Genomic DNA, 57671 nt, shown 5'->3' with positions numbered 1-57671 from the left:
AATACATTATTATTGACAAAGTGCTTACTCCAGAAGATGACCTTAAATTATCACGTTCGTCAACAATTAAGGAAGTTTATGATTTTATTCTGAATGATTTAGCTGAGGCAGCAATTGATTTACCTGCAACAGCTGAAGCTGGACGCTTAACCCAAGGGGCAGCGTATGCACTTATAGCTGAAATAGCGCTTCATGCTGCTGCCTATAGTGAAAGTGGTAAAAATGAGTTTTATCAAATGTCTAAAAAGGCGAGCGAAGATTTATTCGGGCTAGGATATAGTTTGGATACCGATTATAGTGCCCTGACTTCAGATTATAATTTTGCACTTAATTCCAATGAGATTATTCTTGGATATTTTAGACATGCTGATATTACTCAAACAAAAAGGACACCACAGCAAAGAATTGTTCCTAACTGTTCTGATGCTAAAAATCATCCTTGGGTGCAGCCCAAATTAGTAGAATCTATAGAAGGGTGGGCAGGTAGATGGCCATCTAACGAATTGGTTAATGATTATTTAGTCATTGATGCGGCCGATAATACTGCTAAAAGATGGAATGAAACCTCACAGTATTTAGATTTCATGGCGAATGGAGGCTATGTGTCTAAAGCCATTTTTAAAAATAGAGACGCTAGGTTCTATGCTTCCATAGCGCATGATTCGTCTAAGTATTTTAATAATTTAATAACGATCCGAAAAGGAGGGAATATGCATTGGACCTCTAATGCAGCTGGAAATTGGTCGATGACTAAATCAGGGTTTTATTTTAGAAAATCTGTTTTTGAAGGTGTGAAATTATGGGCCAACGATTTTGTGCCATTTCATCATAGTATCATGCGTCTGGGAAGATCTTATTTAAATTATGCCGAAGTCATGCTACGCTTAAATGATCCTGCTAAGGCCCTCGAATACATAAATATGACTCGTGTCGCTCATGGTGGATTACCAGAGTTATCTACAGGTTTAAGTATTGATGAAGCTTGGGATTATTATAAAATAGAGAGAAGAGTAGAATTGTTTTTTGAAAACGATAGGTATTGGTCTTTACTACGCTGGGGTAAAGAAGCTGGACTTGATGTTATTCCAGAATTAAATAGTGGTCAAACATTTTTTGAAGTATCAGAAGATGGTATGTCTTATGAAATAATAGAACAACCACTTAATAAATCCGAAAATGAAAGGGTATTCACATCTAGAAGGTATCTTTTTCCAGTTCCTGAAAAAGAAATCTTGCTCAATGGAAATTTAGATCAAAACCCAGGTTATTAATTAAAAACATAGACATAGCATGAAAAATATAATAAAATTCATTCCAGTAATTATACTGAGCCTTGTTTTCACTTCTTGTTTAAAATCTGATTTAGATGAGTTACCAGCTTTTGAAGAAGCTGAAATAACGCAATTCCGTTTTGAATATAGATGGTTTGATGAGTCAAGTACACAGTTAAAGGTTGTCCAAATTGATACTGAATCAACAATAAATGGGGCATCAGTAGATTGTATACTAACTGTCCCAGATGCAGATGGAGATTTCACCACAGCAATTAAAAATCAAGTTAGTCTTAGTAATATAGTCGGTTATGCCGATATTTCTACGGCAGCCACTATGGCACCTGTTGGTAACACACCAGTACTTGGAACGCCTGGAGATTTTAGTTCGGGTAATTTGCAATATGAAGTTACAGCAGCCGATGGCACTAAAAAAACATGGACTTTAAATATAGTATCATTTAACAATTAGTAGTTTTTTGAGTTAGTTTAGTTTAGTTGAGTTTTGCCTTGGTATGATTTAATCCTACCAAGGCATTTTCATAATACATCTATTTAAGTAAAAGAGGCTATATGAAAACTCAATAACTAAATTAAAAACTTTACTAGTGGATTTGATAGTTGAAGTTTTTTTAGTCAACTATTCTGGTTGTTGATATTTATGTAAATAGACATTTTTTGTACCTAGGGAAACATGAAGGAAATGGTTTATAACTAGATTTGTGTTAAACACTTAAAACTAATTATGGGAATTCTAAAAAAATATATACTATTGTTTGTTATTGCATTAGTTGGTTTGATTGTTAATGCTCAAGATTTACCACCACTATCAACCTTTTACTCGCCCACAATTAATAATACAGCAAGTGATAAAGTATTTATAAACCCTTCATCAGGAATTGGAAATGACACTAATAGAATCCAAGCAGAAATCGATAAGCTTTCTAATCTAAGAAGAACTCTTGGAAATGGAACCGTTATTCGAGGCGGTGTCCTTATCTTAAAAAATGGAGTCTATAGACTGAGAGGATTGAGGTTAAAATCGCATGTCCATATTAGATGTTTTAATGGTGTGGTGATAGAGCCTTTTGGTCCTGGAAATATGATTATTGCAGATGGTAAAGATGAAAACGGATGTACAGGGTGTAGAGTAATTGAAAATTTTAGTTTTACAGGGCTTTCTAATACGAGTAGATTTACAATTAATCTAACCAATAGATTGGGACCTGGAGATGGTTCGAGAAGCTTTAAAGTTGGAAATGCTAGAAACTTTAAGATTGCAAACATTAATGTTATCGATAATCGCACTAAGTTTCCTACTATTGAATTCTTGCCTAGTAGAACTTTTGGAATGGTAGGACCGTCTAACAATCGTCAACAACGTGCCGCAGCGCCTACAAGAGGATTTATAGAAAATATAACAGGTACAGGGTACAACCCAGGATGGGGCGTTATTCAGATACAAGCAGGAAATAACCTATACTTCCGTAATCTGGAAGGAAATGGAGGTGCCACGATAAGAATGGAATCAGGATTAGGTGAGGGGCTATCTACACTCAATACTCAAAACAGGGCAATTACAAAAATGGATGCTATTTGGGGTAGATTTGTTAGAGTGGTTAATGGTAGGTGTGCTGTTTTTGCTTCACCCCATACACATATTCAAGGATTCTTCGATATGAGAAATATTACAGCTACCAACAGTGAATTTGCTGTCTTTTTAGCAAAAGGATTTAGAACCATAGGCAATCCAGGGAGACCAGATGAATCAAACTTTCCAATTGGTTCCTTCCGTAGCAATCGATCTACAGTTAGGAACATTACAACTACTTTTGGTAATTCTGCTCAAGTTAGATTACAAGAATTAAGATACATGCCATGTGCTTTAAGAAATAGGACTAGTACAACTAAAATACCAGGTACAACAGTATTTTATACGGGACCATCTATCGCACCTATTTACAATATTGCCAATAGCGGTGGTAGTGGATCGTACAATGTGAAAATCATCGGTTTAACTGCTAAAAATTATAGAAATGATGTTGTAGATATCATCACCGATCAAGGAGCTAATGATTTTGAAAATTGTAGCTTTACACCCATCGAAAATGTTCTTTTCGTTCCTAGAGCTTTAAGGAATACTCCTAATCCATTACAAAATGGGAGCAACAAGTCGGTTTTAAAAACTAAAGTTTTAGACTCAGAAGGTAACACACCAGAATTAGCAGAAGTAAAAATTACACCAAATCCAGCTACAAATTTTATCAGTATACAAAATGCTTTAAATAGTAATATATCAATTTATGATGTTTCTGGTAAATTAGTTAAGCAAGTGTTGAACTTGAAATCATCGTCTGTAAATATCTCGAGTTTAAGTGCAGGTTTATACTTCGTGAAAATCAATTCGAGTAAGGATGTTTTTAAAATCACTGTAAAGTAATAAGCAAAAAATATGAGTTTTATAAAAGAACTCACGAATATTTTCAATCAAGAAATTCACTCAAACTAACAAATTACCTCGTAATGCATAACAAGCTATAGCAGGAATTGGTTAAATAATAATATTTATGAATAAAAGAAGAGATTTTATAAAAAAGGCGAGTGCAGGATTGGTGCTTACTGGCGTTTCAGGAAATATGGTACTTCAAGCATCAAATAGTTTTAAAACTGTACAACAAGATGGGGAGTCAAATGCGATGTTGGGTCAGAATAAAGTTGAAATAAAAGTCATTAAACCATTATTCTGTCCATATTACAGTATAAACGAACCGCATGAAAAGGGAGGCGATAGTTATTATTACAGAAGTGATGCCTTTACGCATAACCCATTTACTATACCAGCTAGTGGTATGTCGGGATCACCTGTAATTATGGATGCCAATGGTAAATTCGTTGGATTTATGACAACCATGGGATTTGAAAACTCCACCTTTAGTTTTGATGGAAAAGAAACGCTAACAGTTACGGTTCCAGAAGGGCAAGAATTGTTTTTAGATGAAAGTGGCGCAGGCGATGAAGCTTGGAAAACGTACAACTCAAAAATGATGAGGCGTTTAAATTTTGAGCCTTTGGTTACCCATCCTCATTTTTGGAGTGATGTAGAATATTGCACTTGGTCTGAACAAAAATTCTTTGCAAAGAAACGTTATGAACAATTTCACTTATTAAACCACGACTTTGTAAAATATTATTTAGATAAAGTTATAGAATTAGGTTATCCGAAGGGAAAGTTGACCTTAGATCATGGTTGGGGGCAATTTCCAGATGGCAGCATAGATTCTGGTTTTGGATCGTGGGTTTCAGATCCTAAAAAATTCCCAGATTTTAAAAAAACCATGGGTATGATTCAAGAAAGAGGGTTCACTCCTGGTTTATGGATTGGATTTCCAAAAATACATTCTGAAAGTTTAACTGCTAAAAAGTATCCCGATTTATTGGGCAGTTGGAGAGCCAATAATGCGGAGAAGAACGCTAAAGATATTAGATGGTTAAATCCAAAAGCTGATATTTTCGATTATGCTTCCGAAACGATCAACCGTTTCTATGAAATGGGAGTTAAAAAGTTCAAAATAGATATGTCATATAACACAAAATCGGACATGTTACATATCCATAAAGAACTATATAAAGCAGCCAAAGCCATAGATTCAACAATAGAGATGGAATTTCATGTGCCCGATATTTTCTTTACTAAATATACTGATGTTATTAGAACCAATGATATTTGGTTAAACGATAATTTTGATTGGCCAGCAAGGGTAAAAACACATTATGAAATTAGCATGAAATCTTCTCCAGGACGATTAATAAACCTAGACCATATTGGAGGAAACGATACAGGAGCAATTACAGAAGATAAGTATCTAAAACATTTAGCAATGTATAAAACAAAGACTGGGTATCCTTTAGTATCGGTTTTACCGCATCATTATACACAACAATGTGTAGATAAAACAGGAGAATATCTATGGGAATATGAAAAAGGTAATAAAAAGGTGATTTCTGATTTTTACGCAAAATAATATAAAACACTATGAAATTGTTTCTTTCTAAATACAGAATATACATTTTAGCCACTTTAGTAATAATATGGGGTAATATTGCTTGTACAGAAGTTCAAGAGTCTAACGAAATTGATTTGTCTGGTGAATGGTTGGTTAAATTAGATCCAAAAGATGAAGGGATTTCTAAGAATTGGTTTCTAACAGATTTTGTGGATACTATAAATTTACCTGGCTGTTTGCAAGAACAAGGCCATGGCGAAAAACCAGGACCCAATACAAAATGGTGGGCACCTTTAAATATATCAGAAAGGCACCCTTCTCTTGATAAATATGCAAAATCAAATGATGATTTTAAGCTGATACAATTTTTAATGCCACGTCATCACTATATAGGAGCAGCTTGGTTTTCTAAAGAAATAGAAATTCCTGAGAGTTTTAATGGCAAAAACAAAACGCTCTTTTTAGAGCGTTGTCATTGGGAATCTAAAGTCTGGATTGATGGTAAACCCATAGGTTCAAATACATCACTGGCAACACCACATAAATACAGTCTAAATCAACTAAAACCAGGTAAATACAAGTTAGTTATTAGGATAGATAATAGTGAGATTTATAAAATAGGTAGGATGCCACATAGTGTTTCAGATCAAACTCAAGGTACTTGGAATGGTATTGTTGGCGATATTAAAATTAATGCAGAAGATAAAATCTCAATAGCTAGTATAAAAACCATACCAGATATAAAAAATAAGTCTGTAGCCATTTTAGTTAGCATAGAAAACGCATCTAGGTTAAAAGGAAACTTCATTATTAATTTAGATGCGTTGGGATATAACGCTCAGAATAACCATGACCCATTGGTTATAGAAAAGAAAGGAAATTTAACAGGTGGTACGATTCAGAATCTAACCATTAATTATGCGCTAGGTAAAGACATGAAGCTATGGAGCGAATTTGAACCTAATTTATATAAACTAAAAGTTGATTTGTTAACGAAAACGAATCAAGCAGATTATCATGATAATAAGGAGATTTCTTTTGGAATGCGAGATATCACTACCGACGGAAAACATTTCTATGTCAATGGTATAAAAACCTTTCTACGTGGCAATGTAGATTGTGCTGTATATCCTAAAACAGGTTATGCACCCATGTCTGTAAAAGAGTGGAAACGCGTGATGCAAACGCATAAAGATTTTGGTTTAAATTTTATAAGATATCATTCTTGGTGTCCACCCAAACAAGCCTTTATTGCAGCCGATGAATTAGGATTGTATTTAGCGCCCGAAGTCCACGAATGGTCATGGGTTACTAAACCTGAAGTGCATCAATTCTTTAAAGATGAATCTGATAAAATGTTGTCTTATTTTGCAAACCATCCATCGTTTGTAATGATGGGGTTAGGAAATGAGAGTGGTATAGAAAAGGAAATCGCTGATGATTTAATACAACAGTGGAAAGATACCGATACCTCTAGGTTATACACGGTAAAGGCAAGTATTGCCAAAAATCAAGGTGTGCCTGGCGATATGGATTTTGAAGTGGTAAGCCATATTAAGGATGAATCTTTCGATAGAGGTAGAGGACGTACACGTTATCAGGCTTTTTGGCCACCAACACCTGAAAATTCACTATTTACTGCAGAATCTCCACAAACAACTATAGATTGGGATACATCTATAAGTCTGTATAATTCAAAATTTAACAACCCCATTATATCTCATGAACTGGCACAATTTTGCGCGTATCCAGATGTGTTTAATGAAATTAAAAAATACAAAGGTTATTTAAGACCAACGTATTTAGAAATAGCAGCAGATCAGTTAAAAGAACGCGGATTAGTAGGTCAATTGCCAAACTTTATACATGATTCTGGTAAATGGCAAGTTCAATTAACTAAAGAAGAGATTGAGGCAGCCTTTCGATCTGGTGAGATGGCTGGTTTTCAATGGTTGTCATTAAATGATTTTACAGGTCAAAACACGGCACCTGTAGGCTTTACAGATGCTTTTTTTGAAAATAAAAGCTATGTGGACTCTAAAGAAATGCAAGCATTTTGTGGACCATCAGTATTATTAGCCCGACTACCAAGAAGAGTTTTTACAACCTCTGAGGTGTTTTCTGCAGAGTTTGAAATTAGTCATTACGGAAATCAAGATTTAGATTTAAGTGATTTAAAAATGTTAATTACAGATGAAGCTGGAAGTACTATTATATCTAAAAGTTTTCCTTCTAAAGCTTTTGTGAATAAAGGTTTGCAGAAGATTGATGAATTTCAAATGGATCTGTTAAATATGGCACCATCAAAATATAATTTACAATTGGAGTCTAAAAAGAATGGTTTGAGTAACAATTGGGATTTTTGGATTTATCCAAACAGTCAAATAGAAAAATTTCCATCATCAGTTAAAGTAACTAATACTTGGGATGCAAACACGTTAAAATTATTGAAATCTGGAAAAACAGTTTTATTGTTACCTAAAATAGGAACCTTAAAAGGTAACTTGCCAGGTTGTTTCACAACATTTTATTGGACAAGTTTTGGAGAGAAAGGTGGGCAATCTTCTGCTAACGGTATTACTATGAACCCTAACCATCCATTATTTAATGAATTTAAGACAGACTCGCATACCAATTGGAATTGGTGGGATTTGTTGACACAATGCCAGCCTATGATTTTGGATGCTTTTAATGAGAAAAAGCCTTGGCCGATAGATTATAAACCCATCATTCAACCCATAGATTCTTGGAAATTGAATAGAAAATTAGGACTTGTAGTAGAGGCGAAAATGGGTAAAGGCAAGCTTCTAATTTGTTCAATAGATCTAGAAAATAATTTGGAAGAAAGGCCCGTAGCAAAGCAATTTAGACGTTCCTTGGTTAAGTATATAACATCAAAAACTTTTAATCCAGAAACTGAAATTAGTGTGTCCCAAATAACAGCTTTATTTGATCAATCTAACCCTGAAAATGCTGAAAGCATGCAAGGTTTACCTGATGAAGGATAGATTTGAGTTTAAAAAATATAAATCATAACTAAAAAATATAAAAATGAGAATTAAAGCTAAGCGATCATTAACCAAAAGATACCTCTTTCTTTTGCTTTTTATAACCATAGTACCAAATATAGAAGCACAAAAAAAAGTAGACTATCCCGATATGTATAATGTCGTATGGGATAGTCAGAGTAAAGATGCCGCAGGTTCGATGCCCGTTGGTGGAGGCGATATTGGAATGAATGTATGGGTAGAAGGAAATGAACTGTTGTTTTACATGCAGCGTAGTGGGGTACATGATGAATATAATGGTTTTCCAAAGCTAGGTAGAGTAAGGATTTGGACAGAACCAAACATTTTTGATGGCGCCGCAACTTTCCGTCAAGAATTAAAATTAAGTGAAAGTTATGTTGAGGTTTCTGCAAATCATCCGCAACATGGTATGGTGACATTTAAAATTTGGTCTGAGGTAAATCGACCAAAAATTCATGTAGAGTGTAAATCTTCCAAAGCAATCACATACTATTCTCAGTTTGAATCATGGCGTACCAAACCTCGTAAACTAAATATGGATAAAAAGATAAAAGATCGTTGGGGCTGGTGGGACACAGGTGGCTGGGCACATGATGTGATTCTAGAGCCAGATAATTTTAAGCAAGAGGATACAGGTTTTTCATTTTATCATATAAACCCAGAAGAAAAATTGACCAGTAAATTGGCTTATGAAATAACAGGTTTGGGGGAGCATTATGGAAAATATTACGATCCCTTAAAAGATTTGGTCTGGGGAGGCTGGATGGGAGCTGATAACTTAATTTATGATCAGAAAGTAGAGGGTAAGTACACATTAACCAATTTTACGGGATGGCGTTATAAGTCTAAAAAACCAACAAAGAAGCAACATATAGAACTTGTTTTTCATAATAGTCATTGTAGTACGGCCTCTAAATGGTTAGATGAAATTGAGGACATTAAGGAGGATAAAGTAAGTATGGCAGAAGCCTGGAAATCAAATACAAAATGGTGGAAAGCGTTTTGGGAAAAAAGTTATATGGTTTTAAACCCCAAGAAAGACGAAAACGATTCCATTTGGCGGATGGGAAGAAATTATAATTTATTTAGGTACATGACGGCCCTAAATGCTTACGGAGAGAACCCTACGATGTTTAATGGTGGTTTAATAAGTTTCGACCCCAGTTTAGTAACCAAAAGATTTCCGTTCCATCCAGATTGGCGTTGTTGGAGTGGGGGTAATTACACCCTGCAAAACCAACGTTGGGTATACTGGCCTATGTTGAAATGGGGAGATTTTGAACATATGGAATCCCAATTCGATTTTTTCGAAAGAACTTTGGAAGTTGGAAAACTAAGAGTATCGGAGAACTACGGATTTGAAGGTTGGGTGTTTGAGGAAGTAGGGACAGTGTACGGATTACCAATGCCAATGCATTACGGTTTTAAAGAGGTTTATGATGAACAAAGAAAACGACCAGATTGGATAGAACAGGGGTTGTCTACAAATTGGTGTACCATTCATCATCATACAGCCATGTTGGAATTTTCATATATGATTCTTGAATACCATCGCTATTCAGGGCGAGATATTTCTAAATGGCTGCCCATTGTAAAAGGAACCATTGATTTCTTTGATAATTATTACCGTCATAAAGCCAAATATAATGCGAATTGGCAGGAACTTGATCCAGATGGGAAACTTATAATTTTCCCTGCAGCGGCTTGTGAATCGCACTATTACGTTAGCAATCCTGTTCCAGATTTGGCTGGTCTAAAAGCAGTTGCAAAAGGTGTACAAAAACTACCCCAAGACTGGGTTGATAAGTTTTTTGGAGGTATAAATAAGATAAAAAACTTTGAAAAAACGATACCAGATTTTCACTTAGATGACATTGATGGAGATGTTGTCATACCCCCAGGACGTAGTGTTGCATATTCTTGGTGGAAAAAAACAGAATTATATATTAACTATCCTATGTTTCCATTCAATCAAATCGAAAAGGGAGATAAAGAAATGGATTATGTATTTAATACTTATAAACATTGGGATACATGGCAAACCCCAGATGCCTGGGAGGTAGTACATAGCTGGAACAACGGAAATGTGGCCTTTGCCCGTATGGGAGTTGTAGATAAAGCAGCAGACTTAACCTATAAAACATTGGCTGATGGACCATTTCGCTTTCCATCTTTCTGGGGGCCTGGGAATGACTGGGTACCAGACCATAACTGGGGTGGTACAGGTGCTGTTGGATTGCAAGAAATGCTTGTACAAACACTTGATGATAAAATAGTGTTAACGCCCACGTGGCCTGATGATTGGAATTGTAACTTTAAAGTGATCGCTCCAAAACAAACAACTATTACGGGCAAAGTGGTTAATGGAGAAATAAAAGATCTTGAGGTGCTTCCAAAGGAGAGAAAGAAAGATGTTATTATTAATTAGTCTTTTTAATACGAAACATAATTAGAAAAGATGGATATGAGATTGGTAAAAGCTTTAAAGCGGTTTTGCCTAATAACCATGTGCTTTTTTGCTGCGATTACAGGCCTAAAGGCTCAAGATTTTATGGTTAATATACCAAATCGATCACAAATCAGTCTTAATGGTAAATGGGAATGTATTATAGACCCAGTAGATGTTGGTATTAAGAAATGGAAATCTTTATATAAAGATGTTCCGAATAATAAAGATCACAGAACAGAATATGCTTTTATTTCAAGTAATACGCTAAATGTACCTGGTGATTTTAATTCGCAAAGACCCGAGTTGAAATTTTATGAATCTACCGTTTGGTATAAAAAGGTAATAAACGTTAAGAAAAAAAAAGGTAAACGTTTATTCTTGTACTTTGATGCTGTCAATTACGTGTCGGATGTTTTTTTAAATTCAGAAAAACTAGGCAGCCACGAAGGAGGTTTCACGCCTTTTCAATTTGAAATTACCAATAAGGTTAAAGATGGTGAAAACGCAATTATTATAAGAGTTAATAATCGCAGACAAAAGGAAGGAGTTCCTGCTTTGGGCTATGATTGGGTAAATTATGGAGGTATTACAAGGGATGTAAGACTTGTTGAAACCAATGAAACATTTATTGAAGATTATTTTGTGCAGCTTAAGAAAGGCTCTGGTAAAAGAATAGAAGGGTATATTCAACTAAACGGTTCTAAGCTTTTACAGAAAATTAGTATTAAAATACCAGAAGCTAAAATCAATCATACGGCTACTACAGACCATAAAGGAAATGCTAAAATTAGTATTGATAAAAAACTAGAGTTATGGAGTCCTTCTAATCCGAAGCTTTATAGAGTTATCATTCAATCTGAAACAGATAGTATTGAAGAGCATATAGGTTTTAGAAGTATCAGTACCAACGGCACTGAAATTATATTGAATGGCCAACCTATTTTTTTGAAAGGTGTAAATTTTCATGAAGAAGCTTCTGAAAGAGCATCTAGAGCTTACACTAAAGAAGATGCAAAAAAGCATCTAAATATGGCTCAAGAATTAGGTTGTAACTTTATTAGAACGGCACATTATCCTCAAAATGAATATGTGGTTCGTCTTGCTGAAGAAATGGGGTTTATGCTTTGGGAAGAAATACCTGTTTTTCAAGGGATAAGTTTTGGGAATAAAAAAACGGTTACATTAGCAAATAAGCAGTTAACAGAAATGTTGAGAAGGGATAAAAACCGCTGTGCAGTCATTATTTGGAGTGTGTCCAATGAAACGTACCCAAATCATACGCGTACATCTGTATTAAAATCTTTAGTAGACTCGTGTAGGGTTATTGACAATACACGTCTTGTGAGTACAGCTTTAAATAAATATGAGAAAAAAGGAAACGTATTTACTATCAAAGACGATTTGATAGAAGCCTTAGATGTTATTGGCATGAATCAGTATCTTGGATGGTATAATGGGTGGACAGTTTCTCCAGAAGACATCGTTTGGAAAAGCGAATACAATAAGCCATTGATAATATCTGAGTTTGGAGCAGAGGCGTTATATGGTCATCATGGATCAAATGATGATACTTCATCATGGTCGGAAGAATTTCAAGAAACATTCTATCGTAAACAAATAACCATGCAAAAAAACATTCCTTTTTTAAGTGGTACGTGCCCTTGGACACTTATTGATTTTAGGTCACCCTTACGTTTGCACCCCATATATCAAGATTATTGGAATAGAAAAGGTTTGCTTTCAGAGCAAGGTTATAGAAAAAAAGCTTGGTATGTTATGAAAGCATATTACGATACTATAAAATAGATGCCGTTGTAATTTTTTTAAATTTAAATTCATATGAAAAGGGCTTTTTTCTTGATCATCATTTCAGTTTTTTTTGCTTCATGCAGTAGTATAAAATGGCAACCAGAAGATGATAAAAAGTTATATAGGAAAGCCATTTCCAGAGTACAAGAAATAGAGCCCTATTCAAACTTTTTAAAGAATGAAAAAAAATATATCAAAGACTTAAATGATGCATATTATCAAATTAGATGGAGCTATATTAGATACCTCTATTATGATAACCCTAAAGTTCCGAAACCAGAAAAGGCTTTAAAAAAGTTTACTGAAAGCTGCCTAAGGAACAATCTTTTATCAAAAAATCATAAGGAATTCTATAAGTCAGCTAATATTCTAGGTTTTGAATTAATTAGTGATGCACCAACATTTACAGTTAATGGCAATAGTTTTAGATCGTATCGAAATTTGACTTATTCTACAGTCGATAGGTACAGTCAAAAACTAGACTTGTTTATGCCACTTAATACAAGTGGGGAATCTGTTCCGTGTGTTATTTTTATACATGGAGGAGGTTTAGCAGTTCATAAGCGTGCTTGGATGGAAGGCCATGCACAATACTTTGCTAGTAATGGGGTGGCAGCAGCAACTATTGATTATCGTATGTTAAATGCTGTTGATAATGCAGTAGACTGTGTAAGGGATACCAAAGCTGCTGTAAGATGGGTACGTGCAAATGCTAAGCGTTACGGAATTAACCCAGATCAAATTGGTGCTAGCGGGGGTTCTGCAGGGGCCATGTTAAGTGTTATTTTGGCAACAACAAATAGTGAAAAAGTATTTGAAGGATATGGAGGAAACCAGAGTTTTTCAAGTAAAATTCAAGCAGCTGCTGGTTTTGCGACGCCAGCACTTACTGGTGTTCGCTATTCTTGGCCGTGGACAAAAGGAGAAAAACCTGATTGGTACGACCAAATTTCACCATATAGATTTATTTCACCAGACGATGCACCTGTATTATTGTTACATGGGGATAATGATAAACTGGTATCTCCATTAGATGCAAAAGATTTGTGTGATAGATTTACAGAAAACAACGTATCCTGCGAATTGGAATTCTTAGAAAATAAAGGCCATGTGTTTTATATGAACACAAAAACTGCTCATAGAGCTTTAATGTTTTTTAAAAAGATCTTCGATGACTCGAATTTAAAAGACTAAGAATCAATCTCCTTGTAGCTTTTAAATTATGCTTGCAGTGAGCAATTTCCTTAGTAGAGCAATTCAACTTATAAGTATTCGCGAATAGAGAAGGGAAATTAACCAATATCTATTTTATGAATATTGTAATGATTCATGCTGAGCCCTTTAAATATCAGGTTTTTACAAAAAACGACATCATATTTACTAAAATTGACAGGATGCGGTAAAAAAAAACTAAAATTTACATTTCAAACTTTAATATAATTATATGAAATCTAGACCCAATAATCAGACTTTTAAACTCTCGATTATTCTTACATGTACACTTGTTTTTGTGATAATGAGTTGCTTTTCAACCTCTAAAAAAGGAGAAACCATAGTATTTGATTTAAGTATTTCAGAAGATGCAACACCAAAGGTTTTACAGCGCTTCTTAGATACTAAAGAAAATAACCCTATATCGGAAATAAAGTTTGAAAAAGGTACTTATCATTTTTATCCTGATAAAGGTTATGAAAAATTTGTTTACATATCTAACCATTGTGATTTAATGGTAAGTACGCCATTTCCTATTAAAAACTTCAAAAATTTAACAATAGATGGCCAAGGGTCTACATTTATTTTTCATGGAGTTATGATTCCTTTTTTAGTCGAAGAAAGTGAGAACATATCAATAAAAAATTTAACCATAGATTGGGCAGAGCCATTTCATAGCGAAGGACTTATTGTTGCTAACGATGATAAAAACAAAACATTTGATATGGAAATTTCAGATGAATACCCTTATGAAATTAGAAATGGTCAAATTTATTTCATCAAGCCCTATTATGAGCATAGTTTAGGACAGTCAATTTTATATGATCCAAATCGTTCGGCAATTGCATTTAATACAGAAACTTATACAGGAATTACAGTCAAAAAACGAACAACCACATATAATGGTATAGAAAATATCAAATACAAATATATAAATGATGAACGAGCTCCGGAATATAAGGATATAGGGTTAGAAGCAAGAATACACGTTGAACAGTTAAAACCAGGGTTGGTACGTATCCACAATCACAAAAAGAAGCTGCCTCCAGTAGGGATGATTTTAACTATGAAAGGGGAGCAAGGATTTAATCGTGTGTCACCTGCATTTAGAGTCACTCACACTAATGGATTCAATGGAACAAATATTAATATACATCATGCAGGAGGTATGGGGATCATTGCAGAGAATTCAGCAGATTTAATATTAGATAGTTTTAATATTACGCCATCCAACGGACGTATGGTATCCACCACTGCAGATGCAACCCATTTTGTAGGGTGTAGAGGTAAGGTTGTACTTAAGAATTGCACTTTTAATAACCAATTAGATGATGCAACCAATGTACATGGAACTTATCAAAAAATAGTAGATGTGTTAGGTGATAATAAAATTGGAGTACGAATGATGCATCATCAACAAAAAGGTTTTGTGATAGCGCAACCTAATGACACTATTGGATTTGTAAGACTAGATAATTCGTTTTTCCCATATGAAAAAAACACAGTTAAAAAAATAGAATACCTCAATAGCAGATATCAAATAGTAACATTTAACAAAGCTTTGCCAAAAGAGATAAAATCGGGAGATTTAATTGAAAATCTAAGCGGCTATCCAGATTTGTTGGTTAAGAATTGTAACATCAGTAAAAATAGGGCAAGAGGGTTGTTGATTTCAAATCCGGTGAATACTGTCATTGAAGATAACTTTTTCAATACTGAAATGGAGGCTATATTAATTCCTGTTGAAAGTAGTTATTGGTTTGAGTCTGGAAATGCTGCTAATGTGACTATTAGAAACAATGTGTTTCAAGACAGTCAACACAGCGGATTTAATAGAGGAGTTATAAGATTTGTGACAGATGATGATAACCAAAACATCGCATTTAGAAATATTGAAATTGATAATAATACCTTCAATCATTTTGATAATTTAATTCTCGAGATTGCAAATGCTGAAGGCTTAAAGTTTACTAATAATACCATTACAAATTCTGGAACATTTCCTCAATTATTTCCAGAAAACTCAGCTGTAAAGGTTAAATCATCCAAGAATATAATTTTTGAAAACAATACTTATTCTGGTAAAGCAACGAACATATTGGAAACAGATGCTGCGGCAAATAGTATAGCATTTAAATAAGTCTAACAAAAAAATAATATATATGAATTGAATAACTATTTAAAAAATGATTTTAAGTAAAGCATAATAAACCAAATTATAAACTAACGTAGAAAACTAAACTAAATGAAATTGAACAAAAAAAATCAGAGAAGGAAAGGATGGAGCAAACTATTGCTATTTGCTTTTATCTTTTCACTAAGTTTTAGTATCCAAGCCCAATCTCAACAAATAAATGTAAGTGGTACGGTAACTAATTCAGAAGATGGGTTGCCTATACCAGGCGTTGCTGTTATTGTTAAAGGAACTTCTAATGGAGCCGTTACAGATTTTGACGGTCTCTTCTCCATTAGGACTAAATTAGGAGACCAACTCTATGTATCTTATTTAGGGATGGAATCAAAAACCGTGGAGGTGACAGGAACAGAGATGAATATTAGCTTATCTCCTAGTTTGGAAGACTTAGAGGAAGTTGTTGTTATTGGTTATGGAACTGTAAAGAAAAAGGAGGTGACTGGAGCTGTGTCAAGTGTAAAAGCAGAAGATATAGAGCAAATAGTAACTTCAGATTTAGGTATTGCATTACAAGGGCAAATGCCTGGAGTTAACGTCATATCTTCTCCAGAACCAGGAGCACCCTCTCAAATTTTAATTAGAGGTATTACATCAGTTGCTGGAGATAGTGAACCATTATATGTTGTAGATGGTTTAATTCAAGAAGGTAACCCTTTAATCAGTCCAAATGAAATTCAGTCTATAGATGTTTTAAAAGATGCAGCCTCTACAGCTATATATGGTACCCGTGGAGCTGCAGGAGTTATTTTAATCACAACAAAGCAAGGTCAGGCAGGAAGCTTATCTGTTCGTGCTAATTCAAATTACGGGATTAAGCGTTTAGATAGAACCGCAGTAAGATTGATGAATGCTAACCAGCAAACCTATTTTGATCTTATAGCAAGGAGAAATGTAAGTGGTGGCCTTGGAGACGATGAAATAGATATCATTGGTTTGGGGGGAGCATCCAGATTACAGCTAAACACAAATTTATTTAATAATGTTGTTATAGACGATCAACCCACGCAAAACCATTTCGTTTCTATTTCTGGAGGATCCAAAGATATTACATATAGTGTGAGTACTGGTTTTTTTCAAGAAAAAGGATCACAGGTAGGGGCTAGTTTCGATAGGTTTAATATAAGAGCTAATACAAATTATAAGCATGGTAAATGGGATATTAGAGCCAATATATCTTTAAATTCTGAGCGTAGAGAATTTACACCTGGAGGTTTAATAAACCAACTGATAAGATATAGGCCTTACAATCAAGATTTAACGACACTAGAACCAGATGAGGTCGTAGTAAATCTTGGCGGTGAAAATGGTAATAGAGCAAATTTTGTATTAAATTCTTTTGAAAACGAAAGACATCAAGATGTCGTTAGGACACAGACAAACATAAATATTAATTATGATATTTTTGAAGGTATGCGTTTAACAGGAAGGTATGGTTTATCAACTAATAATTTATTTGAGCGTAGATTTAATCCATTTCGACAAGTATTACAAATTAATGGTGGTAATGTTGACTGGAGTCCACCTTCAAGCAGTAACGTAAGAAACGATGCAGCGAGAACCAAAAACCAAAGTTTTGACCTCTACGGCACCTATAAGTTTAATATTGAAGATATTCATGATTTTACCTTTACAGCTGGTATGACATGGGAGGATTACCATACGGAACGCTTCTTTGCTCAAAGAGATGGTGTACTTAACAATAGTATTAAAACACTTAATGGTACTAGTGAAAACCCCCAAGTAGGTTCGGGTCGTGATAGAGAACATACAATTTTAGGTGTCATTGCTAGAATACAATATGGGTATAAAGGTAGGTACCTTTTAAGTTCTAGTGTTAGAAGAGACGCTTCTTCCAGATTTGGAAAAAACAATAGATCAAATATTTTTCCTTCGGCAGCTTTTGCTTGGAATGTGTCTGATGAGAAGTTTTGGAGTCATACCAAAAATGTTATTAACAGCTTAAAATTTAGGTTAAGTTATGGAGAAGTAGGTAACGAAAGTTTTGGAGATTATGCGTTTGATGCTTCTATCACACCAAATATAGATTATGTATTTGGATCAGGCACAGGTGATTTGGCTAATGGTGCCATTCAAACAGGTTTTGCAAATCCAAATGTAAAGTGGGAAACGTCTATTCAAAAAAACATAGGGGTAGATATTGGGCTCTTTAAAAATAGATTAACATTAGCAGCTGAGTATTATGATAAAACGAATGAAGATATGTTATTTCCTATAGGGATAACACCTTCTGCAAGCGGTCTTCGTAATGCAACAGTTGTTTTGAATATTGGTAATATGACGAATAAAGGATTTGAGTTTGCAGCCCGATATAGACCCAATTTAGGGAAATTAAAAATGACTTTAGGTGGTACGTTTACAACTAATGAGAATAAAATCACAAGAATTGAAGGAAATAAAGAGCCTATTTATAATATTGATTTTGGTTTAAGAGGTACACCAATAACCGTATTAGCTGAGGGGTATGAAGCTGGCGCATTTTTTATGCATACCACAGATGGGATTATAAAGACTCAAGAAGAATTAGATGAATATAGTTTATTGGATACTGATATAGAGCCTCAATTAGGTGATGTGAGATTTGTAGACAATAATGGTGATGGAGCTATAACTAACGCAGACAGAGTATACTCTGGAAGTGGTTTGCCAGAATATGAGATAGGATTTAACTTAAACGCTGACTATAAAGGCTTTGATTTATCGATGAATTGGTACGCCGCTTTAGGGCAAGAACTTGTAAATAGTGCTAGATATGAAGCCTTTGCCCAGGGACGTCATGAAGACTTGGTATATCAATGGTCTGAAAGTAACCCAACATCTAATATTCCTTCATCGAGAGGACCAGAGCATATTAACTATCAAGGTTTCTCTGATTTATGGGTCGAAGATGGAAGCTATATTCGTTTAAGACAAGCAACATTGGGCTATAGTTTTTCCAAGAAGTTTTTAGATAAAATAGGAGGGATGAATAAATTACGACTATATGTTTCAGCACAAAATCCACTTACTATTACGGATTATAAAGGATATGATCCAGAAGTTGGAGGAAATACTGTTCGAAGAGGTATAGATCGAGATCAGTATCCTAGAACTGCACTCTATTTAGTAGGATTAGATTTAAACTTTTAAAAAAAATGAAAATGAAAAAATTAAAAATTAATTGTGTGTTGTTGTTTATCGCAATAGGGTTTTTATTCTCTTGCGAAGAAAAATTAGATTTATCTGATCCGAATGAGCTTTCCACAGGTTCGTTTTGGAAGAGCTTAGGAGATACAAATACAGGCTTAACAGCTGCCTATCAGTCATTATTAGACCATGATATTTTACAGCTTGTAAATGAAGCTATTAAAACAGATGAAGGGTGGCCAGGTTTTGGGAGACCTTTAGGGAAAACAAGAGCATTACCATATTACGAGCTTACTTATACAAACGGTAGTAGTTATGTAGAAAATAGATGGGTAAGTATGTATAATACTATTTTTAAAGCAAATCAGGTTATTGAAGCTTTAGAAAATATCAAGGAAGATCAAACAACTGAGGAGGAAATAACGTTATGGACCACTCAAATGGGACAAGCAAGGTTCTTAAGAGGTTTGATGCATTTTTATTTGCACAGTACTTACAATAATGGTAGTGTAATTATTAGAGATTTTGTACCGCAAACTAGGGATGAGTTTAACCAACCTTTATCTCCAGCTAATGAAGTCCAAGACTTTTTCCGTGCCGATTTAAAATATGCATATGATAATTTGCCAGCACAATATGAAGAACCTAGTGTTAATTTGGGGCGTGTAACCAAAGGAGCTGCTGCGGTCAATCTAGGGAAAAGTTATTTGTTTGAAAAGGATTACGCAACAGCCATGGTGTATTTTGATGATCTTATCAATAATGTTACTGCAGATTATAACTATAAATTAGTTTATGATTTTGATATCTTATTTACCAGTGAAGGTGATTTTTCCGAAGAATCTATTCTTGAGCTCAGTTATTCAAAAGACTTTAGAGAAGAGATCAGGGTTTGGAGTGACCAAGCTATTTCTAATCGCTATGCACAAAGCACAGTTGATGCTTTTGGTCCATTAATGCCTGCATGGTTAGTGCATACGTTTAAGTCAGATCAAATGGATATTTTAGATGATAGAAATTATTATGATGATCCTGATAATGGGCGTACGCTTAAACCTGTAAGTTTAAGAACATCGTCTTTGGTTGCAATTGTTGAAGATGATGTATCCTTACGTTATGGACAAACAACGGGAGTTAGTCTTAAAACATCATTTAATGGATGGGGTTTTGGCGCTTATAAAAAGTATACAAATCATGACCTTGATGTAACAGAAGGAGATGGTAATCCAAGAGGTAGTAGAGCTTCAGGAAAAAATGTAGTATTAGATAGATTAGCTAACGTTTATCTCATGCAAGCAGAGTGTATGATTAAAACAGGGGATATAGATGGCGCATTAGAAGCAATAAATACAGTAAGAAAAAGATGGGGGCTTGTGTTATTGGGACCTCCAAACTCAAGATGGTCTTCGTCTTCGTTTGATAACATTACCTATACAGCAGATTCTTTGATGGAACATTTAATGTATGTAGAAAAACCTCAAGAAATGTGCATTGAGGGTTACCAGACGCGTTGGACTGACTTAAGAAGATGGGGTGTTTTGGAAGCTAATTTTAATAGACTGGCTGGCGAAACTTATTATGCCCTTACAGTAAAAATTAAAAATGTTGAAGGAAATGAGGTAAATAAAAATTTTGCTTCTGTTAATGATGAAAATATCGATAATGTTGATGGCCTTAAGATTATAGATTATGAGTATGATGCTAAAGCTCAGAATTACAACCCGGAAAGCCATGATTATTTGCCAATTCCATTAATTGAAATAACGGCAAACCCTAACGTTAATTAAAAAATATGAATATGAAAAATTTAAAGTACTTAGTAATTGTTCTTTCGCTCATTTTTGTTATTGGGTGCCAGAATAACGATGACTTACCTCCAGCTTTTGAGGATGCTACTTGGGTGACAAGTATTGCACCAGGAAATGAGTATAGTATACTGGAAGGGGAACATATAACATTTAGAGATTTATCGCAAAACCCATTAACACATGAGTTTACAATAGAAGAAGGAAACAGATATTTACAAGCTCCTTTTGATGTGGGAAGTGAATCTTTACAACCCTTTATTAATAGAGAACTTGGACTTATAAATACTGATAAAGATGCCCATGTTTTATTTTTAAAACCTGGTATTAATAAGGTTAAACTTAGAAACACATTCCAAGATTCAATTATTTACAGGGGTAGAGATACCATTTATCCTTTCAAAGAAAACGGTATTTGGGTCATTGAAAATGAATGGGAAGTAGATGTATTTGGTAAGTTAAAACCAGCTTTTAAAGTTCTCGATAAAAATGGAGATGAAATAATAAGTGTGACAGGAGATGAAGAAGTTGAAGATCCAGAAGGCGAAATTCCTTCTTCGTGGCCTGTTATAGATGTGGAAGCGGGTGATGGACTTACATTTGTAGATTTAACAACAGAAGATAGGCCTACATCTAGATCATGGTCTTTGCCATTTTCAAAACTTACAGGAGGTGCTAGTGTTGCAGATGAGAATCTCACAGCCAACTATTTTTCTCTAGGTAAATTTACAGCAGGTAGCATGAAGTCTATTAGAGGAGATTTATTGCCAGCTGAAAACGTGGTAAAATTTATACCTTTAGTTATTAATGTAATTCCTTCATCACAACCATTCGAGATTGTAAGTGAAATACAAATTGACTCTGAAGGTGTTATTAGTTTTACTGTAAGTGGAGAAGTAGCAATAACAAACGGTTCAGAAAGTGATTTTACCGTAAATGTACAAAATCCTAATACTGGTTTTGATCAAGATATCCCTGTATCATCTGTTACTACTAATATTAACGACAAAACTATCATAGAATTAAAACTAGCTGAGGCTGTTTACTTTGATGATGAAATTACTTTGTCGTATATGGGAGATATTATAGAATCGGTTGATACAAGGATTTTAAATAATATTGATACCCAATCGGTTGTACGATTAGTAACTGGAGAAAGTGTCGTAGACCCTATATGGGCTGGTGCCGAGTCGGAGAGTATGAACAATAATGGTGCAAATGCGAATGGGTACTGGGTTGGAAATAATAATGGTACAGTAGATGACCCAATATTTACAAGAACAACAGACATGGCATTTAGTGGAGATGCTTCGATGCGTTACAGTTATGCTGATGGTGCTGTAGATAGAAATTTACAAGGTTGGGGTATTGGACCTGATAATCTTTTTAAAGGAGCAGTACCCGCAGGTTCATACTATGTGTCTTATATGATTTATATAGAACCTGGTACTACACTTAAAGGTTTTAGAACAGCTGTAACACAACCATGGACTCTTACCTCATGGAATATTGAAAACATACCCCGAGGCGTGTGGGTTGAAATTGGTGAAGAAATTACGCTTAGTAGCGACTCAAATCAACGTTTTGATTTAAATGTACGTCCAGATCTTAATAGTGGGGTTACGGGCAGACAAACCTTTTACTTAGATGATATGAAATGGAGGCCTATAAATTATAGACCTTAAATTTATCTTCTTAAGATAATATCGCATAACAGAATGAAAGAAATTTGAATAGATGTAATTCAAATTTAGTTAATAGTTTTTTAGAAAGGTTACTTAATTTAAGTGACCTTTCTAATTTTTTAAGGATAAAAACGGTATGTAAATTACTACGATTACATATATTCTTATGATAAAAGGTTATTTTAGTGAAAAAGATTAATTTCTGTAAAGTGTAATGGCAAAGAAATATATATCAGTTCTCTTAGTTTGTTTGATGTCTCATTACTTGTTAGCTCAAGTTACTAAACTAGAATCTAATTTAAGGTTAAGCATTTCAGAAGGGTTAGCTCATAATGGGGTAACCTCAATTTTAGAACATTCCAAGGGGCGTATGTGGTTTGGCACATACGATGGTATAAGCATTTATGATGGTTATGAATTAAATACTATTAAGAACACGTTACATGAAAATGTGCTTTCTAGTAATCGTGTAAGAGCACTTGCAGAAGATAAGAATGGAAATGTTTGGATTGGTACAGACGCTGGTGTCACTATATATGATCATAAGTCGCAGAAATTTAAAAATATAGACATTAATTTGCCTAAAGAACAAGGACTGGGGCAAGCCATTATTCGAGATATTATTTTTACTGAAAATGGTTTTGCCTTGTGTCTTACAGAAGGCAGTGGGCTTTTGGTTTTCGACAATAATTACACTTTTGTTGGCAATTATATGCCAAATAACATCGTAAACCCTGAAAATATTCTGTTTTTTAATGGGATTGCCTTAGATGCTTCAAATTATTTATTTAGCTCTTCAATGGGATTATTTCATTTTAGAACCGATAATTTTCAATTTAATAAGGTCCTTGAAAACGATATACAAGGGACTTATTATATTGAAAGCTTAGGCAATGGAAAAATACTATTCTCAGCCAGTAGAGGGGTTTCAATAGTGACATTTAGTAATACTGGTGACAAATACCAATTTAAATTGGGAAAAAGTATTTATAAGAAATACCAGATTATTTGCATGATGATTGATAACTACGATAATTTGTGGTTAGGAACTAAAAACAAAGGCGTTGTAAAAATTGAGAATTTTAAGACGTTATTACTAAAAAATAATCTTCATGAAAAATTGTTTGATGATGGATTAGATGTACTACGTACAAGTGCGCTAATATCGACATCAACAAACCACTGCTGGCTGACTACATTTAATGAAGGTGTTTATAGGTTTGATATCAAAAAATCTCCATTTAATTCTTTCAACACTTCCATGGATTTAAAATATGGACTGTCATCAAATATATCTAGTCATATTTCAAATTTAAATGATAATGAGTTTTATATCACGAGTCCATATGGTGGTTTGGCTTTGTTTAATGTTAAAAATCAAAGTTTTGAAGAATTACGTTCTGAGCTATTGAGAAAAAATAAGCATTTAATTAAATCAATATTTGTTGATTCGAAAAAGAATTTATGGTTTGGTTTAATCTCTTCCCGAGATTTATATCGTCTTAAAAAAGGAAGTAACAAGTTTGAAAAAGTATTTTTTGCCAAAGATGCAATGAAGGATAATTTCTATGGGTATTCAACTATTACTGAAGACAACTTGGGCAATATCTGGTTAGCGGGAAATAGTGCTTATAGAATAAAGGTAGATAAGCAAAATAATATTGAAACCATTGAGGAAGTAAATCAAAATACTTTTTTTAAAGATAAAAGCTTAGGAAAGATTCGATTTATTTATGCTGACCCTTTATACGATTTAGTCTGGATAGGTTCTGAGTCAAAAGGCCTATTTCGGATAAAGGCTGATGTCAATTTACCAGTTAAAGATTTAGAAATAGAAAATTATACCAGAGATGTAAATAGGCAAAATAGTATTTCAAGTAATTTTGTTTCTACAATAATACGTTTACCAAATAATGAACTATGGATAGGAACTGAAGGTGGCGGGATTTGTAAGGTTGTTGATGGTCATAACAAGCCAAAGTTTTTTGCTTTATCTGAAAAGGATGGGCTTTCAAATAATGTGGTGAAAAGTATACTTTATGATGATGAATACAATCTTTGGATAAGTACGAATATTGGGCTGAACAAGTTTAACACAAAAACAAGTAGTTTTAGGAAATTCAATAAATCAGATGGGTTGCCTTTTGAGGATTTCTGGTATCCAGCGCAAAGATTTAAAAACGGAGTCATGGTGTTTTCTGGCTTAGATGGTTTTTGCTATTTCAGTTCTAACAGAATCATTGAAAAGGAGCAAATGCCTAATCTTGAATTTGAAAATTTTAAATTGTTTAATAAAACAATTACTCCAGGAGATACTGTAAATAATAGAGTGCTTTTTGATAAACGCATTGATGATAAGAATGAAATTATTCTAAAGTATGATGAGAATGTATTTTCATTGGATATTGTTAGTCTACATTTTTTAAATACGGAAAATCACTTTTTAAAGTACAAGTTATTACCATTAAATGAAGAGTGGATACAAGTAACTTCAAATAATAACACCATTAACTATAATGGCTTGCAGCCTGGAGCATATGAATTGAATGTCATGGCTTCAAATGCGTTGAATGAATGGACGCCTCCTAAAAAATTAAAAATTTTAATAACAGCTCCATACTGGCGAACACCAATAGCTTATATTGTATATGTTATATTATTGGTTCTTTTGATTTACATAATAAGTAGAGTCGTACTGAAAATTCAAAGGCTTAGTCATGAAGTTGAAATTGAACAAATGGAAATAAACAATGTAAAAGAAGTTAATGAAGCTAAATTGCGATTCTTTTCTAATATTTCACACGAAATCAAAACACCATTAACATTGCTTTCGGGGCCTACAAATATTCTTTTAGAACGGTTTAAAGGAAATACCGAGATTTCTAGTAAGTTAAGTTTAATGCAACGGCAATCTAAAAAAATATATCAGCTTATAGAGCAAGTTCAGGATTTTAGACGTGCAGATGTGGGGGCGCTCAGAATGGATTATATGCGGTTTAGTTTTAATAGCTTTATCCAAGAAATTAGCCAGGACTTTAAAATTTTGGCAAGCAATGACAATAAAGAAATGAAAATTGAAGGGGAAAATAAAGTGATTATTGTTTCGGCCGATAAAGATAAACTTGAAAAGATTTTTAACAACCTCTTGAATAATGCTTTTAAGTATACGAAAACGAATGATACCATTGAGGTGAAATTCAAAACAGATGATAAAGACCTAATTGTAGAAGTAATTGATACGGGTAGGGGTATTGATGCGAAAGACATTGGGCATATTTTCGAACGTTTTTACCAATCTCATAAACCAGAAAATAAACATGTTAGTGGATCTGGTATTGGATTGGCATTTTCTAAACGATTGGTTGAAATGCATTACGGGTTTATTAGTGCAGAAAGCATTATAAATGAAGGTACAAAAATTACGGTTCGATTGCCTATTGTTAAAGAGTTATTGGATAAAGAAGTTATTAAGGATATTAATTTGCCCAAAGAAAAAGAAGTTTTAGTAGATAATCATCTTTTTGATAAGGATTCAATCAATAACTTGAAAACCTCGAATGATTTTTCTGAATCGTTAATTTTTTACGCTGAAGATAATTCAGATATGAGAGCTTTTGTAACAGATGTCTTATCCAAATTCTTTAAAGTGAAATGTTTTAGAAATGGACAAGAATGTTACGATGCTTTTGATGAAGAGTGGCCCGATATTATAATAAGTGATATACAAATGCCAGAACTCAACGGATTGGATTTATGTGTTCGGATTAAATCAGACTTAAAAACCAGTCACATACCCGTTATTCTTTTAACAGCCTTAGCTAATCTAGAGGATCATATAAAAGGGTTAAGAGATGGGGCAGATGCATATATAAAGAAACCTTTTAATTTTCAACATCTAGTAACTAATGTAGAAGCCTTATTGAATAACCGAAAACAATTAAGAGAACGCTATAAAATAGGTATCCCTCTTACCAAAGAAAATAATAGAAATAATAGAAATGATAATGCATTTTTAGAAAAACTCTATAGCCTGATAGAAGAAAATATGGAAGATCAAGATTTTGATCTAAATAGATTGTCAAGAGAGCTTTATCTTAATCGCACTCACTTTTATCAAAAAGTAAAAACTTTAACAAATCAAACACCTTTGGAGTTGTTAAGAAATTATAGATTAAAAAAGGCAGCAGAACTTCTAGTTAATGAAAGCTTATCGATAAATGAAGTTATCCCCAAAGTAGGTCTCAAGAATCGAACACATTTTGCGAAAATTTTCAAAGACAAATATGGGGTTACGGCTAGTGCCTATGTATCAGAAATGCATAAAAAATATTTGTAATATATATTGGATAAACCATTAACGATGTATTAAAAGCAATCATTTTATATAAATGTATAAATAAAGACACAATGTTTACTTATAGATACAGGCTTTGTCATTGTTTTTCAGAATTTTACAATTAATCAAACAGTATGGATTGTTGCGAGATTCAAAATAACTAATAATTGGTTTCTCGCACATCTGTATAAAAGAATTAAGTTAGTTGTATTAGTTGAAATTAGTTGAAAAACCTTCATTTATTGCAAATATGAAGGTTTTTTTAATTGAAATTTTAATATAAAATTCATGAAAATAAAAATATTTCTGGTACTCTTTATACTTCTTGTTTCAAAAATAGAAGCTCAAAATATTGCATATCCAAAACCTAGAAATCATTGGGTTAATTCAAACCTTGTTAACAAAGATTGGTTGTATTTGGAAGTAGATTCAGAAACAATACCAGCAGAGAATGATACAAGATACCAGAGTATAGATTTACCGCATACATGGAATTCTAAGGATGTTCTTCAAACTAAAGACTATAGAAGGGCAGGGTCTTGGTATAGAAAACACCTTTATTTTGACACGGAAGAATTAGATACACGGAAATTTTTACGATTTAATGCTGCAGGACAAGAGGCAAAAGTATATGTAAACAAGGAGTCGTTAATGCATCATATGGGAGGCTACAGTGCCTTTACAGTAGACTTGACTAAACACCTTAAAAAAGGTAAGAACACAATTGATGTTTGGGTTTCTAATGCTCCTAATGCTAGTCTTGCTCCAATAAGCGGCGATTTTAATTTTTATGGAGGATTATACCGTTCTGTTGAATTGATTTCTGCTCCCAAAGTTTCATTTTCCAGAAATTATTATGGAGGACCTGGTTTTAGAATATGGGGTTCTGAAGTCTCTAGTAATAAAGCCAATATCAATTTAAAGGCCATATTGGATAATTTTTCAGATAAGACAACCCATGTTACTATAAAAGCAATCATAAAAAATAAAAAAGGAAAAGTTGTATCGAAAGGAACTTTGGATATTAAGCTTAATTCAGGAAAGTCCATAAGTGCTAATGTTCCAATGTCTTTAATGAGTAATCCAGAATTATGGAGCCCAGAAACCCCTTATTTATACGATGTCGATATTAAACTATTTGAAAAAAATAAAAAATTAGATGCGGTTAGTACAAAATTAGGAGTGAGGTGGTATGAATTTACCGTAGATAAAGGCTTTTTTCTTAATGGTAAACCTTATAAACTAAAGGGGGCTAACAGACACCAGGACTATTTTGCAAAAGGTAATGCGCTAACACCAGAAACACATCTTAATGATATTAAATTAATGAAAGAGGTTGGGGTAAACTGGTTGAGATTGGCACATTACCAACAAGATGATTATATGCTCCAACTATGTGACGAACTGGGAATCTTGGTATGGGAAGAAATTCCTTATGTAAACAATACGCCAAAAAACAAAGATTTTGAAGGTAATCTGCATACTATGATGAAAGAGTTGATCGAACAACATTATAACCATCCTTCCATTATTCTTTGGGGCATGGGGAATGAAACTTGGATGAGTGATAGAGGCGATGGTAAGGCTTCAAATTATGATATTGTTAAAGGATTGAATGCTCTTATACATAGAGAAGATTCAACCCGAAAAACCGTATTTGTAAATGGTGATAATAATAAACCGATAGATTTTGGAGTGGTTTTTATACCGGATGTTTTCGGATTTAATTTATACAGGGGTTGGTACAGAGGGGAGTATAATTCTCTTACCGAGAGATTAAATGAATTACATAAGTTGGCACCAAATGTGCCTTTAATCCTTTCAGAGTTTGGAGTAGGATCTGATGAGAGGGTACACACCGAGAACCCACAAAAACAAGATTTCAGCATAGAATACCATAATGATTATTTAGAGTCACATCTAGAACAAATAGATAAACTTAATTGGTTATGTGGCGTAAATTATTGGGCCTTTGCCGATTTTGGAGCAGCACATAGAGGTGATACAAAACCACATATAAATCAAAAAGGATTAGTCACTTTTAATCGAAAGAAAAAAGATGCTTTTTATTTATTGAAATCAAAATGGTCTAAAGAGCCCGTTGTTTATATAGAGTCTCCTTTTTGGACAGAACGATCTGGTAACTCGAGAAAAGACATTCGTGTATTTTCAAATATGAAAGAAGTTGAATTATTCCTAAATGGTAAATCTTTAGGCAAGCAAAACAATACATTTGTTTGGACCTTAACTTTAAATAAAGGAAAAAATACATTAAAAGCCATTGGGAATACCAACGGAACTAAAAGGGAGCATCAATTTGTTGTCAACTACAAAAAGAATAGAGCCAAGTATGCCATTAGTGCTAGTAGTGAAGATGGGGGGCATAATGCGAAACATGCAATAGACGGTAATCTGAAAACTAAATGGCAGTCTGGAAATTCCAGTGAAATTATTATCGATTTAAAAAAAATAAGTTTAGTAAATGGTGTGAAAATAGCATTTGATGAAAATGAATTAAAAACTTATAATCTAAATATAGAAGGTTCTGTAGATAAAAAAACTTGGATGTCATTGCTTTCAGGAAAAAGTAATAAAAGAGCACCAATCAACACCTTTTTATTTAAAAAGCAACAAGAAATCCAATACATAAAAATTCTAGCTAAAGGAAATAATAAGGATGCTATAAATTCTTATCTGGAAATTATTCCCATTACGACTTTTGAAAAAGCAGAAAAAAACTTGTATGAGATCATAGGTGCAGGTGGAAGATAATATTGGGATTCAAAATATAGGAGATAAAGACAAACAATAATTTTAATGTATAGTACAATGAATGGCCATTCAAAAGTTTTGAATTTATTAAAGAATATTTTTAGTTTATTGATAACGTTTATGGTAGTTTCAAACTGCACTTCATTTGGCGAAAAGGGTACTTCGACGCCAACACTAAATCAGGTAAAAACTATTGGAGATAAAGTTGCTAATTGGCAAATAAAAACGTTTGATAGTATGGGTAAGTATCGTGCGCTGCCACCCAAAAATGAAAGGAAAAATTTTCATCATAGAAGAAAGCATCATGATTTAGATTGGACTTGTGCAGCCTTATATGCAGGTATGTGCGAATGGGCTACCATCAGTATTGATGATACTTATGAAAAATGGTTGACAGCTATTGGAATGAGGCATCAATGGAAGCTAAATGAACGTATGTATCATGCAGATGATCATGCAGCAGGTCAGCTATTCTTAAAAATATATGATTTGTATGGACATCGAAAAGTTATAAATCCATTAATTAAGCAATTCGATTCTATTATGTCTAGTGAGCAAGGGAAAAGAAAGCAATGGTATTGGGCAGATGCTCTCTTTATGGCACCACCCGTTTGGGCAGAACTCTCAAAAGCTACAGGAAATAAAAAGTATTTGGAGTATATGGATAGTCAATACCACCAAACATATAATTTGCTATGGGATAAAGAAGAACAATTCTTTTTTAGAGATAAATCTTTTTTAAAGAAAACGGAAAAAAATGGTAAAAAACTTTTTTGGGCAAGAGGAAACGGCTGGGTTTTTGGAGGTTTGGCACTAATGATTCCAGATTTACCAAAAGATTGGGAAGGTAAGTCATTTTATACTAATATATTCCAACAAATGGCGGAAAGCCTTAAGAAAAGTCAGAGGCCAGATGGAACTTGGTCTTCAGGTATCTTAGGAGGTGTTGAAGCATATCCTGTAAAAGAAATTAGTGGATCAGCATTTTTTGTTTATGGCTTAGCATGGGGGATTAATCAGGGCGTGTTAGATAAAGAAATATATCAGCCCATTATGTTAAAGGGTTGGCATGCTCTAACAAAATGCGTTACTGAAGAAGGTTTAGTAGGTTATATACAGCCTATAGGAGCAGCACCAGGTAACAGTTTTAAAGATTATACCGAAGTGTATGGTGTTGGTGCTTTTCTAGCAGCTGCTACAGAAGTTTACAAATTTGTTGAAGCTCAAAGTTCTAAAGTTTCTAAAGATACTCAAGCATTTCAAACATTTATGAAAGATGGAGGTTGGTGCTGGTATCAAGACCCACGTGCTGTGATAAATAATGGTAAATTGGTTTTTGGTGGGCTGAGTGGACAAACGGGAGATGTGAAACTGGGTGTTTACGACCTAAAAAAAGATACTGTTTTAGGTAACGTAGTACTGCATGAAAAATTTGAAAAAGATGACCATAATGTGCCAGCTTTATATGTAAGGCCAGATCATAGCATTTTAGCTATATGGGCTAAACATGCCCATGAGAAAAAACACTATTCTAGTATATCTTCTCCCTCTAATTATTTAGAATGGGGAGAAAGAAAAGAGTTTGTCCATGATTATAAAGCTAAGGTGGGCGTGACTTATATGAACCTATATCATATGAAGGATGAAGGTTTGTTGTATAATTTTTTTCGAGATGGACCGTCATTTAATCCTAGTTATATTACTTCACCAGATCATGGCATAACATGGGGAGATAGGACGCATTTCATAGCAGATGAGGTTAACGGACGCCAAAGACCATATACTAAATACTTAAAGAAAGATGAGAATACTGTTGGTATAGCATTTACAGATGGACATCCCAGGAATTATGGAAATAGTTTATACTATTCGGAATTTAAAAATGGGGTATTTTATAATGTAGATGGCACAAAAATAAAAATGTTTAATAAAGAGCCTTTAAAAACATCTGAAGCCGAAAAAATATATATTGGAAGTGAAACCAGTAAAAAACCAAAAGAATGCGAAAGCGTGCCAAATAGTGCATGGCCTTGTATTGTTGAAAAAGATGAAAATAATAGGCCTCATATTGGATATTCACTGTACGTACATAATGAAGATCATAGATTTAGAATAGCATCATGGAATGGGGAAAAATGGGTGGATAGAGAAATTGCCTATGCAGGAAAATCTTTATATACATTAGAAAGTAGTTATACAGGTTTAATGGCTTTTGACCCCACAGATGTTACTCGGGTATATATATCAACAGATGTAGATCCTTCAACAGGAAAAAATACAGGTGGGCTTCATGAAATTTACACAGCAGAAATTGGGATAGATGATGATGTTTCAACAATAAAATGGGAACCAATTACGAAAAAATCTAAATATAGGAACATACGACCTATTTTGGTTTCAGGCGAAGGGTATAAAGTTTTACTCTGGTTAAATGGATCATGGAATTCATTTTTTAATTATAATACAGACGTTAAAGGGCTCATTTTGAAAAGCTAAACATAGGCGTGAAAAGCAGTGTATGTAGGGCGGATCTGCTAAATTGAATTAAATAATAATTAACTAAAAGGAAGATAAACTCAAATAAAACAAAATAATTATCATGAAATTTTTAAGGCTGACGTTAATAGCATGCATCATTACATTTCAATGTGTCGAATCCCAGGAACAATATAAACCAGATTGGGAATCTATTAAAAATTATGAAGCACCAGAGTGGTACGAAGATGCGAAAATAGGGTTTTGGGTGCATTGGGGAGTATATTCTGTGCCAGCTTATAAAGGAGACCATGCAGCAGAATGGTATGGTAGATGGATGTATAGTCAAAAAGGGCAAAGTAGTAGAAATAACCAAGGGTTAGCAACGCACCTTCATCATAATAAAGTATATGGCCCACCAGAGGAATTTGGTTATAAAGATTTTATTCCCATGTTTAAAGCAGAAAACTTTAATGCAGACAATTGGGCAGATTTATGTGTTAAGGGAGGTGCAAAGTTTTTTACCATGATGGGAGCTCATCATGATGCTTTTTGTTTATGGGATACTAAGTTGAGTAAGTGGAACTCAGTTAATATGGGGCCAAAACGAGATTTAGTAGGAGAGGTTGCTAAAGCAGTTCGTAAAAGAGGCTTGAAGTTTGGTGTTTCAAATCATACAGCATGGAACCCAATCTTTTTTCAGTGGAATCATATCAATCGTTATGATGCTACAAATAAAGAGTATCAAGATCTTTATGGAAATCCAATATTGCAAAAAAGTGCTGATACTTTAAGAATGGAAGAGGATGAAACTAGAAAATCGTGGCTTAAAAAATCTCGATGGGACGAAAACTACATAAGGCCCAGCGAGAGAGATATGAACAGATGGTTAGCTAGAACCAAGGAATTGGCAGATATGTATAAACCAGATTTGTATTATTTTGATTGGGGATTTAATTCTCAATTATGGGAGTCAAGAAGAAAACAATTTGGAGCATTTTATTATAACAATGCCATTGAAGCTGGTAAAGGTGCTTACGGTAAACCGAATGTAGTTCTTAATTACAAAGGAACTAGAACGTGGGTAGAAGGAGGTGCTGTAAGAGATTATGAGAGAGGTGGCGATGACGATATTGCAAAATATGTTTGGCAAACAGACGATTGCGTGTATGCAGACCATAATTGGGGTTATGTAGAAGGAACACCTATAAAACCAACCAATAATATAGTAGATCAATTAATGGATATTATAAGTAAGCGTGGTGTTTTAATGTTGTCTTTTGCGCCAAAACCAGATGGCACTTTCCCTGAAGAACAAAAAACAATGATGTATGAGTTAGGAGCGTGGTTAAACATTTGTGGAGAAGCTGTTTATAATACAAGACCATATAAAATTTTTGGAGAAAAACCAGATGAAGAATTGAAACGCAATGAAACAGGAAATGTGGAGCATGTAGGTACTAGTAAAGATATTCGTTTTACTAGAAATAAAAAGGATAACATCTTATATGCAACCGTATTAGATTGGCCAGGAGAGAAACTGGTGGTTAAATCTTTAAAAGATTTAGATATTAAAAATATTAAAAAAGTAACGCTTTTAGGAGTTACAAAAAGGCTAAAATATAAGATGACCAATGGAGGCTTAGAAATAAAAATGCCAAAAAAACCAAGGTACGGAATGGCTTATCCTATAAAAATTGAATTTAAGAATAAAATAGCAGGCTAAAATTATTTTCATTATAAATACGTTATGTGTTAAATGCAAATCTAATAGGAATGGTATGAGTTATAGTCTCTAAATACATTGTGCTATTTTTCCATTATTTTATGTTTTTTGAAGAAGGAAATGGTGATATTTGTTTAAATGTATTAACATGTTTCCAGGACAGTTTTAATACTGTTTAGTAAAAACTAATAAATAACGATAATGAAAAAGAATGTATTGATTACAGGAACATCCTCAGGAGTGGGTTTTGAAAGTGCTATTTTATTTGCTAAAAATGGATTCAAGGTTTATGCGTCCATGAGAAATATAACTAAAGCAGAGCCTCTTATTGAAAAAGCAAAATCAGAAAATCTTGATATAGAGATTTTATCGTTAGATGTTACTGATATAACTTCGGTTAAAGCTGCCGTCAATACAATTATTGAAAAAGATGAAAAGATAGATGTTTTAGTAAACAATGCAGGTGCAGGTTTTGCAAAAACTACAGAACAAGCTACAGAAGAAGAAATAAGATGGGTAACAGAAGTTAATTACCATGGTGTTGTATTTTGTACACAGGCGGTTTTACCTTTTATGAGAAAACAAAAATCTGGGCAGATTATAAGTGTTACTTCTGTAGGTGGATTGGTAGGACAGCCATTTAACGAGTTATATTGCGGTGCTAAATTTGCAGTTGAAGGTTACATGGAAGCACTTGCTACTTATGTAACAGATGCTTTTAACATTAAGATCACAAATGTAGAGCCAGGAGGTATATCTACTAATTTTATGGCTTCAGCAATAAGTAAAACTGCTGTTGATGGTCAGTTTGCAACTGGAGAATACCTACCTATTTTTGAAAGATATATGGCAGGAAATCAAAAAAGAGCTAGTGAAGGTAAAGAACAAGTGTATCAAACTGGACTAGAGGTTGCAGACGTCATATTGAAAGTAGCGCAAAGTGAAATACCTCCATTAAGAATCCGTACTTCAAAATGGGCAGAAGATTTTTGTCAGTTAAAAACAAAAGCAGATCCAGATGGTGCCAAACTTGTAAATCAACTAAGAGAAAGTTTTCTTTAGAATTCAAAAGAAAAATACTGAATCAATAAGTATACTGGAAACTTAGTTTAGATAATTATTAAAACGTTCAAATGGAGCTAGTTAAACTGTATCTGTTTGTAAAGTTGAAAATATTAAGGATTAGCACTTCTCTGTTTTTTTATTTTACTACCTTTAAGAGTACCTAAAATTGACTTACTTGATTTGTTAAAATCAGTCAGGAGTTGCCTGCAAACTAATTTCTTCGCTCCATGAACAGATTAAGTCTAGTATAGGAAGAAGCTCTTTCCCTTTTTGAGTCAAACGATATTCAACCTTTTTAGGCGTTTCATCATAACTGCGACGGATTAAAATACCACACTCTTCCATTTCTTTGAGTTGGTTGGCAAGTACTTTTCTACTTATTTTTCCTGTTCTCACAGCTAGTTCTCCAAAACGATATGTTTTATTCCCAAGAACGTAAATAATTATTGGTGTCCATTTGTTGCCAATAATATTCATGGCATGGGTAATGGTGCAACCGTTGGGATTATCAATAAGCTTTCTTCTCATAATTATGCGTTTTATAAATATTCCTTTAAGTGTTTATCGAAATATCAAAGTTTACCTATATATCATTTTGTAGTAACCAACTGGTAACCAGTATTTGTGTTTTGAGAGATTATTAGAATATTTTATCCGACTAAACTCAAGAATTTAAAATCAATATACATTATGTCAAAAAAAACAAACCTCCAATTAAGTCTCGTATTAATAGTACTGTTGTACTTAACTACCTTACAGGCATCCGCCCAAAAAAATAACATGAAACATCAAATTTACATGATAGACTTTGTTGTTTTAAATGATGGATTTACCATTAAAGATAGAAATAAGTATGAAAAAAAAGTAATAAAAATCACAAAGAAGTATGGAATGAAAATTCAACAGTCTTATAAGCTCAATAAACATATGAAGGGAGATTTAATAGGAGCCATAAAGTTGAATATTTGGATATTACCGAATGCAAATGTGCTTAAAGAATTAAGTAAAGATGAAGATTATTTAGAGATGGTAGCGTATAGAAATGAAATACACAACATGAACGCAGTCACTATATATATGGCAGAATCTGAGACTAATTTGGGGCAACTAAAAGGCGAAAATATATTTGTTGATTTAGTAGTTATGAATGATGGGTACGGAAACGTTGAAAGAGATGTTTATGAAGATAAGATTTTACCAGTTGCCGAAAATTATGGTATGCATTTAAAAAACGTCTTCAACATCAGAGAGTACAAAATGGGTATGGGTCCTAAAAATGCAATAAGGCTTAATATTTGGGAGATTGAAGATCCAAAAAAAATGAAGGAACTAGGTGAAGATAAACACTACATCGAGCACGTACCTTTTAGGAATAAGATACATAACATGTCTGCGTTGACATTGTATCTAGCAGAACCTATTTAATAACAAAAAGGTCGTCAAATTTGTTTTTGATGACCTTTTAGTAACTAATTGTATAGAGTTAAAAGTATTAAAATCAAGAGCTGTAACCCTCGGTGGTTTTTTGATTAGTTTTAAATTTTACACACTTTACTTTAAGGGATAGTGTTATTTTTGAGTTTTTGATTCTTTACAGTTCTTTTCTTTTGGTCATTTCAATATACATGCTGTCCAACTCTGGTGAGTCTTTGTATTTAATCCTTAATTCTTTCAATTCTTTTTTCAATTTTGAAACTATGGAAGCATATGCTGGATCATGATATACATTTTTTGTTTCATTAGGGTCTTTTTTGCGATCGTACAACTCCCATTCGTCTATATCATAATAAAAATGTGCTAGTTTATATTGTTTTGTCACTATACCATAATGGCGTTTTACCATGTGAGCTGCAGGGAAATCATAGTAATGATAATAAACAGCTTTACGTTTCCATTTATTATTTTCACCTTTTAACAAAGGCACTAAACTCTCTCCTTGCATGTCGGTTGGGAGTTCAATTTTTGCTGCATCTAAGAAAGTTTGGGCAAAATCTAAATTCTGCACCATTTCGTCATTTGTTATGCCAGGTTTGATCTCATTTGGCCATCGTATCATTAGCGGTGTTTTAAAAGACTCATTATATATAAAACGTTTATCAAACCAACCGTATTCTCCAAGGTAAAAGCCTTGATCTGAAGTGTATACTACAATCGTATTTTTTGCTAATCCGCTTTCGTCAAGATAATCCAGTACTCTACCAATATTATCATCCATTGAGGAGACACATGCCAAATAATCTTGCATATAACGTTGGTACTTCCAACGCATCTTTTCTTGGTCGTTCATGGTTGGCCAATAAGTCTTGAACCATATATTGATAGAATCTATCACAGGATCATATAAGGCTTTTTGTTCATCGTTTGCTCTTCCATATTTACGCGTAAAACCATCTCTTCGTATGCCGTCTTTTCCCTTTGCCATCATCGCGCGCACATGGGGTTTTACTCCGCCCATTTCTTTGATTGTTTCTGGTCTTATCTTACAATCAAGTCCATATGTCATGTGTTGCAGTATATTCATTTGAGCAGTTTTAGAAGCTGAGCCTCTGCCTTCATTATTATCAAAAAGAGATGCGGGTTCTGGAAATGTTTTTTTTGTAAATTCTTTGAATTTTTCTGGACTTGGCCACCAAGGTCTATGAGGAGCTTTATGTAAATACATCATCATAAAGGGCTTATCCTTATCTCTTGTTTTATCTAACCAATTAATACTAAAATCGGTGATAATATCTGTGACATAGCCAGTGATGGTAGTGTCTCCTTTTGAAGTGATAAAATCAGGATTGATATAAGAACCCTGTCCTGGCAATATCATAAATTCATCAACGCCTTTTGGGCTATTCCCAAAATGTAGTTTGCCAAACATTGCAGTTGTATAACCTGCTTTTTGAAATATTTGAGGGAACGTTACTTGATTGGTGTCGAATGGCATACGGTTATCAATTTTTCCATTGATGTGTGTATGTTTTCCAGTGAGTATGGTGGCTCGGGAAGGCGCACAAATTGAATTGGTAACACATGCGTTTGTAAATAAGATGCCTTCGTTAGCAATTCGGTCAATATTTGGAGTTTGTATTAGCTTATCGGAATAAGCACTTATAGCTTGATAAGCATGATCATCAGACATTATAAACAGAATATTTGGCCTGCTATCTGTATTTTTTTTATTATGTAAAGATTCATTTTTTTTACAAGATACTAGAGTAGATACACATAATGAGATATAAACCAAGCTTCTTAAAAGGTTATTCTTTTTCATATTCAATGATGCTATTTTTAAGTGATTTTTTGGCATTACTTTGTTTGAAAGTTACAGTTCAAAACTCTTTTAATACCACCTCCTTTAATTGAAATTTGAAGGTTGTTTTCTTTTATTCTGGTGTCATTTTTAATTTTGCACTTTATGTTGGGAATCTTATTTTCATAAGGAGCAACTACAGTTACAAACTGTATAGGTTGATTTTTACTTGTCTTTTTTAATCTATATCTAAAAGCTGGTCGGGTTTCCTGTTTGGTATATATAAATGATACTTTACCTTCCTCCTTGGTAAGTTCAAGACCTTTTTGTTTATTGGTTTTAACAAGAACGTTCCAACCTTTGTTAAAATCTGAACGCACTGAAAACTTTTTCGAGTCAAAAACGGCATTACCAGGAGCAAGTTGGAAATGAATATCTACATCTCCAATCGCAGTTCCTATGGCTTCATCTACAATTACAAAGTATTTTTTATCAACAAAGAATACAAACCGACGATGCTTGAGGTTTACATATGATTGATTTTCGATGACTAAAATATCCAAGTTGTCACTAGTTTCCCATTTTAATAGTTTAGGTGCGTATTCGGTATTTTTTCCATTAAGAGTTAATGTTTGGTGCACCTTTGTTTGCCTAAACCAATTTCGTCCTTCTGGATCACCATGGTATATGTAACTTCCAGAATCTGGCATTAATGTTTTGTCTCCAGCATAGAGACTAAATGTGCCGTTATCTGGTTGACAATGACTACCTCCATCTGGCCCACATTTTAATACCATGCAAGTTGCATTATCACCCCAACTACTTCTTAGAGAATAAATACCACTGTCTTTTAAAGCAAATGAAGTCTTTTTAGGCATTTGCCCTTGTTCTCCACTAGAGGCAGTATAAAGGAAGTCTTTTCTATTAAAGAGTTCAGCCCATTTTTTAAAATTTTCTTTATGTTGTTTAGGTTCTCCCGCCCATGAATCTCCAAATTGGGCATTAGTGCCATCGGGTAGGCAAATTTTCATAGGAACCTCGCACATTTTTTCAATGGTTTTCGTGAAAGATTCTGGAAATAGATGTGTAGCCTCGTTTAGTTTAGCAAGCTCGTAGGTTCTGTAAAACCAGCGTATACTTCCTGTATGGTATTCCATGCTTAATTCCTTATGATGACCATCGGGAAATACCTGTTTGTCTATTTCAATACTAAACCTTCGAATGGCTTCTGTTTTCCATTTTTCAGAATTTTTAAACTCAGGAAAAGTAAAGGCAATAAATGCAAGACCTTCAGCTTCCATAAGACTCCAATTGCTGCCCGATCTATATTTAGTCATTAAATACTCGGCATGTTCGTAGCAACTGTTCATGAACGCAACTAATACTTCTGAAGTGAAACTTTCAGATAGAATAAACCTAAAAAATAATGCAGACCAACTATGGCCTCTTTTACCTGCTTCTATAGATCTCCATGCATAAAAATGAGTTTTGTCTCTAGGGTTTTTTATAGTCCAATCTACTAATTGTGCGCACCATTCTTTAGCATAGCGTTCATCTTTTGTTTTGGTATAAACTTTTCCCATTGCATTCCAGAAATACATACGATTGAGTTGCCATACCCATTCCTTATCTGGCACTGGCCTTGAATTCCAATTAATATCGTCACCACAAAAATGAGAAGGGTAAGCAGGTTGACCAACAAATACATGTTTTAGGGCGTCATTAGCATATTTTAAGTCTTTTTCAGTGAGAGGTGTATCTTCGGCTTCATAGCTAACAGGATGTTTTACCGAATTACGTTTTTTATAAAACTCTAAGAGTTTTTCAGCATTAGCAGCTAACTTATTTTCATTAGAGATTACAGATCTTATTACTTCAGGATCAAGGCGATGAATAAGTTTTTGTGTATGTGATTCAAAATTAGAAGTTTGAGAGAAAGTTATTATTGAAAAAAAATAGAAGAGTATAAATACTATTAGGCTTAATTTTTTTTTATTGATAAAATTCATGTTATAATTCGATATTATTGAATACTATAGATAAACTTATTATAATGTATAATGAATAGACGTCAACATATGATCTTTAATAGATTACAACATAGCTCTTTTTTTAATCATACGAATGAATAAATATGAAATAATGGATTTCTTTTATTAATACCGACATATTGTTTACACCTCGAAACATATTGAGATTTTCAATAATTTAACACTATTAATTATCTGACAATATTTTTATAAAAAAGATAAATTGTATAAAAGTTACTGATATTATCTTTATCAGAGTAGAGTCAATTCTATTAATGTCTAGTTTGGTTATTGATATTTTTGAAAATACTAATAATGTGATAAAAAAGATTCGCTCAGAAATAATATTACTTTGATTCAAGCAAAAAACTATAAATAATTATCCTTTTAGTTTTTTGCGATATTGTAAAGGAGAATCCCCCATTGTTCTTTTAAATATCCGTGAAAAATAGTATGGATCTTCAATCCCTACTTTATTAGCAATATTTTTAATTTTCATATTCGTATGGTCTAAATATTGACATGCAGCCTGTATTTTTAATTTAATAAAATAATCCATTGGAGATCTCCCTGTTCGTTCTCTAAAAATCAAAGAAAAATGAGAAGGAGACAATCCTATTTTGCCGGAAATTGATTTGAGGCTAAGTTCTTTGTTTAAATTTTCTCGCATGTATAAAACAGCACTTTCAACTTTATCTGTAACTTTTATGTTTTTTACTTGCCTAAATTGATCAATGTATTTTATAGAGGCCAAAAAATGAAGCATGCATATATTAGCATATATCAGGTTTTCTTTATTGAAACCCATTTCTAGATTTTGTAAAATTTCTTCAAACAACTTAATTCTATCTGTTATTCGAGCCTCTTTTGTATTTGGGATTGATTTTATATGATTTTGATTATCAGTAAATTCATTTGCTAAGTTTCCTGAAAAATGTACCCAATAAATAGACCAAGGAGTTTTTAGGCTACTTCCATAAGAATGCGGTTGGTTTTTAGGGATTACAAAATACTGGTTTTGATTAACCGATTTCCTTACACCATTAATAGATAGCCACCCACTGCCAAGTATACAATAAATTAAAATATATTGTTTGGATCCTTTTTTGCGTATGCGTTGATGATGTTCTGCTTTAGGGTAAAACCCAATGTCAGTAATATGTAATTGCTGACAAGCTGGTAGAATAGATATTTCATCCAGGATAATTTTTGGAATAATCACAGAGCGTTGTCCTGCGAAACCTTCTTGTTTGATCATAGTCAAATATAATCATATAATCCATTAAAATAATAAACTACTCCATTTTTTGTTAATTGGTGTTTTACTTATTTTGTATTTATTGTTAATATTTCCAACATTAAGCTAAATGAAATTAAATACAAAGTACATTTTTGCTATTTCTATGGTTTCTGCAATGGGCGGATTGCTATTTGGTTACGATTGGGTGGTTATAGGAGGGGCTAAGCCTTTTTACGAGAAGTTTTTTCAAATTACACAGTCTCCTTCACTTCAGGGATGGGCAATGAGCTGTGCTTTGATTGGTTGTCTATTTGGAGCCATTACGTCGGGGATTTTTAGCGATAAATTTGGTAGAAAGCGTTTGCTGATTTTTTCAGCATTACTCTTCGTTGCTTCTGCCATAGGTACCGGAGCCACATCTAGCTTTAATCTATTTATAATCTACAGAATTATGGGAGGTATTGGCATAGGTTTAGCATCAAATCTTTCGCCTATGTACATAGCAGAAGTATCACCAGCAAAAACAAGAGGTAAGTTTGTGTCGCTTAATCAACTTACAATCGTGATAGGTATTTTATTGGCGCAAATAGCCAATTTAATGATAGCTGAACCTGTAGCAAGTGATGCTACTAATGCAGAAATTTTAACTTCTTGGAATGGACAATGGGGGTGGCGTTGGATGTTTTGGGCAGAAATTATTCCATCGGGACTTTTCTTTATCCTTATGTTCTTTGTTCCTGAAAGCCCACGTTGGTTAGTTCAAAATAGAAGTGAAAATAAAGCTGGAAAAATTTTAGAAAAAATAGGCGGTTTAGAATACGCCAAATTAGAATTAGCTAGTGTTAAGAAGACCCTAACTTCAGCTTCAGAAAAAGTAAGTTTTAGTCAATTGCTAAAACCAGGATTGCGACCCGTATTAATAATAGGTATTGTATTAGCAGCTTTTCAACAATGGTGCGGTATCAATGTTATTTTTAATTATGCCGAAGAGATTTTTGAAGCTGCTGGTTATGGTGTTTCAGATATACTCTTTAATATAGTGGTTACAGGAAGTGTGAATCTTATTTTTACATTTGTTGCTATTTATACAGTAGACAAATTAGGAAGACGTGCGTTAATGCTAATTGGCGCGGGAGGATTAGCAGGTATTTATGCTGTAATGGGGTTCGCATATCATTTTAATGTTGCAGGATGGCCACTTTTACTATTGGTCGTGATAGCTATTGCTTGTTATGCCATGTCTTTAGCTCCAGTGACATGGGTTATATTGTCAGAAATTTTTCCTAATAGGATTCGTGGAGCAGCTATGGCAGTGGCAACAGTATCACTTTGGTCAGCATGTTTTCTTCTCACTTATACCTTTCCTATATTGAATGATGCATTAGGAACATCAGGGATATTTTGGTTGTATGGTATTATATGTTTAGCAGGTTTCATATTCGTACTTAAAAAATTACCTGAAACGAAAGGGAAGTCACTTGAGCAAATTGAAGAAGAACTAACCAAAAAAAATGTTAGTTAAGATTAAAATTAATTTATTATTGTGGGTAAAGTAAAAGCAAATCTAGGAAAACGAATCATACCAACTTATAAGTTGGGGAAGCCGGAAATTAATCCCGTTTTTTTTGAAAAACGAGTCTATCAAGGCTCAAATGGAAAGGTATACCCCGTTCCTTTTATAGATAAGGTTTATGATACAAAGGAGGACCAACCTTATAGGGAAGCGGTACTTGAGAATGACTATGTGCGCTTATCGATATTGCCAGAAATAGGAGGGCGTATTTTTGAAGCACAAGACAAGACCAATGGTAATTATGATTTCTTTTACAAACAAGATGTTATAAAACCGGCACTTGTTGGTTTAGCAGGGCCTTGGATAAGCGGAGGCGTGGAATTTAATTGGCCACAACACCATAGACCAGGCACCTATTTACCTACAGATGTTCATATAGAACATGAAAGTGATGGAGCTAAAACCATTTGGATGTCTGAATACGACCCATTGAATCGCCTTAAAGGCATGCATGGGTTACGATTGCGTCCTGACAGTGCTTTAATAGAACTTCGTGCTCGCCTATTTAATCGAACACCTTTTACTCAAACTTTTTTATGGTGGGCCAATGTTGCGGTTGAGGTGCATGATAATTATGAAAGTTTTTTCCCCTCAGATGTGCATTATGTGGCAGATCATGCAGTACGAGCCCAAAGTAGTTTCCCTTTAGCAGAGAACGATTATTACGGGATTCCTTATCACAAACGAAAAGGGGCTAATGACTTAAGACGATATACAAATATACCAGTGCCTACAAGTTATATGGTTTGTGAAACCAATTATGATTTCTTTGGAGGTTACGACCATAACGCGCAAGGAGGTTTTATACATGTTGCTAATAGGCATATAGCTCCAGGAAAAAAACAATGGACATGGGGGAACTCCGAATTTGGACGTGCATGGGATAGAGAACTTACTGATGAAGGTGGACCTTATTTTGAGCTCATGGCAGGGGTTTATACCGATAATCAACCAGATTTCAGTTATTTAGCGCCTTACGAAACCAAAACATTTTCTCAGTTTTGGTGGGGATATAAAAATTTAGGCCCCGTACAAAATGCAAATCACGATGTCGCTATTAGGCTTAGCGTGCAGGAGGATAATAAATTGGATTTAGGAGTTGCGTCGACAAGGTTAATTGAAGGTATCAAAATTGTTTTAAAGATAGGAGATAAGATAACAGAGATTGATAATGTGGCGATTTCTCCCAATAAACCTTGGGAAGACACATCAAGATCTATCCAGTCTGGTGAAGAAAATTCAATTTCTTTAACAGTATTAGATTATGAAGGTAAAGAATTATTATCGTATCAAGAAAAGGAGATTTCAAAGAACAGAAATCGAATTACGGCCAAGGAACCCAATGAAGCAAACAATATAGAAGCGTCTTCAGAATTGAACCTTATTGGTGAACACCTGGAATTGTACAGACATCCTACAAGGTATCCTGAACCCTATTGGGAGTCTGCTTTAGAGAAAAATTCTAATGACTATAAAGCAGCTCTTGAACTTGGAAAATCGGAACTTAAAAAAGGTCGTTTTAATAAAGCTTTGAAGCGTTTTAAGTCGGCTATAGCAATTTTGACATCTTACCATCCAAATCCGCAAACGGGAGAAGCACATTATTTTGCAGGATTAACATGTCTATTTCAAAATAGACCAGAAGAAGCTTATTCGCTACTTTATAAAGCAACTTGGAACTATGCATGGCGTTCATCATCACATTATTTATTAGCTAATATTGAAAGTAGAAAAGGGAATACAGCTTCAGTTTTACACCATATAGAAGCGTCATTGGATACCAACCGACAAAATAATAAAGCATATATTTTAAAGGCCATTATATTAAGTGGGCTACAAAAGGCTGAAGAAGCAAAAACCATTTTACAAGATATATTGGAGATTGACCCACTGGACCAATGGGCAAAATACGAATTGGGTAGACTATCAGGAGATTGCCAAGCATTTTTAGATAGCTCAAGAAACGATGCGCAAACTATTATTGATATAGCTTTTGATTATGCAGATGCAGGTTATTACTCAGAAGCAATCGAATTAATTGAGCTGCATCATGATAATTTAATTCCTGATTGTGCTGTACCAAATCCGTTAAAACAATCTGTTATCACATGGTTTGTTTTGGCGTGGTTATATGCAATGAATAACGAAACGGATACATCAAAATCTGTTCTGGCTAAAGCAAGTGCATTAAATCCAGATTATTGTTTTCCATCAAGAATACACGAACAAATTGTTTTAGAATGGGCAATACAACAAGAAGCTAACCCATCATTAGCAGCATACGGATTGGGTAATTATTTGTTGGATAAGAAATGTCATACAGAAGCTATTGCAGCTTGGGAAATTGCAGCCAAGAACGAAATGAAATATGGTACCTTGTACAGAAATTTGGGTATTGCCTATTGGAATACTAAACAAGGGGGGGAAAAGGCACGTGAAGCTTTCAAAAAAGCTATAGAATTCTCACCAGAGGATATGCGTATTTTGTTTGAATATGACCAATTGCGTAAAAAACTGAACGATAAACCAGAAGAACGATTGGCTTTTATAAAGCCTAAATTGGCATCTATTTTGGAACGTGATGATTTTAGTGTAGAGTTAGCTGCTCTTTACAATTTCACAGGGCAATATGATGAAGCGATGAAAGTGATGCAAAGCAAAAACTTTCACCCTTGGGAAGGAGGGGAAGGTCAGGTGATTCGTCAATATACCTATACTTGTTTAAGAAAGGGGCAAGAAGCGTTAGTATCTGGTAGTCCAGAAAAAGCTCTCGAATATTTTAATGACGCCGAAAATACACCAGATAATCTTGGAGAAAAATACCATCCGCTTCAAGCCAAAGCACATTTAAAATATTGGCAAGGAAAAGCATTAAAGGCTTCGGGCAAAAGCAAAGAAGCAAAAATTCTTTTTCAGCAAAGCGCGACAGAAGAGGGTGATTTTATAGATATGGCAGTAAGTGCTTATTCAGAACTGTCCTATTATTCAGCATTATCTTTAATTGAGATGAATAAAAATGATGAGGCTATGACACTTCTTAATAATATCAAGGACTACGCCAAAAACAAACTTGAAGAAACAGTGAAGATAGATTATTTCGCTACGTCCTTACCATTACTTTTGGTGTTTGAGGATGATATGCAAAAGCGGAACACTTGGGACAATAAATTTTTACTAGCCTTAAGTGAGTTTGGGCTTGGAAATAAAGAGCGTGCGTTAAACTTATTTAATGAAGTATTAACTTTAAATGCAATGCATGTTGGAGCAAGAGAGTTTATTGATAAAATAACAGCTGAGAAAGTACTGCTTTAAAAAGTAATACTTTTATAGTTTTTGAGAGAATGAATATATGGTTTAGTCAATAAATTATAAAGTAGCTACTTTCTTGATGTATTAAATAAAAACAGAAAATTTCAAGTAATGAGAATAAAGAGTATATCGTTCAGGTTATTAATAATAGTAGCTATTGTTACGGTACTGCAATCTTGTACAAAACAAGAAAACAATACGGCCATTAATCTCTCTGGAATCTGGTCTGTCCAATTGGATCCTGAAAATGTGGGAGCTGAAGAACAATGGTTCTTGAAGGAGCTATCGGATACCATCAGTCTGCCTGGCACAACCGATGAGGCTGGTCTTGGTGGGCCAGAGAAATACGAAGACCCTTATAACGCTTTGGTCAGACCTCACTACTATGTTGGAAAGGCCTGGTACCAGCGGGACATCGAAATACCTGAAAACACGGAGGTCAAAAACTATACGCTGTTTTTGGAACGTGTGCACTGGGTCTCCGAAGTTTGGGTGAACAGTGATTATGTTGGAAGTGAAAACAGCCTGTGTACAGCACAGGAATATGACCTAACGGATTATCTGCGCCCTGGTAAGAACAGGATAACCATTTGTGTAAATAACAAATATCCCTTCAGTTTAGGAAGTTTTGCATCATCGGTATCGGAACATACCCAAAGCAATTGGAACGGAATGGTCGGGCGTATCGAATTGCAGGTAAAAGATCTGATTTATATGGACGACTTGAGGGTCTATCCGTCCATAGCCGACAACAAGGCCAAAGTAAGGGTGACGGTTTTCAACAAAAGTGGCAAAGAACAAGCTGGTTCTATTGTACTTCAACCTTCTTTAATTGACGGAACAGCAAAAATAGATGCAACCAAGCTGGATTTTGTGGTTGATGGGGATTCCAAGGTTTTAGAGGTAACGGTGCCAATGGGCACTGATGTTAAACTATGGAATGAGTTCACGCCAATATTTTATAAGATGGATGCCATACTGACGGCTGGCTCGTTTAGGGACAACCTATTGGTCAAGTTTGGAATGCGTGAGCTTGCCGTAAGGGATAAGAACTTTACTATCAATGGCAAGAAGACATACATGCGGGGGAATCTGGAGTGCTGTATTTTTCCGCTGACGGGCTACCCTTCCATGGAGGTGGAAAGTTGGGAGGAAATCTTGAGCCGCCAAAAGGAACTGGGCATGAACCACGTGCGTTTTCACTCGTGGTGCCCGCCAAAGGCAGCTTTTGAAGCGGCCGATAAGGTTGGAGTATATTTACAGGCTGAAGCACCGCGTGCCAATGTTTCTGCCGACAAAGAAAGAGATGAATTCATAAAAAGAGAATTGCTGCGCATCAATAGGGCATATGGAAACCATCCGTCTTTCATGTTTATGACTGGAGGAAACGAATTAGCCCAAGATGATGAAGAAGACCCCGAGAACATTGAGATGATTGCGGCAGCCATTAAAGACGATAACCGTCATTTATATTCAGTGTCCTCAGGAGGACGAGGTATGGATCACAAGCAAAGCCGTGCAAAGGTAGACCAATATCGTGTCGGGGGTTCACGAGGTTTTAGAACACCAGGAACGGAAGAAGACTTGAGTGAATACTATACAAATAATCATTGGGCATCGATAACGCACGAGGTGGGGCAGCATGCTTCGTATCCAAGTGTTGATGAGATTAAAAAGTATACGGGAGTTCTAAAGCCCGTGAACCTTGAGGCCATCCGTGAAGATTTGAAAGAAAAGGGCATGCTGGCACAGGCCAAGCAGTTTACCGACGCCACAACGCACCATGCAGCCATCCTTTACAAAGAGGAAATCGAGGTATTGATGCGGAGCCGTTACAATGCGGGCTTCCAATTGCTCTCGCTTCATGATTACCCAGGGCAGGGAACGGCCCATGTTGGCCTGTTCGACGCTTTTTGGGACAACAAGGGCGGGATCACTCCTGCGGAATTCCGTAAATTCTGTGGGCCTACGGTACCGTTGCTGCGCATGCCAAAACGGACATACTATGCCAACGAACCTTTTACCGCATCGGCTGAGATCACCAACTATAGTTTAGACGATATTGCCAATGCATCTTTCAAATGGAACATTAAAACCCAAACAGGAGACGTTGTTGCCGAAGGAAATTTTCAAAAGCAAAATTTGGTACAAGGGGAACGTACCCAGTTGGGCAAGATCGAAACGGACCTGTCATTGGTGAAGGGCGCGGAACAGCTCACGGTAACCGTGTTTTCAGAAAACGAAAAAATATTGAACGACTGGAAGATCTGGTGCTATCCTTCCGAGGTCGATATGGCATTCCCAAAAGATATTTTAGTTGCACATACCATAACAGGACAAGTGACAACAGCATTGGAAAATGGACAAAACGTACTGTTGCTGCCAAAGGGGAAAGACATCAAGGCATTTTTTTCAGGTAGTGCAAAACCCGTTTTTTGGAGTCCTACCTGGTGGTGGACTCGTCCACGGGGGGGCGATACAACCATGAGCATACTTTGTGACCCAGAACACGGCCTGTTCAAACATTTCCCCACGGAATACCATAGCAACTGGCAATGGTGGGATTTACAAAACAATTCCAGTTCCATCGTTCTCGATGAGCTTCCTAAAGGTTTTAAACCCCTGGTACAGGTAATCGACAACTATGGCAGGAATCATCTTTTGGCAAACGTGCTACAGACCAAGGTAGGCAAGGGGAAATTGATGCTGTGTAGTATCGATATAGAAAGTGACCTGGCAAAAAGACCCGCTGCCAACCAATTACGTAATGCTATTATCGAATATATGAGCAGTAGTGATTTTAGCCCAGAACAAACGTTAAAGATGGAGGAGCTAAACGCATTATTCAAGTAAAGAGAAAACCACCTAGTTAAACTAAAATTGATGATGAATAGGAATTTGGTTAAAAACCATTGTTATGTCTAGAAGCTTATTTGCAAGTGAAAATTGTCAGTCAAATCCCTTTTTTTATAAGAAAATTGTAATTTGCTCCACTTTTAATACAAAAAATCAAGGTATCCTAATAAACTGCCTAATCGCTTTATCACTAAAAAGTAAAATCATTTTTTTTGTGATATTTGGCTTACCATTTCCTCAAGGTCAGACCAAACCCCACCATTATATACTTTTTTAAACCCCCTCTCTTTAAGTAATGATTCAACCTTGATACTTCGTAGTCCATGAGAACAGCAAGTAATGTAGGTTTTGCTTGTGTCAAGTTCCACATAACGCTCTCTTATCGAGCCTAGCGATATGTTTACAGAACCTTCAATATGCCCCATTTCAAATTCTGTTTCCGTCCTTACATCCAAAATTACCGCTCCATTTTCTATTTTCTTATCAAGTTCACTATCTAATGAAACATAACGAAAGACACGATAAGAAACATATAGGAGTAAGACTACACCCACTATAATTAATAAATTTTTCATGGTTTAATGAATATTTTTGAGATCTATTTGAATACAATAATTTACAATTTGTAATAATCAAGAAGTCATTAAACAGTGAAATTTAAGCGCTTGATAATAAAACAATAATACAAATATAGCAAAAACATACTAAATGGTATGTTTTGTGTCTGGAACTGATGCTTTTATTTATTTCAATAACATGTTATTCTCAAAAAGGATGTCAAAAAGAAGTAAAATCAAACGCCATAGTTTATACGCTACAAAATTTAAAAGCCAATAAAACTTTTACTCACCATATTATTTTTCCTGAGTATATGAATGGACAAACTGAAAAAGAATGGTTTTCAAATATTTAATATATACTTAAACTTTTCTTTCCATTAAAAAAGCGTATAACTAATAAATTGCACCTGTAATATTTATGTTATATGTGCGAAAATGAACTATACAGGCGTATTCAAAATGATAGTGAAGACGCTTTTAAAGACCTTTTTGATAGATATTACGAGCGATTAAGCAACTTTGCACTTCAGTTTTCTATTTCAAAAGAAACAGCAGAAGAATTGGTTTCGGATGTTTTTGTAAAGTTATGGAATAAGAGGAAAGAAACCGTTATTTTAAACTTACGTCCGTTTTTATATGTAAGTGTTAAAAATGCTTCCATAAATGCATTAAAGTCAGATAAAATTCAGTTTAAGGATACATTTAATGACAAGCTTTTTTCTATAGTAGACGTAACTACCCAGGAGCATAAAATGATTGTACAAGAGCAACTTGATTTGGTGCAAAGAACTATAGATAAAATGCCTCAACATCGTAAGATTATTTTCATGTTAAACCGTATCGATGGGCTTAGATATAAAGAAATAGCTGAGGTTTTAAATATTTCTCCAAACACTGTGCAAAATCAAATGGTGGAGGCGATTAAATTTCTACACAAAGAATACCCTAATAAAAAAAAATCTGTTTAAGCACAAAGTTTAATTTACATTTTCTTAACCTTTTTGTAATCTTTTTGAGTAGTAGATCATTTTGTTTTCTATTGTCTTATAGGTATAAATCTATTGGGAATGAAACAGTCTTTTTGGGAACTGGTTACTAAATATCTGTCTAACGAAATTAGTGAGGATGACCTTAATACACTTTTTGTGCTATTAGAAAACAATGGTGATAACAAAAAAGCTTTCGATAGTATAGCAAAAAAATGGAAGGAAACAGGCGATCTAAAAGCAACAACTTTTAACGCAGAAAAAGCTAAGCATAAAGTATTAAGCCAAATTAAAACAAAACCTCAGGAAAGTAAATTATGTTTTTATGAAACGTATCAACCCGTTTTAAAAATAGCTGCAACAGTGATTATTTTATTGGGAGTGTATTTTGCCTACAATCTTTTGGGGTTTCATGAGACTTGGAAAGAATTTAGAACCGTAAATAATGAAAAATTAAGAGTTTTATTGCCAGATAGCTCTATAGTCTGGTTAAATGAGAATAGTGTTTTATCCTACAACTTCTCCAATCCAGAAACAAGGCAAATAGCACTAAAAGGCGAAGCTTTTTTTGATGTTGCAAGAAACGAAGAAAAGCCTTTTGTGGTGTCAAGCCCTAATTTCACAACTACTGTTTTAGGTACGAGCTTCAATATAGACTCCAAAGGCAAAAAACCTTCTGTAAGTGTTATCGAAGGTAAAGTAGCGGTTAATAAAAAAGAAAGCGAACAACTTTATTTATTAGAAAAAGGAGACAAGGCCATTTACGATATAGACTCTAAAAAACTCTCAAAAGAGCATACAAATGGTGTAGAAAATGAAATGGCATGGGTAGACCGAAAATTTATTTTCGATGATACACCATTAGAAAAAGCATTAGAATATTTATCCCAGAATTATCATGTTACTTTTCAGTTAAAAAACGAAAACCTAAAAAATTGCTATATCAGCGGTACTTTTCATAAAGTATCATTAAAAAAAATCTTGAAACTTATTTGTACTTCATTGGATGGTGAATACACCATAACAACAAACAATCTTATTGCTATAAATGGTGACGGATGTGAAAAAAAACCGGAAGATACTGGTAATATCTACCGGCTAAAAACCAATTAATTAATTTTTAATTTAAATGCATTTCAAAAATGAAAAAAATTATTATCAAACAAAAGAAATGTCGTTCTTATTTTAAAAGGACCTACTTTCTTTTCTTGCTAACCAGTCTTTGGTGTTTAAGTACTTATGCAGATTCTTTCTCTCAACCTACTGTTTTAGAAACTAAGGTTTCGGTATCTGCCAAGGAAGAAACTTTAGAGGTTCTACTTAAAAAAATTGAACAAGTTTCAGACATAAGTTTTGTGTATAGTAAAAGCAGAACTCCTTTAAATAGAGTGTTAACGAAGACATATAAAAACAAAACGATTAAGTTTATTTTAACAGATGCATTGCCTAAGACCATTTCGTATGAAATTAGCAAGAATATGGTCGTACTCAAGAAAAATCGCCATGCAAAGGTTTCGGTTTTTCAACAAACCAATGGAAAAGTGTCGGGTACTGTGTTTGATTTAAGTGGCAATTTTTTGCCTTATGCTACTATTGTGGGAGTTGAAGCAAATAAAGGAACAATTTCTGGTGTTGATGGAAAATACACTTTAGAACTTCCAGAAGGCAATCATACTTTAAAAGCCAAATACATAGGATATGCCGATAAAGAAATAACAGTAACAATAAGGGGAGGCAAAACGGCATCAGCAGATTTTATTCTTCAAGAAAATGTTGAGTCATTGGGAGACGTACTCGTTTATGGGAGCTTGACACGTGGACAAGCCAAAGCATTAAACGAACAAAAAAATGCAGAGAATATTAAAAATGTGGTTTCTTACGAGCAATTTAGTAAATATGCAGACCGTAATGCAGCCGAAGCTTTGCAAAGAATACCTGGAATTGCCTTGAGTCGCGATCAAGGAGAAGGAGAACTCATTTCAATAAGAGGGTTGTCACCCAGGTTTAATGCCATTCAGGTGAACGGTTCCAGAGTACCAAGCCCGGATCCAGATGATGACCGTGCTGTAGGCCTTGATCTTCTACAGGCAGATTTAATGGAATCTATTGTTGTCAACAAAACTCTAACCCCAGATATGGATGGTGATGCTATTGGAGGTACAGTAAACTTTAATCTAAAACAAGCTCCAGATAAACCACTTTTGAATGTTTCTGCGAGCGGAGGCTTTAATCAGCAACAATCTGAATTTGAAGATTTGGGGAAAGATTTACAGGCTTTTTCTTTGGTTACAGGTAAGCGTTTTTTTAATGACAAATTGGGGTTAATTGCTGCAGGTAGCTATTATAGAACGAATCGTGGTTCCTTGTTGAATCAGTATTTATATACGGATGATACCTCATTGAATATAGAAGAAAAAAGAAACAACGATTATGATGTGAGAAGGGTGCGCTATGGCGTGATGTTTAGTCCAGATATACGTTTCGATAAAAATCATAGTTTGAAGCTTTTAATGAATTTCAACATTTATGACGATGATGAAATTAGAAGAAAAGTAGATTATTTGGTCGGAGATGAAGAAGAAGAACGAGAAATTCGTAATCGGGGCGAATACCAAAAGCATTTTTTATACCAACTTTCAGGAAAGCATAATCTCTCAGGCTTAAAAATTTCCTATCGTTTCAATTATACAAAAGCAGAAGAAGAGATGCCTTTTAGATCTTATTGGCGTTTTGCCAGAGATGTAGATTATAGTGGTTTTTCAAATCAGCAATTAACTGATTTGAGAGTAACAGATAATGTTGATACCAACAGTCGGTTATTTTTGAACCGTTTAAGGTTTGATAATAATATTACAGAAGATGAAAATATTGAAAGTCGATTGGATGTTTCTATACCATTTAATCTTTTTGATATAGATCATAAAATTAAAGTCGGAGGAAAATTTAGAAATAAAGATAGGCTAAGAGACCAACAGCGATCACAGGTAAAAGTGGATGATGAAGAAAATCCGATACCACTTGATGGTGGCGCGTTTAGATTTATAAATGTTCGTGCCAACGATGCTGAAGTTGCAGCTTTAGGATTGGGCGAATTTAAATTAGATGAGGATCGCGGAGATGGAGCAGATTATAATGCAAAAGAAAACATACTAGCGGCTTATATAAAACTAACCACAAAATTTAGTGACAAACTATCCCTTGTTTCTGGTGTGAGGTATACGCAAACCAGTAACCAATATGCAGCAATTCGCGCAGACGATTTTAGTCGTATAAATAAATTTTCGTATCGAAATTTCTTACCATCTGCACAAGCCAAATATAATTTTAACGATAATACGTTATTACGCTTAGCCTATAGCACAGGCTTTACAAGACCGCCTTTTGGTTCGTTAATTCCTGGCCCAGATGTTATAGATATGGACGAACGAAGAATTAGTAGAAAAAACCCAGAAATTGAAGCGAGTAGAGCAAACAATTTTGATGTTATTTTTGAAAAGTATTCTAAAAACCTAGGGTTAATATCAGTTGGTGCCTTTGGAAAATTTATAAGTAACCAAATACAGAGGCAACGAACTTTTGAAGAAATAGACGATGTGCTGTACACTGTTTACCAGTCTGTAAATGGAGAGAATGCAAAAGCACTTGGTGTAGAAGTGTCTTTCGTACATAAGTTTTTGAACGATGGCGTACCTTTCCTTAAATGGTTTGGTCTTAATACCAATTATACTTATGCCTATACAGAACAAAAAATTTCAGCTGAGGAAGGAGACGAAATTATAACCCGTACATTACCATTTGAAAGCCCTAACCATATTTTTAATGTGGGTCTTTTTTATGAAAACCCAAACATTGGATTGTCTTTTACAGCTTCGGGTGTTTACAGAGATGCTATTTTAATAGGTTTGGGAGATAGCGAACTAACAGATGTTTATTTTGGAGATGAGTTTCATTTGGATGTTTCTGCGAGTCAAAAAATCACAAAGAACTTATCGGTATTTCTTCAACTTAATAATTTAACAGATCAGCTTGAAAAAGAGGTTTTTGGTGATCCTAGTAAAGATTTTTCAAGAATACATCAAACCGAGGGCTATGGTTTTTGGGGGTCGTTAGGGCTTAAATTTGAATTGTAAAGTATGTTATCATCTAGCAATAGAATTTATAAAAACTTGGCTTTTGTGGTATTTATTTGTTTTTGCTTGTATAATCTCTCGGCGCAAAGCAAATTAGGAACACCAAGACTTATGCAAGGTCCTATGTTGGGAGCTGCACACCCTACCTCCATTTATGTTTGGGGTAGGGTAAGTGGTCCTTTTCCTGTACAGATTGAATATTCTGAAACGAAAGATTTTAAGAACGTCAAAAAATCTGATATTATTAATGCCGAAAAGTCGAAGCACTATATCGTAAAATTCAATTTTACCAATTTAAAGGCAGGAACTCAATATTATTACAGAGTTCTGGTTAATGGAAAATTAGAGAAATATTTAAAGGACGAATTTCCTTTTCAGTTTAAAACAGCACCTTTATCAAAAGCAAATTCAAATTTTAGTATAGCATTTGGCTCATGTGTTCGATTTCTTTCAGATAGAGAACAACCTATTTGGAATGCTGTTTATAAAGAACAACCCAATTTGTTCTTTTGGTTGGGCGATAATATTTACGGTGATGCTTTAGATCCAGATATTTTAAGGGAAGAATATTTACGACAAAGAGACGTTGGGACACTACAATCGGTAATTCGTAATATTCCCAATTTAGCAATTTGGGACGACCATGATTTTGGTTTGAACGATCACAATAAAACCAACCCGATTAAAAAAGAAGCTCTGGCAGTCTTTAAGCAAATTTGGGCAAATCCAGATTATGGTGAAGACGATAATGCAGGAGTATATTTTAAGTATTCTTATAGCGATGTGGATTTCTTCTTTATAGATGGCCGATACCATAGAGATCCTAATACTGATGCAGATAGTGTAGAAAAAAGCCTTTTGGGAAAGCGTCAATACAAATGGTTGACCAAAGGTTTAGCAGAAAGCAAGGCGACCTTTAAATTGATTGTTTCAGGAAGTGGCTGGGCGTCTGCTAAAGGAATTGGTAGTGATTCATGGTCTTCATTTGTTACCGAAAGAAATCGCCTTTTTGAATTTATAACTCATAATAAAATAGGAGGTGTGGTTCTACTATCAGGAGATACTCATGTAGGAGAACTCAATGCTATTCCGTGGTCTAAAAATGGGGGGTACGATTTTTATGATTTAATAAGCTCTCCCCTTGCTCAAAGTACAGGTAGTAACTGGATGAAGGGCAGACGTGAAATTAGAATAAGACCAGTGTACTTTAACGGACCTAATTTTGGTAGAATAACTTTCCATCTTGATACCAAGTCACCCTATTTAGAATTTACATTAATCAACCCTAGAAACGAAATAGTCATGAAGCCTCTGAGGTTGTATGCTAAAGAGCTTCAGAATGGGGTGTCCACTTGGCGAAAAAAGCAGCAGAAATGATAACCATTTAATGAAAAACTATGAAACTTGTTTTAAAAATGTATAAAAAATATGTTTTCCTAAGTATTGCTTTCATGTTGTTTTTAATACCATCGAATGCTCAAGAATTTAAGGTTGTTAAAACCTATGAAGTACAACAAGCAAAACAAGGGGTAGCAGTAGATGGTGATTATTTCTATGTTGTTAACAATTCAAATATTGTTAAGTATACCAGAAAAGCTAGTAATCAGGTAAAACAATGGAAAGACACATCAGGAGCTATTAAACATTTAAACAGTGGTATTATTATAAATGGAAAATTGTATTGTACCAATTCCAATTATCCAGAATCTCCAATGGCTAGCTCTATAGAGATTTTTGATCCAGAAACTCTTATGCATATAGACAATGTGAGTTTAGGTATCTATATAGGATCAGCGACCTGGTTAGATTTTTATAATGGATATTGGTATGTGGCATTTGCGCATTATACAGGGAGAGGCTCTTCCGAAGGAAAAACAAATAGTTGGACACAATTAGTGAAATTTACAAAAGATTGGCAACGCATAGAAGGATGGGTTTTTCCAAAAATACTCATAGGAAAATTTGGCACACGTAGCAATTCAGGTGGTTTTATAACCAAAGAAGGTACCATTTATGCTACGGGCCATGACGATAAAGAACTTTACAAACTAAAATTTCCTAAAATAGGACATACGCTAATCTGGAAAAACACATATTCAATTCCGTACGAAGGTCAAGGTATTGCTTTAGATGCCTCTACCGAAAAAAGCTTAACACTTTTCGGCATTATAAAAAAAGATAACAAAGTGATTCAAACAATTTTAAAAAAATAACAGTTATGCAATTATCAAAATATATAATTAACCTCTTGCTAATAGGGGTACTAATGATTTCCTGCACAGATTCAATTGAGTCGGAAATAGAATCAACTCAGTCAAACAACATGCAGTCAAAAGAAGCTCAATCTAAAGTAGGAACCATCTCCAAAACATTAATGAGTTTAAATAACGAACAGCGAAGAGAATTTCTAAGATACTATTCTCCTATTATATTTAAACAGGCACACGAATATAGTAATGACCATTTGGGATATGATTGGATTACCAATTTTTATTTCGATGGAGACAATAGCCTTAAAAATAACAAAAAAAATTGGTCGAAGGAACTTGATTTTTTTATTGATAAATCTAAACATTCCGAATGGCAAATTAGACCTACATTATATACCTCAATCATTGAGTTTTACGATAATGAACTTGACACCAAAAGTGTCATTTTATTGTATCACGTATATCACGCAAAACAAAGAGGGTCTATACATGATTGGGAGCGTATAGAAATTAGAATTGATGATGTGCAGGGCAACCCAGGATCTGGAGAAGGCATAAACTAT

At 34.3% G+C, this 57671-nt stretch carries 32 protein-coding genes (2 of these 32 cut by a window edge); 27 read left to right on the top strand and 5 right to left on the bottom strand.

What is annotated here, in order from left to right; genetic code table 11:
* The 17 genes from HHX25_RS05125 to HHX25_RS05045 all read left to right on the top strand — a co-directional run.
* Positions 1 to 1271 carry the 3' portion of a RagB/SusD family nutrient uptake outer membrane protein gene (locus tag HHX25_RS05125; RefSeq protein ID WP_169670829.1) on the top strand. 460 nt of this gene lie to the left of the window's left edge, so the window shows 1271 of its 1731 coding nt (coding positions 461-1731); the start codon falls outside the window, past its left edge; its stop codon occupies positions 1269 to 1271.
* Between the two features lie 19 nt (positions 1272 to 1290).
* Positions 1291 to 1743, top strand: coding sequence for a DUF5018-related domain-containing protein (locus HHX25_RS05120; protein ID WP_169670827.1), 453 nt, complete (start codon positions 1291 to 1293; stop codon positions 1741 to 1743).
* Between the two features lie 273 nt (positions 1744 to 2016).
* On the top strand, positions 2017 to 3711 hold the full coding sequence (locus HHX25_RS05115; protein WP_169670825.1) for a T9SS type A sorting domain-containing protein: 1695 nt from the start codon (positions 2017 to 2019) through the stop codon (positions 3709 to 3711).
* Positions 3712 to 3838: 127 nt separating this feature from the next.
* Positions 3839 to 5293, top strand: a complete 1455-nt coding sequence (locus tag HHX25_RS05110) for an alpha-galactosidase (protein ID WP_169670823.1) — start codon at positions 3839 to 3841, stop codon at positions 5291 to 5293.
* A gap of 11 nt (positions 5294 to 5304) precedes the next feature.
* The gene (locus tag HHX25_RS05105) at positions 5305 to 8283 is read left to right on the top strand and encodes a sugar-binding domain-containing protein (RefSeq protein ID WP_169670821.1); all 2979 of its coding nucleotides are present in this window, start codon (positions 5305 to 5307) and stop codon (positions 8281 to 8283) included.
* Positions 8284 to 8326: 43 nt separating this feature from the next.
* The gene (locus HHX25_RS05100; RefSeq protein WP_169670819.1) at positions 8327 to 10732 is read left to right on the top strand and encodes a DUF5703 domain-containing protein; all 2406 of its coding nucleotides are present in this window, start codon (positions 8327 to 8329) and stop codon (positions 10730 to 10732) included.
* 36 nt (positions 10733 to 10768) lie between these two features.
* Positions 10769 to 12559: a glycoside hydrolase family 2 protein gene (locus tag HHX25_RS05095; protein WP_240964247.1), complete on the top strand. Its 1791-nt coding sequence runs from the start codon at positions 10769 to 10771 to the stop codon at positions 12557 to 12559.
* A gap of 33 nt (positions 12560 to 12592) precedes the next feature.
* Complete coding sequence (locus HHX25_RS05090) at positions 12593 to 13756, top strand: alpha/beta hydrolase (RefSeq protein ID WP_169670814.1); 1164 nt, start codon at positions 12593 to 12595, stop codon at positions 13754 to 13756.
* A gap of 322 nt (positions 13757 to 14078) precedes the next feature.
* The gene (locus HHX25_RS05085) at positions 14079 to 15914 is read left to right on the top strand and encodes a right-handed parallel beta-helix repeat-containing protein (protein ID WP_169670812.1); all 1836 of its coding nucleotides are present in this window, start codon (positions 14079 to 14081) and stop codon (positions 15912 to 15914) included.
* Positions 15915 to 16019: 105 nt separating this feature from the next.
* Positions 16020 to 19115, top strand: coding sequence for a SusC/RagA family TonB-linked outer membrane protein (locus tag HHX25_RS05080; RefSeq protein ID WP_169670810.1), 3096 nt, complete (start codon positions 16020 to 16022; stop codon positions 19113 to 19115).
* 11 nt (positions 19116 to 19126) lie between these two features.
* Complete coding sequence (locus tag HHX25_RS05075; protein ID WP_169670808.1) at positions 19127 to 20899, top strand: RagB/SusD family nutrient uptake outer membrane protein; 1773 nt, start codon at positions 19127 to 19129, stop codon at positions 20897 to 20899.
* Positions 20900 to 20910: 11 nt separating this feature from the next.
* Positions 20911 to 22602 carry a hypothetical protein gene (locus HHX25_RS05070; protein ID WP_169670806.1) on the top strand — a complete coding sequence of 564 codons (1692 nt, stop codon included), beginning with the start codon at positions 20911 to 20913 and terminating at the stop codon, positions 22600 to 22602.
* Positions 22603 to 22855: 253 nt separating this feature from the next.
* Complete coding sequence (locus tag HHX25_RS05065) at positions 22856 to 26938, top strand: hybrid sensor histidine kinase/response regulator transcription factor (RefSeq protein ID WP_169670804.1); 4083 nt, start codon at positions 22856 to 22858, stop codon at positions 26936 to 26938.
* 288 nt (positions 26939 to 27226) lie between these two features.
* A complete protein-coding gene (locus HHX25_RS05060) occupies positions 27227 to 29710 on the top strand; it encodes a glycoside hydrolase family 2 protein (protein WP_169670802.1) in 2484 nt (827 codons plus the stop codon).
* 45 nt (positions 29711 to 29755) lie between these two features.
* Positions 29756 to 32206 carry a glycoside hydrolase family 88 protein gene (locus tag HHX25_RS05055; protein ID WP_169670800.1) on the top strand — a complete coding sequence of 817 codons (2451 nt, stop codon included), beginning with the start codon at positions 29756 to 29758 and terminating at the stop codon, positions 32204 to 32206.
* Between the two features lie 103 nt (positions 32207 to 32309).
* Complete coding sequence (locus HHX25_RS05050; protein WP_169670798.1) at positions 32310 to 33911, top strand: alpha-L-fucosidase; 1602 nt, start codon at positions 32310 to 32312, stop codon at positions 33909 to 33911.
* Between the two features lie 201 nt (positions 33912 to 34112).
* Complete coding sequence (locus HHX25_RS05045; protein WP_169670796.1) at positions 34113 to 34973, top strand: SDR family oxidoreductase; 861 nt, start codon at positions 34113 to 34115, stop codon at positions 34971 to 34973.
* 192 nt (positions 34974 to 35165) lie between these two features.
* On the opposite strand, the gene HHX25_RS05040 is transcribed toward HHX25_RS05045, so the two are convergent.
* Positions 35166 to 35504: a winged helix-turn-helix transcriptional regulator gene (locus HHX25_RS05040; protein ID WP_169670794.1), complete on the bottom strand. Its 339-nt coding sequence runs from the start codon at positions 35502 to 35504 to the stop codon at positions 35166 to 35168.
* A gap of 252 nt (positions 35505 to 35756) precedes the next feature.
* Between HHX25_RS05040 and HHX25_RS05035 the strand changes: the two genes are divergently transcribed.
* Positions 35757 to 36401 (top strand): hypothetical protein, encoded by a 645-nt coding sequence (locus HHX25_RS05035; RefSeq protein WP_169670792.1) that lies wholly within the window; start codon positions 35757 to 35759, stop codon positions 36399 to 36401.
* A gap of 166 nt (positions 36402 to 36567) precedes the next feature.
* Here HHX25_RS05035 and HHX25_RS05030 read toward each other — a convergent pair whose 3' ends face one another.
* From HHX25_RS05030 to HHX25_RS05020, 3 genes are all read right to left on the bottom strand, one after another.
* Entirely contained in the window at positions 36568 to 38271 is a 1704-nt protein-coding gene (locus tag HHX25_RS05030) for a sulfatase family protein (protein ID WP_240964245.1), read from the bottom strand.
* Positions 38271 to 40223: an alginate lyase family protein gene (locus HHX25_RS05025; RefSeq protein WP_169670790.1), complete on the bottom strand. Its 1953-nt coding sequence runs from the start codon at positions 40221 to 40223 to the stop codon at positions 38271 to 38273. The genes HHX25_RS05030 and HHX25_RS05025 overlap by 1 nt, the downstream gene beginning before the upstream one ends.
* A 400-nt stretch (positions 40224 to 40623) precedes the next feature.
* Positions 40624 to 41502, bottom strand: coding sequence for an AraC family transcriptional regulator (locus HHX25_RS05020; RefSeq protein WP_169670788.1), 879 nt, complete (start codon positions 41500 to 41502; stop codon positions 40624 to 40626).
* 109 nt (positions 41503 to 41611) lie between these two features.
* On the opposite strand from HHX25_RS05020, the gene HHX25_RS05015 reads away from it, so the two are divergent.
* The 3 genes from HHX25_RS05015 to HHX25_RS05005 all read left to right on the top strand — a co-directional run bounded on the left by HHX25_RS05015 (position 41612) and on the right by HHX25_RS05005 (position 49219).
* Positions 41612 to 43006 (top strand): sugar porter family MFS transporter, encoded by a 1395-nt coding sequence (locus tag HHX25_RS05015; protein ID WP_169670786.1) that lies wholly within the window; start codon positions 41612 to 41614, stop codon positions 43004 to 43006.
* A 21-nt stretch (positions 43007 to 43027) separates the two neighbouring features.
* Positions 43028 to 46369 (top strand): DUF5107 domain-containing protein, encoded by a 3342-nt coding sequence (locus HHX25_RS05010; RefSeq protein ID WP_169670784.1) that lies wholly within the window; start codon positions 43028 to 43030, stop codon positions 46367 to 46369.
* 108 nt (positions 46370 to 46477) lie between these two features.
* Complete coding sequence (locus tag HHX25_RS05005) at positions 46478 to 49219, top strand: sugar-binding domain-containing protein (RefSeq protein WP_169670782.1); 2742 nt, start codon at positions 46478 to 46480, stop codon at positions 49217 to 49219.
* Positions 49220 to 49425: 206 nt separating this feature from the next.
* Here the strand turns inward: HHX25_RS05005 and HHX25_RS05000 are convergent, their stop codons facing one another.
* Positions 49426 to 49797 (bottom strand): rhodanese-like domain-containing protein, encoded by a 372-nt coding sequence (locus tag HHX25_RS05000; protein ID WP_169670780.1) that lies wholly within the window; start codon positions 49795 to 49797, stop codon positions 49426 to 49428.
* Between the two features lie 410 nt (positions 49798 to 50207).
* Between HHX25_RS05000 and HHX25_RS04995 the strand changes: the two genes are divergently transcribed.
* The 6 genes from HHX25_RS04995 to HHX25_RS04970 all read left to right on the top strand — a co-directional run.
* On the top strand, positions 50208 to 50750 hold the full coding sequence (locus HHX25_RS04995) for an RNA polymerase sigma-70 factor (RefSeq protein ID WP_169670778.1): 543 nt from the start codon (positions 50208 to 50210) through the stop codon (positions 50748 to 50750).
* A 99-nt stretch (positions 50751 to 50849) separates the two neighbouring features.
* Positions 50850 to 51881 (top strand): FecR family protein, encoded by a 1032-nt coding sequence (locus HHX25_RS04990; protein WP_169670776.1) that lies wholly within the window; start codon positions 50850 to 50852, stop codon positions 51879 to 51881.
* 29 nt (positions 51882 to 51910) lie between these two features.
* A complete protein-coding gene (locus HHX25_RS04985) occupies positions 51911 to 54898 on the top strand; it encodes a TonB-dependent receptor (protein ID WP_169670775.1) in 2988 nt (995 codons plus the stop codon).
* A gap of 3 nt (positions 54899 to 54901) precedes the next feature.
* The gene (locus HHX25_RS04980) at positions 54902 to 56275 is read left to right on the top strand and encodes an alkaline phosphatase D family protein (protein WP_169670773.1); all 1374 of its coding nucleotides are present in this window, start codon (positions 54902 to 54904) and stop codon (positions 56273 to 56275) included.
* A gap of 20 nt (positions 56276 to 56295) precedes the next feature.
* Positions 56296 to 57111 carry a YncE family protein gene (locus HHX25_RS04975; RefSeq protein WP_169670772.1) on the top strand — a complete coding sequence of 272 codons (816 nt, stop codon included), beginning with the start codon at positions 56296 to 56298 and terminating at the stop codon, positions 57109 to 57111.
* Between the two features lie 110 nt (positions 57112 to 57221).
* Positions 57222 to 57671 carry the start of a hypothetical protein gene (locus HHX25_RS04970; RefSeq protein WP_169670770.1) on the top strand. It continues 816 nt past the right edge of the window, so the window shows 450 of its 1266 coding nt (coding positions 1-450); its start codon is at positions 57222 to 57224; the stop codon falls past the right edge of the window.

This window comes from Flavivirga algicola, assembly GCF_012910715.1.
GTDB lineage: Bacteria > Bacteroidota > Bacteroidia > Flavobacteriales > Flavobacteriaceae > Flavivirga > Flavivirga algicola.
This window is presented reverse-complemented; position numbering and strand designations above follow the sequence as displayed.

Bases quoted from the DNA above. Each gene is read 5' to 3' on its own strand.
- HHX25_RS05040 (WP_169670794.1), bottom strand. From the start codon at position 35,504: ATGAGAAGAAAGCTTATTGATAATCCCAACGGTTGCACCATTACCCAT.
- HHX25_RS05085 (WP_169670812.1), top strand. From the start codon at position 14,079: ATGAGTTGCTTTTCAACCTCTAAAAAAGGAGAAACCATAGTATTTGAT.
- HHX25_RS05090 (WP_169670814.1), top strand. From the start codon at position 12,593: ATGAAAAGGGCTTTTTTCTTGATCATCATTTCAGTTTTTTTTGCTTCA.
- HHX25_RS04990 (WP_169670776.1), top strand. From the start codon at position 50,850: ATGAAACAGTCTTTTTGGGAACTGGTTACTAAATATCTGTCTAACGAA.
- HHX25_RS05030 (WP_240964245.1), bottom strand. From the start codon at position 38,271: ATGCCAAAAAATCACTTAAAAATAGCATCATTGAATATGAAAAAGAAT.
- HHX25_RS05105 (WP_169670821.1), top strand. From the start codon at position 5,305: ATGAAATTGTTTCTTTCTAAATACAGAATATACATTTTAGCCACTTTA.
- HHX25_RS05065 (WP_169670804.1), top strand. From the start codon at position 22,856: ATGTCTCATTACTTGTTAGCTCAAGTTACTAAACTAGAATCTAATTTA.
- HHX25_RS05055 (WP_169670800.1), top strand. From the start codon at position 29,756: ATGTATAGTACAATGAATGGCCATTCAAAAGTTTTGAATTTATTAAAG.
- HHX25_RS05020 (WP_169670788.1), bottom strand. From the start codon at position 41,502: ATGATCAAACAAGAAGGTTTCGCAGGACAACGCTCTGTGATTATTCCA.
- HHX25_RS05070 (WP_169670806.1), top strand. From the start codon at position 20,911: ATGAAAAATTTAAAGTACTTAGTAATTGTTCTTTCGCTCATTTTTGTT.
- HHX25_RS05050 (WP_169670798.1), top strand. From the start codon at position 32,310: ATGAAATTTTTAAGGCTGACGTTAATAGCATGCATCATTACATTTCAA.
- HHX25_RS05100 (WP_169670819.1), top strand. From the start codon at position 8,327: ATGAGAATTAAAGCTAAGCGATCATTAACCAAAAGATACCTCTTTCTT.
- HHX25_RS05005 (WP_169670782.1), top strand. From the start codon at position 46,478: ATGAGAATAAAGAGTATATCGTTCAGGTTATTAATAATAGTAGCTATT.
- HHX25_RS05000 (WP_169670780.1), bottom strand. From the start codon at position 49,797: ATGAAAAATTTATTAATTATAGTGGGTGTAGTCTTACTCCTATATGTT.
- HHX25_RS04975 (WP_169670772.1), top strand. From the start codon at position 56,296: ATGAAACTTGTTTTAAAAATGTATAAAAAATATGTTTTCCTAAGTATT.
- HHX25_RS05075 (WP_169670808.1), top strand. From the start codon at position 19,127: ATGAAAAAATTAAAAATTAATTGTGTGTTGTTGTTTATCGCAATAGGG.
- HHX25_RS05080 (WP_169670810.1), top strand. From the start codon at position 16,020: ATGAAATTGAACAAAAAAAATCAGAGAAGGAAAGGATGGAGCAAACTA.
- HHX25_RS05025 (WP_169670790.1), bottom strand. From the start codon at position 40,223: ATGAATTTTATCAATAAAAAAAAATTAAGCCTAATAGTATTTATACTC.
- HHX25_RS05060 (WP_169670802.1), top strand. From the start codon at position 27,227: ATGAAAATAAAAATATTTCTGGTACTCTTTATACTTCTTGTTTCAAAA.
- HHX25_RS05095 (WP_240964247.1), top strand. From the start codon at position 10,769: ATGAGATTGGTAAAAGCTTTAAAGCGGTTTTGCCTAATAACCATGTGC.
- HHX25_RS05045 (WP_169670796.1), top strand. From the start codon at position 34,113: ATGAAAAAGAATGTATTGATTACAGGAACATCCTCAGGAGTGGGTTTT.
- HHX25_RS04985 (WP_169670775.1), top strand. From the start codon at position 51,911: ATGAAAAAAATTATTATCAAACAAAAGAAATGTCGTTCTTATTTTAAA.
- HHX25_RS04980 (WP_169670773.1), top strand. From the start codon at position 54,902: ATGTTATCATCTAGCAATAGAATTTATAAAAACTTGGCTTTTGTGGTA.
- HHX25_RS05110 (WP_169670823.1), top strand. From the start codon at position 3,839: ATGAATAAAAGAAGAGATTTTATAAAAAAGGCGAGTGCAGGATTGGTG.
- HHX25_RS04995 (WP_169670778.1), top strand. From the start codon at position 50,208: ATGTGCGAAAATGAACTATACAGGCGTATTCAAAATGATAGTGAAGAC.
- HHX25_RS05015 (WP_169670786.1), top strand. From the start codon at position 41,612: ATGAAATTAAATACAAAGTACATTTTTGCTATTTCTATGGTTTCTGCA.
- HHX25_RS05035 (WP_169670792.1), top strand. From the start codon at position 35,757: ATGAAACATCAAATTTACATGATAGACTTTGTTGTTTTAAATGATGGA.
- HHX25_RS05115 (WP_169670825.1), top strand. From the start codon at position 2,017: ATGGGAATTCTAAAAAAATATATACTATTGTTTGTTATTGCATTAGTT.
- HHX25_RS05120 (WP_169670827.1), top strand. From the start codon at position 1,291: ATGAAAAATATAATAAAATTCATTCCAGTAATTATACTGAGCCTTGTT.